We start from the raw sequence: 57,671 nt of genomic DNA, 5'->3' as shown, positions 1-57,671 counted from the left end.
ACAGGGTAATCAACATGCTAAGGGATCGGGGAAATTCAAAAATGCCATTGAATCACAAAGACACAGCAGCGCTAGATAAAATATTTTCAGGATTAGATGGTGAGTTCGTTAATCAAATAGAAACGATTAGTTCTTACTATGCTGTAGCACCCTTAGATCGTTGGGAAGAGAAAGGATGGGTGCGCGGTGGCTGCTTATCGGGTTGTAATAACTCTACCGTTTAAAGACCATTGAGGTAGAGTGTAGTTTATCGAGCTAAACTCAGCAACAGTACGCCTGCCAACTTAAAGTTCCTCGGATAAAATGTGGGAAAGAGTGCGATGCTCAGGAGCGGTTCTTAATTATTTGACTCCTCCCATGATTAACCAGGTTCTCTACGTTTGGCTACAACAGGTGCAAGGCTTGCTGGAAACCAGTCTGACATTAATCAGTGAAAACAAGGATAGTTTCATCGTCATCCTTGGCGTTGGAATTGTACCTCTAACTGTGCGTTTATTCTGGTGGATGCTCCAGCAACGTCGCCAGCGGCAAATTCTTCCTGACACTTTTCCTTTTGATGTCATAAAACCACAAAGTAAGGTATTGCCAGCTATTCTTGGTGGTGATACGAATGATCCGCTAGCTGATTACAATATCCCATATCAGGAGCGAATTTCTGGGCGTAGCATTCACGACGAATTGAAACAAAAGCTGGACGAATCGCGCTGGGTTTTGATTCTCGCACCGACAGGAATCGGTAAGACGCGGGAAGCAGCAAATTTAGCACAGAGACTGAATACTGAAGGCTGGACAATTCTTCACCTGAAGCGTGGTGAGTGGCTGGATGCACTCCCTAGATTTCCAGAGGATAAGATTGGTACGGATAAAAAATTGCTGTTTTTCATTGACGACTTAAACAGCAAAATGTACGGTGGGCGCATTGAGCAATCCCCAAAAGCTGATGAGCTATTCCAACGGTTAAATGTGCCACTACAAGAACGATTAGTTCGAGCAATCGAATTTGCCTAGCCGTTGAAAGCTTGAAACAAGCCATTAAGTTTAATCCTGAAGAGTATCGAGAGATGGCAAAAACTGATTCATCTTTTGATAATTTTCGAGGAGATAATCGGTTTCAGGCTTTGATTCAAGGTGACAAACCCGAAAAATAAATCTTCAAACAGCCTTTTAGTTAAATTTTATACAGTTTATAAAAATATTGACAAAAGACACAACGTATGGAATGCCTCTCTAGTCAGAATCCCGGAGCAGACAATCTCCGTAAAATGGCGGATGTATTTATGTAAAGCTTCTGTAATATTTGTTAATAAGCATCCCCATGCAGAAATTGATTCAGGATTAAACTATGGCAAAACAGACACAAACTCGTATATACCCCAGAGTTCCGCTAACCTCAGTTGATCGCGACGCCTTAGACAAACTCTTTCAGGGCGTACAGGTTGAGGATTTGCGTCAGCTTGAGCAAATGACATCCTACTATTCCATCACTCCGCTTGAACCCTGGGAAGAACAAGGCTGGGTGATTAATAGCTCCCTATCTATCCCCAGGAAAGCGACGGCATAGTTAACGGGTAGACTGGGTGTATATAAATTACTTCTCCTTTTGGTAGAACTGATCGACTATTTCCTTCCACCAGAGAACAACTCCACAGGATTTCTCCGATAGAGTACGGTTAGGCTCACTCGCCTCTGCTGGAAAATTGTCTAATAATAAACATAAGGGTAACCTTTAATATTGGGCTTTGATTCAATCTGAAACGTTAGAACTACTCGAATGGCAACGCCTGTGTCAACATCTGGCAACCTTCGCCGCCACCAAACTAGGCGCGATCGCGTCTCGCCATCTCCATCCTCCCGCTACTTTGGCGGAAAGTCTGCATCTATTGGCGCAGACAAAAGAAGTCTATCAACTGGAATGTCAGTTAACCCATGGCTGGACGTTTGAGGGGATTCAGGATATTGGTGATGCGCTAGAACGCGCTGAACGACAAGGGATATTATCCGGGGAAGACTTACTGGCGATCGCAACAACTTTAGCAGGTGTCCGGCGTTTACGGCGTCTCATCGACGATCAAGAGGATATCCCGGTTCTCAACCAACTCGTGGCTGATATCCGTACCTATCCCGAATTAGAACAAGAAATTCACCGTTGTATCGACGAACGCGGCGATGTCACCGATCGCGCGAGTCCGAAACTAGCAGAAATTCGACAGCACAGTAAATCCTTACGCGATCGCATCTATCAAACGCTCCAAAACATTGTACAGCGTCAAGGCGGCGCACTCCAGCAACCCTTAATCACCCAACGGGGCGATCGCTTTGTTCTCCCGGTGAAAGCCCCCCAAAAAGACTCGGTTTCGGGTATCGTTCATGACGCTTCTAGTACAGGGGCTACGCTGTACATCGAACCCCATGCGATCGTTGGATTAGGGAATCAACTCAAAACCTATAAACGCCGAGAACAAGCCGAAGCCGAAGCTGTGCGCCGGGTGTTAACCGAACAAGTCGCCGCCGTTAAGCCGGATCTAGAACAGGTATTAGCCGTCGCCACTCGGTTAGATTTAGCCACAGCCAAAGCCCGATATAGCCTCTGGTTACAGGCAAATCCGCCGCGCTTCATTGATCCGAATCAACGAGAATCGATTACCCTACGCCAACTGCGACATCCTCTGTTAGTCTGGCAACATCAGCATGAAGAAGATGCGCCAGTTGTACCGATTACTATCCAGATTCAGCCCCAAATAAAAGTCGTGGCAATTACGGGACCGAATACAGGGGGTAAAACCGTTACCTTAAAAACATTGGGGTTAGCCGCACTCATGGCAAAAGTGGGTTTATTTGTCCCCGCCAAGGAACCCGTAGAACTGCCGTGGTTTGAGCAAATTTTGGCAGATATTGGCGATGAACAGTCTTTAGAGCAGAGTTTATCTACCTTTTCCGGTCATATTCGCCGGATTAGTCGGATTTTAGACGAATTGGGAACGGGGAATGAGGGAGATGAGGGAGATGAGGGAGATGAGGGAGATGAGGGAGATAATGTAGTGGACAAAGAACAAGATTCTTTATCCTTTATTTCTCAAACTTCACATCCTACATCCGCCCTCGTCTTACTGGATGAAATTGGTGCGGGAACTGATCCAGCCGAAGGAAGTGCTTTAGCGATCGCACTCCTCAAATATCTTGCCGATCATGCCCAGCTTACCGTAGCCACGACGCACTATGGCGAACTCAAGGCGCTGAAATATCAAGATGAACGATTTGAGAACGCCTCGGTGGAGTTTGATGATGTCACCCTTTCCCCCACCTATCGCCTACTCTGGGGAATACCGGGTCGATCTAATGCGTTAACTATTGCTCAACGGTTAGGATTAAAATCAGACGTGGTATCCCTTGCTCAAACCTTAGTCGGAAGTAGTTCCGAAGAGGTAAACCAGGTGATTTCTGGACTCGAAGCCCAACGGCGGGATCAGGAAACCAAAGCCCAAGAAGCGAATCAACTCCTCCAACAAACCGAACGTTTGCATCAAGAAGTCTCCAGTAAAGCCAAACTCTTGCAGGAGAGAGAACGAGAATTGAAACTCTCTCAAGAACAGGCGGTACAAGATGCGATCGCCCAAGCCAGGGAAGAAATTGCCCAGGTAATTCGCAAATTACAGCAAGGACCCCAAATCGCTCAAAATGCTCAAAAAGCCACCAATGCGCTGAAGGAAATTGAGCAGCGTCACATCCCCAAACCCCCTGCTAAAGCCAAACCCGCCTTTCAACCCAAAGTAGGCGATCGCATCCGCATTCCTCGCCTAAATCAAACGGCGGAAGTCTTGACGCCTGCGGATGAAGATGGGGAACTCAGAGTACGCTTTGGCTTAATGAAAATGACGGTATTCCTAGCAGATATCGAATCCCTAGAGGGTGAAAAGGCGCAAATGCCTGTCAAATCAAAACCTGCATCTACTCCTGCACCCGCCGTCTCATCCCCTCCAACTCCCCCAATTCGCACCGAGAAAAATACAATTGATTTACGCGGATCGCGTGTGGCTGATGCTGAAGTCGAGTTAGAACAAGCCATTTCCCAAGCGATCGCCTCTGGGGTATTGTGGATTATTCATGGTAAGGGAACTGGAAAATTAAGGGCTGGGGTACATGAATTCTTAGAACGCCATCCCCTGGTTGATCGGTTTGAATTAGCAAAGCAAGCGGAAGGTGGATCGGGGGTAACGGTAGCTTATCTTAAATAGAATGTCACGCTTGCTCATTCCGGAAATAGAGCTTGCTGCACAACTCCGAAACCCTTAGCCATCAATGCTTTGAGCCGTATTTACAGTTGACTTACAGCGCTTTTCATGTTTATGGAATACAAAATTGTATCGGCTTGCTTTTCAGCGCAATCATCGTCTGTAGTCTACTAACTTGAAAACTGCTGTAAATGAAACTCAGTCATTTCTGATTCTCGTAAAAAGCTTGGGCTATTCTAGACTAGCTATGATAAATTACCACAAAATAATCTCCATAATCATGTCCGGAAGACTCTGAGCGATCGCTCTTTTATTCATCCCCATCGAACTCAGCTAAGATACTACGAATTTCATTAGGACTAATATCTTCTTGGTCTGATTTAGAATAAATTGTTAATAGAAGTACATTCGTCGGTGACTCAACTTGATAGATTCAGTCTATAACCTGCGCTTTTTCCTTTTTGAATGTTGCTATTTTTAATCCTTAACTTTAAGATGACATATTCTTCACTCATTCCGGGGATGCGATCGCCAATAAAGTTACCCCCTTGGAGTTGTTCAATAATTGGCTGAACATCCGAGCGTATCTGTCGATATTTTTTTGACAATTTCCGCAGATTTCGTTTGTACTCTGGTGTTAAATCGATTTTGACTAAAGGCGTTTCATTCGACATCGATTCCTTCCCACATCTCAGAAAGGGGTATGCGTTGTCCTGCTTTTGCTTCCTGTAAAGCTCTCCTGAGACTTGCTTTCACTTCTTCAAGGGGAGTATCATCGGGATCGGTTTCGACTTCTTCGGTAACATCGGGAAACAGTACAATAATTCGCACGCGACTAGGGGCAACATTTTCAATGGGATGATCGAGTGATAATTGACCTGTTTCATCCAGGGTTCCTGTTAGTTCAATGGCTTTCATTAGTTTCTCCTGAAGTTTGTCTAAATTATATCATTGCAGTTAACAAACGGCATAGTCGGTAAATTGTCGCTTGAAGGGAGATTTAAACGCCAATACGATATCCTTATGTGGCACTCCAGCCTCAACCAATTCGTTGGCAACTCCCACTTCTGTTCCATCACTCTGAATCCAAATTTTGTTATCCTTGATATCAATGTGAATTAGGCTACCATACTCTCGTCGTTGGTTGTGCCACCCCACGAGCATTAATAAGTAGTGATTACGTTCTCTATCAAGAATTAACTGTACTTCAGTTACGTCATCTTGAAGTTGGGCAAAGTGCGTCTTAAGGATTGTTTTCACCAGTTCGGGATAATTTAATCTTGCCATAAAGCAATCTCCTATTTACTAGCACCAAATATCCTTATTCCAGTTTGAGATATCTTGTAACCATGTTTCAACAAATGTAACTATATTTTCTTCTACGGTTATTGATAAATCTAGAGAAATATCAAAATTTTCTTGTACCCATTCCTGTAACCTTTCTTTTAATTTTTGCTTAACTATTGTGATTTTTTGATTTACTACTGATTCTGACATATTTAGAGATTGAGCTAGTATTTGTGTGTCACAATTATGATTGTAGTATGAGAGCAAGAATTGGGCTTCATGACTTAACTTATGAAGTAGAAAATCTTGTAAAGTTTGATATAAACAAGACTGGCAATATGATATCACCCAATCATCTATATAATTGACCAAAGTATTAACTTGATTTGTGTCTTTGTAATCTAGATTAATGTTTAAATTAGTCCTACTCCATTTGTTTAAATTAAACAATAATAATCGTTTGCATTCTTTAAGTTTAATAGAATATTCACGACGTGATAATTTAAATATAGCTGGCGTGTCAATATCATTTATTTGCAATATTTGAATAACTTTACTAAGTTGGTAAATTTTTTGCAATCCCTCTGGCATATTTCTAAAACTATGTGACATAAATAAGTTTAATTTTTGCGAAATATCCTGTTTGTTTATTCTTTCAACTTCTTCTAAACCATCATTAAAATCAATTAAAAAATCAGCAACATCAACATTATCAACAGCAACAGACATTCGTTTTTTTCTGTATTCATCTAAATTATATTTTAGAATTTCATGACGAATATTGTTATTTATCCATAGTATTAATTCCTTGTGAAGCGAAGGTTTATTTAGATTAAATTTATCAATATTTTGGATGAAGCTCAACCACGTTTGCTGTAGAGCAGACTCATACTCTAAGTGCGAAGATTTCATTAATCCTGGTAGTTTTTGAATTGTTCGGAGCAGTTGATTCATTGCTTGTCGTCGCACCAGACTTTGTGTCGGATATTTAAGCACTTCTGTAATAAGTTGACGTAGTTGTTCATCTTTATTCTGCTCGGAGACTATATCCTGAGTATTGAGACGTAAAGTAGGTAATTTTACTCCAGCAATCTGCACGTAATGTGGTTTTCGCTTTAACAAGGCAAGTTGAACCTCTACATCTTTATGATTACCGCGAACAAAAGTGCTCATCTGGCGAGAGTAAATTAATAATGGTTCAAATCCTGCCTGTAGCAACGGCTCTGCAAAAGTTTCTACCAACGAAGTAAGACGAAACACCTCTGTCATATCCTCTTGTTTCACCCTTGCGCTCAAAGCCTCTGCCAATTCACGCGCTAGTTCATTCGGCTTAGTATACGCCAACGCTGTCCATTCCTGAGCCTCAGCTAAACTCTGAGTATCCGGATCATCATCAGTCAGTCGCTGTGCTACATAATCCAGTAAAAACTCAGCCAATTCGTCTAATCTTTCTTGCCCAAACTGCTCTTTTAATTCCCTCAATAACAGATTTCGATCGCTTATATCCATTTCATACATCTCATACCCCACCTGCCGACACAGGCGCGACAGCAGCAGATGAGCTACAGCTTCCCAAGGCGCTTCCGGGACAAAGTTTGCCCAAATTTGGTAGAGCAAATCAGGGGTGAGTGAGAGGGGAAATGCGGCGTGACGCGCCAAGTTTCGATGGGCTTCGCCAAATTGCTTGGCAAACCCTTCAACCCGTTTAACTGCAACTCGCCTAGCACGGGCTTGGTTAGGATTAGATGTTACAGCAGCCATGAGTACATCCTCTCCCAAGCGATATATCTGCCTCGCAATACACCAATCGCCGCGTTCATTCCCTGACGACTCATCTCAAACATGGGTAATAAACGGGCAATTTCCCCAGCCGTGGTATTTTGCCACCATTGATTCGGCATTGGGTTGAGCCAAGCGCAATACCGTACTGACTGCTGTACCTGCTCAATCCATACTTTAGTGCTGTCAATCCGTTCTGGGTCAAAATTTCCCCGTGCGGCTCCTGCATCGCTGATAATTAGTACAACCGCCCGTTCTCCAATCTCTTCCAATACCTCAGACATCGATTGAGCATTCAACATCGCGGGATGACGATACAGGTACTGATCAGGATAGTCATGAAAATAAAATACACGGGTCTGTCTCAACCGTCCACCGCGCTGTGCTGTTTCGACTAACTGTCGTGATAGCTGGTGAAAGGGTACCATTGAGCCATCTTGGTCAATCATTAACACCAAATCCGCCCGATTTTTACGGGGAGGTATCAGCACGGGTTCGAGTAAAATACCCTCACGCCCCATTTTTGCCACCGTTGCTTCCACATCTAATTCTGTGGGGATTCCTTCCCGCACTGGGCGACGCAAATAACGCCAGGTTTGCTTCATCTGTCGGCGAGTCACCGGGAAATACTCAGTTAGTAGGCTATAGCGAGGGCGTCTCAATTCCCTATCCCGCCGACTACTCCGCACGGCTTGCACAGCTTGCACGGGTTCTGGGGTCAAATTGGGCTGTGGTTCCAATTCCGGTAAGGGTTCAGATTCGGGTATTTCAGCCGAGGATTCTTCTGACTCTGGTGATGGAGATGAGGGTTTAGGTTGATCAGAAGTATCTGGAGAATACCGCCACATTTGCTCAAATAGCCGTCGAATTAGGCGACTCTCTTCCTCAGATTTTGCCCACACCAGACAGCAAAGCTGCTCGATTTCCTGACGAGTACCTATACCAAAGCCAGATTGAAGCGATCGCAAGACTGTTAAATACTCATCCACCCCCAACGGCAAACCATGGCGCTGTCGCAGGCTGTTAAAAATATCCAGCAGTGGTAACTGATTGGGGTTCATGGTTAACGGTTCGAGTCGAACAGAACATTTATGTTATTTAGAGCCGTTGCATGCAACGTCTCTACACCAGTCGGTTTCTCCTAAGAAATATCTCTACTGCTATAACGTAGATGATCTTCCCATTTCTTCAGCAGCACTTCTGAAAACGGCAATTTACCCTCAAGCTGCTGCAACACCTGATCTTGAGGAAATTGACGCAACACGGCAAACCAATCCAGCAACTCACTGGTACTCACCTTTTTTCCTGATTTCCCTTTCTCCATTGTCTGCCGCAGTTCCCTAAAACGCTGCACTGCTCCCTCGACTAACTCCGGCGATGATTCCGGAAAGTGAGCCTTGACAATCTCGGTTAATTGTGAATTAGGAAATTCAATGTAATAAAACAGACAACGGCGCAGAAAGGCATCGGGTAAATCCTTTTCATCGTTGCTCGTCACAAATACAATCGGAGGGAAATTTGCCTTAACTTCCGTTCCCGTCTCCTCAATCGCGAATTGCTGCTCGTCAAGCTCTCGTAACAAATCGTTAGGGAAATCAATATCCGCCTTATCAATTTCATCAATCAATACCACCGTGCGCTGGGAATTAGCAAACGCCCGTCCCAGCGCTCCCATTTCAATATAATTATTTAAATCATCAACCTTCGATTGACTCTTTTCCCCCATCCGCACCAGTTGAGCATCATGTAATCGTCTTACGGCGTCGTAGGTGTAGAGTCCATCTCTTGCCCGACTGGTAGATTTAATATACCAAGGCTCATAGGGTAATCCTAATTCGTAAGCCACCGCCTGCGCCAAGCGAGTTTTACCACATCCGGGTTCACCTTTGAGTAACAGGGGGCGTTTTTCCAGAAAGATGGCAAGATTAACCGCATTAATCAGTTCGGGTGAGGGTAAATAAGGCGTGAGTCCATTCTCCTGACACTCTTGAGGTGAAATGAGTTTACCCTGATAGAATGGTTTCCCACTAGCCGCCAGTGCATCTGCTAAATTAACCATTTTGCCAATTCTCCCTCCCAATCATAGCCGCAGTGGCAACAAATTTCCTCATAGACAAATTCAGGAATCCCGTCTTCTGACTTCTCTAATAAGAGTTGAGAGGTTAACCCCGCAGGTATCTGTATATCCCTAAATCCCGTCACCATATCTAGCCAATCCTCTAAGATATCTGGCGGAAATGGACTCACGGGTGGCAAGTGCAAAGGAATCCGAGGATATTCGGGTTGCTCCCATTCCTGTGCCAATTGAATCGTTGATTGACAAATGCTGCCTCTATGATCTACCAAGAACATTAACAGATGGGTTGCCTCTGGAGTCAGACAGGACTCTGGCTCAATTCGTTTTACCAGAGGTTCCCAGAACTCTTGAAGCCACGCCACCAGGACATTGGGCAGCATATACTCCACGCTATCAAAGATAAAAATAACATCTTGAGTGGAAACGCGATCGCAAATTTGATCAATAATCTCTTTCGGTTCAGCCTCTTTTGGCAACCCAAACCAAGCCGCCACTCGTCGCCACAGGAGAGGAATCTTGTTCCCGATACCGTTATGATTCACATCAATCTTAATCGGCGATATCGTCTTCCACTGTGGCTTCAACCGGAATAATCGAGTCACTAAAAGTTGCTGTCCGCAGCAAGCCTCACCGTGAACCAAGAAAGCCGCGATTTGATGTGATGTCATGACTTCTTTCACCAACCGCACCTGCTGCTTAAAATCCATTATGAGCAGCAAATCAAACAGTAAATGAGGCGGCGTTTGAATCGGGAGAACGTTCTGTTGGGTTTGAACTTCTACAATGAGTTCATCAATGTGTAGCTGAATATCTCGACCCACATCTTGACGAATCACATTCAACAAAGCCAAAAGCGCGGGTTGACCCGGGGTAATTTCACCAAAGATCACCAGTTCCTTGATCATACCTGTAATGAAAACATCCACAGGCGTACTCCAGACAAGACGACGTAACACGGGTGCATCCATTCCCAACGCCCTCATCAAGTATCCTCGACGCTGGTTTTCATCCTCCATAAGGGGTCTAAGTAGAGGCAATAATTTTTGAATTATATCGCTACTGATTGCCATCGCCTAACAGTTTTGCCAAGATTTCAAATGCAAAAGCACTAGCGTGTTGTGCTGCTTTCTCCTGAGAGCCAGCCGCATCAGCATTGCTTTTACCATCAATGAGATCGGAGATACCACGGATAATTAATGCATTGATTTCTGGATTAGCACGAACAGCCTTGAGAAAACCATGACTTTCCATTTCCACCGCCAGCGCATCACCATAGTTTGTCCGCAGAAGCTGATACACATCAGACTTCGTTGAAGCCACCACTTTGTCCCCTGCGGCTATGGCTCCTGTGAAAGCGCGAGGTTTTGGTGTTGGAATCGATTCTCCAATCCTGTTTAACCACTCTTCTTTCCTAACTTCAGCCTTAGCTCTCTGTTCTAAACGATAACTTACGAGGCTGGTATTGGGTCTAGGTTGGAACGTTTCCTCGACAACTTTTCCGGATTCATACCCATAAACTTTTGTTGCCGCCACCACGTCACCAAGGTCAACATGTTTAATTCCACCTGCTACACCCACAAAGAGTACAACAGTCGGCTTAAAATAATCAATGGCTCGCTTCGTTTCTACAGCCGCCTCAGTATTACCTGCCCCGATTTCAACAATTCCTATTTGCCATGATTGACCATTAGATAAGAAGTTTCCTCGTTCATAGATAGTGCCTTCAGGGTGTATCTCTTCCTTGAGATTTGTCAAGTGAGCGCGAACAGCTCTATATTCAATAGGAATAGCCGTGAGGATAACAGCGCACTGCAAATTTTGAGCGTCTTGTTTTGATGATACCGATTCTTGAGCAACAGGTGTCTCAGTTAACTCCTCTCGCAGTTGTTGAAGTAGTTTATCTACTTTTGCCCGGTTGTCTACACCCATATCTTCACGAATCACTTCCAACAAGGCGCAAAGCGCTAGTTTGCCAGTGGGTATTTTTCCTAAACGAACCAGTTCCGTCACCATGTTAGTGATGAAAGAATCCACAGGTGTATTTAAAACCAGGCGATTCAACACAGGTGTATCCATGCCTAACGCCCTGATCAAATAGGCTCGACGCTCATTCTCATCCCGTAAATAGGGTCTGAGTAGAGGCAATAATTTTTCAAGGCTATCGTTACTTATTGCCATTGCCTAACTATCCTTATCGAGATTTTCTTCAGGTGTCCGCCTGAATGCTGAATAATTGCCACGCGATCGCCTCTCCGCATTTGCCTACTATTGAGAACAAGGAGACTGCCAAAGTCAGGCAAATCTTTTAGGAATACAACTATATAGTCTAATTCAGGATTCGTGTAAGATGCACCTCCGGTAACGCCTGAGCCGTCTGTATTTCGCATTCTTTACCGTTTGGGGTACACCTGCCAACGTTTCTGCAACCAAGCGTCTGCGATCGCGCATATAGGCAAAGTCGGGTAAATTCTGAACATAATCTGTAAATACACCAGCGCTCAACGCTATAATACTGAGCTGTTGGGTTTCCTTCGTCAACCCAACCTACAAATTACTGATGTAGCAGCAGGTTTAGCCGTCAATTGTGCTGTGCTTTACTGGCTAAAATTGCCAATTTAAATGCCCTGTTTATAGTTTGACCCCATTCGTAAAGACAAATTGGAACAGAAACAAAGAAAACCGATTGCTTATTCATAAAATCTTCAATGTTATCATCAGCAGATGAAATGACAATGGGGATAGTTTTAATTAAACTATTTGTACGCAAATAACTTAATAGTTTAACTCCATTTATATAGTGCCAGCCTTGTATGTAGATGATATGGACAAATCTTTTCGGGTTTATTTCTTGCTGTATTTTGTATAATAAATTACCATTGGCTAAATTTGTGTGATTGGCATCTATTACAATTAAATCAAAATCTTCAAACCCAGCAAAATATGCCAAAGCATCTTCAAATACAGCTCTCATTGCTTGATGATACTTGGGTACATCTATAACTATAATTTTCCGTTTTAATTTCTGATCATTCATAGTGGAAATTTAGCTCATGCTGAGTACATGGTTCTGCTCATCAGCATACAAACGTGCCATTGGCTAGACAACCTCATTATTGGCGCGAATCGCTGCTGCAATGTCTTCGGGATAAGCATATGCATACGCCCAAGCATTGACCAGATCAGCCGCACTGATGTGAGGATAGTCTTGTAGGAGTTGGGCTTCACTGATGCCAAGCTGTTGGGCTTCAACTAATAACCAAACGGCAATTCGGGTTCCAGCAATACAGGCTTCTCCACCACAAATACCAGGAGTTTTGCTGATTCCTTTTCCGCCTGTTCTCAGGGTTTTGGTCAGACTCTGAATGATGTCTGCTTTGTCAGCAGGGGATAGGCGAAGAAGCTGATGTTCCAGTTCCTGACGAGTCATAGAGTACAGGGATAATTGAAAATTACCTTTATTGTAGCGATCGCGCTCTGCTTCCAGTAATCCCAGCCATCACGCAACTTGGGGTAAACTTTCTAACGCCTCTGCAACTAAGCGTCTGTGATCGCGTCCGCACGGCTAGCCGTCTTGAGATTTTTTGCCTTGCTTATTAGAGTATCTTTATCAATTTAATTTACCCAAACTCATAGCCTTGATGCACCCAGTAATGCCAATCTGCGATCGCCTGTTGGGTTTGTGCATCTGCCTCTACTGCCAGGGAAAAGAGCCATTATGTTGTTTGTGGATGAGGTGGTGGATATTCTCCGTTCATAATGAGTTGCTCGCGTTCGAGGATACGTTCTGGAAGGTTAAATTGTAAAATTTTAGCGGTTACGCGCCCTTGGGCAGTTAGTGGAATGATCGTTCCTCCATCTAGCTGGAAGTGGTCTGACCATTTCTGAAGACGGGGATTAAAAAAGGGGGTTAGCTGTTGTGTCTCAGGGTCGAGTGAACCGAGGTCAGTTCCTTTGAAGCGGTTGCAGTAAGGACAAGATAAAGCTAGGTTTTCAACTTCAGTGATGCCATCATGTTTTTCGGCAATGATATGTTCCATTTCAAAGGCGAAAAGTGAAGCTGTTTGGGGAAATCGGCAATACTCGCATTGCTCTCCGGCGCGTTGAGTCACTAGCCGACGCAGAGTTGCTGATACATAACTCATGCTGCTGTTTGTAAGTGTTTGTAAGCATGAGCTTTTGCTAAACGCACCCAATGTTCTAGAAGCAAGTATCGATCAAGTTCGGCTTCTTCCGATCGCGAGAGTGTACCCGATTTATTGCGATCGAGCAGTTCGCTCATGCGGGTTTGTAAAGCAGGCGTGGGGCGGATGGCAAGGATAACTTCTGGACTGGGTTGACTAGCAAGCAGTTCGACGATCTGGAGTTCGTCTTGGTAGCAGATGGTTTCTGGGGGGATAAGTTCCTCAATTGCGCGATCAAGGGCTTCTGGGAGGCGATCGCCCAATTGTTGCAGTTTTTCACCCAGGCGATCGGGGACTTCTATGATAATTTGCATTGGCGGTAATGTATTGTTTAAGGTTGCTTTGATTGTAGCAGTAGGGGTAGGATGAGCCATCTGTGAGTGCGATCACGCTATGGGTCATCGCGTCTGCACGGCTAGCCGTCTTGAGATTTTTTGCCTTGCTTGTTGGAGTATCTTTATCAATTTAATTTACCCAAACTCATAGCCTTGATTCACCCAGTAATGCCAATCTGCGATCGCCTGTTGGGTTTCTGCATCTGCCTCTGGAGCCTCTAGCTGAATCAACGGAACCGCCAGCGTATAATCATCCCAGGCAATCTCCACAAACATTTCCTGTTCACACTCCTCCTCTGGTGCCATCCCCACCACTTCTACGGTTGCCCTGAAGGGGTGACAAGCCGTCCAAAACCTTTAAAAATCAGGTTTTGAGCGACATTAATATCTCCAAAGATGAAGTCTTATTGACATTCTTATTGACAGATGAAGACCACCGGATGAGGTATGGGATTAGCGATGCGTTGCGCGGGGGGTTTGGGGGGGCGCCCCGCCCCCCCTTGTGGGGGTGGGGGGGGTCTCCCCCCCCACAAAAAACTGCTATCTCTGACCCTATCTGTGACAAGAAGAAATGGGCTAAAAGCCGGATGGCTCAACACTTCAGCTAGCTTGTCACCCCGTAAGCAACGAAAGACCAATGACCAATGACCAATGACGAATTAGGTATTTATTCCTCTTTTAGTCTGGAAAAAGATTTGCTAATGTTATTGAGGCTGTAAAGCAGACTAATTTAACACATTTTAACAAAATCCGATGAAACATTACTGTGAAGCTTGGTTAAACGAATGGTGCTACGAGAACGGCTGGACAGACTTATATGTTGAGCGCAATAACTATTGGGCGTTCCCACCGGGCGCTGTAATTCCAGAACCACTACCGACGGACGCCTTGAAATGGATTAAAGCGGAAAAAGGCTGGAGTGGCGAAGAAAAGTGGTGGTCAATTGGGGCAATGTTGGTTACTGTTGTTGCCGCTATTTTGACCGTTTATTTCCAGTCGCCTATGCCTTTGGGTGTAGCCTTTGCCTTTGCTGCTGTAACAGTTGGGCTATTAGAAGTTGAACTTGAATAGATACCCAACCGCCAAATTCCTAAGCGGCTAAAGGGGCAACACCCATCTGGTCAATGATCTCATTGAATAGGGAAATTTGCTCATTCAGGTCTAATAACGCGATCGTTCTCAACAGGGTTGTAGCTGAGGAAGAAAGCGAAGAAGCGATTGCCACTGGACTCACTTCACCTGTGGACATCCAATCAAATAGCTGAGTCCAAAACGCCAGTTTGGTTTTCAACGTGAATAGTCCGTATTGACGACTGATGGGGCTATCTGTCTCCTGTAATAAGTCCTGCATCGCCGCTAACTGTTCAGTAGCAGGCATTTGCTTGATCCGATGCAGCAACCCTTGGGTCAAAAATAGCCGTGCCGCACCCGCAGGTGTTGGTGCTAGAGAACAACCTAGGTTTTGGTACATTCCCCAAAGCAGCCCTAACTGATCCTCAACAGACAGGCGCTGGAAGTCGTTAAACGCCTGGTTAACGGCTGGCTTGAGTTCAAGAGTTGCGGTGGGCAGTTGGTTGGTAATGAACATCATGCACGAAGTAGGGCAGCAATTAGTTAACAATTGTTCAAAGTAGTTATTCTAATTGTAATAAAACTTAAACGGCAACTCTACGTCAATTGGGATTTAAACCAGGTATTACGACTTGACAAACGTTCAGAGATAGCCGTAAAACCGCTGTAGTAGCGGCATAGAGGGCTGGAGAGAGCATTTCCCAGGTATCGATTTAAATTCCTGATTATTCCTATAGCCTAAATGTAAGACGGATGGTACTGACTTAAGCTGGTTTCGTAGTAGGCACTTTAGTGCCAGAAGCGCTAAAGCGCTGACTACAAAATCTAAAGTCAGTGCCATTCAAGTTAAGACGAATGGTACTGACTGGTATGCTGGTGGGCAGTGTCCACCCTACGGTATATCCTATCCGACTAAATCCGGGTTAACTACCCCCCTGATAACCCAGTCCGCGCAGGCGGACTTTGTTTGTGTAGCAGCGATTTCAATCGCCGTGGCAAAAGGGGATGATATGAACCTCAAATAGTCCATAACTGGTGGTTCAAACTCCTTTAAAGCCCACCTCTGTATCCGCTTCCTTATCGGAATTCCCAGGTGGCAGCGTAATCGTTTCCGCCATTTTGCGAAACACACCAATCTGATTGAGGACAATACCGCCAATAATCACCGCCCCACCGATATATTGCGCCATGGTGGGCGCTTCCCCCAGAATAAAATATGCCGCTAAAATTCCGGCAATGGGGCTAAAGGAACTGGCTAAGGAAACATCCGCTGCACCTGTTGTCTTTAATCCGCGAAACCAACAGAGTTGACCCCCGACGACAATCACCATGCCGTAAATCAACATCCATTGCCACAGAAAAGGCGAAAACACATCCATAAAATGATTGGGTTCAAACAGCATCAAGACAACCACCAAGAACACTAATGTTGCCATTGCCATACGATAGATACTGAAAATAGCCAACGGAATCTGACGTAACTTCACCTTACTAATAATCGTGGACAAGGCTAACGCCACGGCACCACCTGCGGCAAATAATTCCCCTCTGCCAATCTGGAATCTTCCCATATTCACCATATCCGTGGCGGGAGTCTGAAGTAATACAGTCAGAGAAACGCCAATGAACGAAACCACCGCACCCGCTATCACCCACTTATTTACCCGTTCTCCCAGCAATAGTATGGATAACGCCAGAATCAGGGGCGGTTCAATGCGACCAATTAGCACCACATTATTGACCATTGTCAAGTCTAGTGCCATAAATGTTAAAGCCGGAGCTAATGCCCCGGACAGTATTGCCACCCCCGTCAATCCTAGCCAATCTGTCCAGGAGAGACGTTTTATGGACTCAACATTCCACTGCTTGCCATAGATTAAGATGAGGGCGATTAAGGCACAAAGATTTCCCGCAAACAGAACATTGCAGAACGAGATGGGATTTCTGCCATCGATTAGATTTTGATCTCCCAAATTGGTTAACATCCGGATTACCGCATTGGCTGACGCGAAAATCACAATCGCAATCAACAGATAAGCGCGTCCGGGAATTCGATTGAATACATTAGCCGGGTTCGCCGTTCGTCTGGACATCAGGTGAAGGGGGACTCCTGGATTGACTCAGCCAAAACCGACATGATTTGGCATTGGCGACTATTGTATCATCCAACGTTTTCATCGTACTCTTACACTCCAGATCCCCGACTTCTTTGTCGAAATCCTGCTTACCTAAATGAATGGGATTCAGAAGTCGGGGATCTACCGGAATGTTTGGCGGACAAAATTTATGTCTAGGGACTTCGTGTAAGTATTCAACCCGACATAATATTAAGTCCTGTGCTGTATCCTGATCTCAACGCCCTAATAGCTGAACCAACGATAGAGTTTTTCGTTGGAACTCATCGCTGCATTAGCAGAACGGTTGTCTTCTGATGCCGGGGAATGTAACGTTTTTTTTCTCTGCGTTCTCAGTAGAGCAATAATAGTCTGATGAATCAGTTCTTCGACCATCATTCGCTCTTCTATGGAAGAGTAAAAGCGTCTAGGGTTTTTGGGGAGTTTTTCAGATTCGTACAGGATAGTATAAGATTGATCCGGAATTCGACTTAATACCTGGTTAACGAGCTGGTTAAATAATTCTGCCTGAGCAAATGCCTCTTGATAAGGAGTCTCTGGATAAGTTACCAAGATATCTTTGACTTCTTGAATGACAAGGAGACAGGTTAAATTGATAATTTTCTGCGACATGATGCTGATCTTCTTGTTTAGGGTAGGAATACTGTTTACTGCGCCAATCAAACAGAGAAAATTACTTGACCAAGAATCAGGCTTCAAGTTTTACTAACAATTTTTTACAATTAACTAGAGAAGAAACCGCTTCATTCACCATAATCTCTAAGTTAGATTCAGAGTCAGCTTCAAACAGAAAACGCTCACCGGAAAAAATAACCCGTTGCCAATTAGTATGGGATTGATTCACCAGCCGGATAATCTGAACCTGGCTGGTTTGATTGATATAACAGCAGAGACTTTGGTGATTGTTAGATGTACTTTGGCTGGATTTAGACACAAAAGCTGTTTGACGAGAAGTGGTTTGAGAATTCATATCTCTCTGTAAATGAAGGGTGAGTGGCTATGAGTCAAAAGAGAGGTTGCTAATCCTAGCCGGATAGGGGTTGAGCTGGGATGAATGGAGATCCCTATGCCTACATCTTGCTTGTCGGTCGGGATAATGCTGAACCTTTAACTTGACTGACATCTAGTAGCATATCAATTCCTGCTAGACTCTTACGTCTGTCTAAAGATGGGGACTTATATTAAGTTGCTTTGTTACTGTGAATACAGACGTATTTGCAGGGCAGAATCAATTAATCCTTCCCAAACACTGAATAAGACACCTGAAAATCTATCTATGGGGGAATATTTACACAGAAAAATGAGTGCTGGGAGATTTGACAGTGACTTGAAGCGGTTTATGCAGCAAGTTGAGGCATTACAAGGACGCTTAGATCAGCTTTACCACTGTGTCAATACTGCAAACGAAAAATCCCACCTACTACCCTCAGCCTTTAAAGAACTCGGTATGGCTTCAGAAGAACTGCAAGTGGCGATGGAGGAACTTCTAGCACAGGCGGAGGAATCGGCAGCGATGCGAGTAGAATTAGCAGCCGAACGCCAGCGTTATCAAAACCTACTCCAGTTCTTGCCCCATGCTTACCTAGAAACGGATACCAAAGGGAAAATTATAGACGCCAATCAAGCCGCTGCCAACCTACTGAATGTATCGCAGCAGTTTTTAGTCGGTAAACCCCTAGATATCTATTTGATTAAATCCGATCGCCGCAAGTTTCCAGCTAAACTCATCCAGATTCAGCAGCATAATATACCACAAAAATGGATCGCTCAGATTCAGCCGCGTCAACGTGAACCCTTGGAGGCGGTTTTGACGGTAAGTCCCCACTGTGATTTAGACAATCAGCCGATCCGTTTGTGCTGGATCGTACAGGATATTCGCGATCGCCAGCCAGGGCTGAGGGGAGACAATTATTGTAATAATACCAACCTTTACCATAATCACCCTCGGTATATCTATCATAAAGGCGAGACAATTTCTCTCAAACCCCATACTACTTGGATCGTCTGCCAAGGTGTGATCAAACTGAGTACAGTTAGCGAAAGTGGTGATGAAATAATCGTGGGATTACTTGGAGAATCCATGCCCTTCAGTTCTAGTATGACATCGCTACCGATGTACGAAGCCACTGTTGTCTCGGAAACAGCAGAATTAATTAGTATTTCTTGCACTGAAATTGCCGCCTCTTCTCAACTATCTCAGACGCTGTTACCTCTGCTTAATCAGCGGTTACAACAGACAGAATTTTTATTAGCCATGGCGGGCAAGCGGCAAATAACAGACCGTTTGCACTGTTTCCTAGACTGGTTAAAAGCGAAATTTGGTCAACCAACATCAGAGGGGACTCGTTTAACCATTCGCCTGACGCATCAGGATTTTGCTAACGCCTGTTGCACCACTAGAGTCACGATTACTCGACTGTTCAATCAGTTACAGCAGCAAGGGACGATTGCCTTTGACGCGCAGCGGCATTTGGTATTAAGAGATTGAGAGATTAAATTGTCCATCTAGCTGACTTAAGCCCTCAACTAAAGTTGGGGCTAAAAGCTAAAACCCGTTGAAACGGGTTCAAAGAGTTAAGCTAAAATTGTGGAAGAGATTTTACCATTGAATCGGGCGCAAGTCTTTGCGCCCCTACGGTTTCCGGGCGTAATTCTAATTCATCAAATTGGGTGTGCCACGCCACTACTTATACAATGTTTCAAGCTACTCGTCGCCGTCTGGCACTTTGGTATACAACAGTTACTGCTGTCTTATTATTACTATTTGCGACAGGGGTTTATTTGTACGTTCGCAGCACCTTAATTGAACGGGTGGACGATACCTTAAAGCATGTGGTGGAAGTTGTCGATCGCTCTCTAGTGATTCAGCCCAGTGAGGGAACGGTTACTCCTTATCAGATTAACGTAGAAGCCAGTTTTCGCGATAATACCCAAGCGGTGGAAGATGACCACATTGACTTAGAATGGTTTAGTCCCACGGGTGAGTTGCTGTGGTCAACCCTCTCAGACCCCCTGGATATTCCCCTGCATCCCCGACAAACAGCGGAAACTGTCCATCTATCCCCGGATCACCTGCTGCGTCAGTTCACCAAGCGAGTAGAACTGGGACGGTATGTTTTAGGCTATTTACGGGTGAGTCATCCCTGGTTTGAAGTCACTAAACCCATCCGCCAGTTAATCGTCGATTTAACGGTGGGAACCACGCTAATGATTCTCTCCACCGCTGCAATTGGTTGGTTACTCTCCGAACTTGCTATGAAACCCGTGCGCGACTCCTACCAACGGTTAAAACAGTTTACTGCTGATGCGTCCCACGAGTTAAGAAATCCCATCGCCACGATTCAAACTAATGTGCAAGTAGCACTAGCTGATCCCGATATGGAACCGCAATGGCAACGTCACCAACTTAAGGTAGTGGAACGATTAACTCAGCGCTTGGGACGATTGGTGAATGATTTGCTCTTTTTGGCGCGGGTTGATAGTGGTATGGTACAACCCGAATGGCAACCTGTCCCCCTAGATGCGTTGCTGATGGAAGTGATTGAAGAACAACAGTTAATTGCCGATCAAAAAGGTATTTTTCTGTCGCTGCATTTGCCAGAAATTCCGGATTTCGATTTAAAATCTAACGATACGAGTGCTGAATTATCCGTTGATTCTACCTCGGAATCAGACGCACGCGATCGCACCGTTAGTAGTAAGCGCTTTAGCGCTTCCCAGCCCCCCCTACAACCCTTAGATGACGAAGCATTTACCCTTCTCGGCGACTGGAATCAATTAGCACGTTTATTCACCAATCTTGTCAGTAATGCGGTGCAATATACTCCCCCGAAAACAGAGAACGATGAAGAAGGGTGGGTGCAGGTGAAACTCGAATTGGTCAAGCATCCTAGTAAAGGTGGACGACAAGGTTCCTCCTGGATTCAAGTTCAAGTCCGCGACAATGGTATTGGGATTCCCGAAACCGCATTACCGCTGATATTTGATCGCTTCTATCGCATCGATCCCGCTAGAACCAAGGATGCGGCGGCGGGTACGGGATTAGGGTTAGCGATCGCTAAAGCGATTGTAGACAATCATCATGGTCAGATTCAGATTAACAGTACACTGAATCAAGGGACTACAGTCACTGTTACTTTACCCTTCAATGACCAATAATCAAAGCCAATTCCCCACTAAGACAAAAGGTGCCCAATAATAAGGATTTCGATACCGAGGCTTTTGTAGAAGTGCTAACTGAGTTCGATGCAGCGCCTCTGCTTTATTGGCGGGATTGTTGGTTAATTCCTGATAAAATAAACTCATAAATTCTGCCGTTGCCGCATCATCCACACGCCATAGGGTGGCTAGGGTACTGCGGGCACCCGCTCGCACCGCCACACCAGCTAAACCCAAAGCCGCTCGCTTGTCCCCCTGTGCGGTTTCGCAAGCGCTGAGAACCAACAACTCAATCGCCTGATTCCGACTTGAGTGAGCAGATTGGAGGAGGTTATCGAACTGTTTGACCTGAATTGGTTCATCCCAAGCCAATACAAATGTTTCTTCTGCCGTGGAACTAAACTGACCGTGGGTAGCGATGTGAACAATCGGGAAATAGGATGACTCAATTTTTTGGCGCAAGGCTTCCTTGGTAAAGGCTTGATCCAGTAGCACGACGCTGGGTAACTCCTGCTGAATTTGAACAACTTCTTGGGCGACGTTGGGGAGAGGACTAAAACCGTGGCGGGCTTTGGTGATACCAGCAGTCAGTAAGGTTAAGGCTTGCTGTGACAGGGGTTTGGGTTCTAATAGTTGTAAACTGGGTGTCAGGGCAATGTTGTAGGTTTCGACCAGATATTGATTCCCATCATAGAGGACTGCCATGGGAATATTGCGTAAACTGCCATCAAGGACAAAGACTAAGGTTTTAACCCCACTGGTGGTTAACTGAGTCTCAATGGGTCGAATCAGCCAGTCGTAGACTTGTTGAGATAAACGCAAACGCTCTTTGTCAGACAAGACTGGGCTGAAGTGTTGACGCAACTGATCTAAAGTAGTTTCTACCTCCTCTTGGGAAAGCTGAGTGTCGTAGTAGCTTAGGGGTTGTTCTGGTAGAGAAACAATGACGGCTAAATGGTTGGGTAATATAATCGGATAAATAACCGCAGCAGTGGGATCGATTTGATCAATCAGTTGGGGTTGGGGATTTAAACAGGCTTCTCGGAAGAAATTTTCCAGTTCGATTAATTTTAAGGATTCAATCACCTGACGGGCTTGAACCAAATTTTGCTGACTCGGTTTTTGCTGACCTGCGGGTAAGAGAAGATTGACAAGTTGCCGATAGACGGGTTCTACTGTCTCTGTGAACGCAAATTGCACCTCTGGACTAATAGAAACTAAGTCTTGGCGTAACCCTTGTAGAATATTAACCGCTTCAGTATAAGCCGCGATCGCACCTTGAGTATCCCCTTGGGCATTGAGCAGACGACCCAATTGCCAGGAAAAGCGGTAGGCAATATCGGGTGCTTTAATGGCTTGAGCAAGGCGTAGGGCTTGTTCGGTGAGCGTTTGAGCATGACGCCATTGCTGGGTTTGCTCGTATAATCTGCCTAGATTTCCCAAGGCGTAGGCTGTAGCGGGTTGGTCTGCTAAACGTTGAGCCTGTTGCAGGGCGTTGGCGAGTAGGCGTCCTGAATTGGTGTAAAGTTCCCAAGCATGGGGACGGTTTTGTGATAAGGTAATCAGATTCTTGACCAAATCAATCTGGGCATAGACTGTACCGCGACTCTCTGGCAAGTTGTCCAATTGGGACTGAATTTGAGCCACCAGTCCTGCGGCGGGTTGCCACTGCTGTTGTTGAATCTGTAGACTTAATTGGTTGAGTTGAGCTTGAACTTGGATCAGGGGTGACGGTGCGATCGCGGCTGCCTGTTGATAGAATTCTATAGCAGCGGCTTCATCTTTCCTCGCTCTGGCGGTATTACCTAAGTCCAATAATGTGGCACTCATTTCCTGGGTAGATTCTAGGTTTTGAGCCACTTGTAAACTCTGCTGCAAGACGGTTTGAGATTGCTCTAAGTTGCCAACCAGAAGAAAAGCGCTCCCTAGACTTCTCAAGCCAGCCGCTTTAATTGGGGAGTCAGGCTGGTTTTCTAGGCTTTGATGCACCTGGGTTAAAGTGTTCACCGCCCGACGGTAAAGTCCTAAGCGTTTTTGAGCTTGAGCTTGATTAATTTGGCTACGCAGGATTCCGGCTTGATCATTTGCCTGCTGATAAATCTCACTCGCCTGTTGCCAGGTCGCCAGAGCTTGCTCTGTTTGACCCAGGGTAAACTGTAACTGAGCTTGGGTGTTTAGGGCTTGGGCGAAAACACGAGTTTGCGCCATTTTATCACCCATTCCTTGTCCGTTGGTCAACAGTTCCAGACTTTTGGCGATCGCACTTTTTGCCTGACTCCATTGTCCCAGATGTTGATATGCCAGGGAGAGATTACTCAGTACCATTGCCTGATTGAGTTGATCTCCCTCGGTTGCTAAAGACGCAGCCACTTGTTCCCAGATTTGAGCGGCTTGGGCAAACTGACCCGCTTCATAGTGATTTCGACCTTGTTGAGTTTGCTGGGATAAAAAGGCAGAGGTTCCAGGACAGAGGCTAGAAGGTAAGGAGCAACCTGGCAAGGTAGAGGACTCTGATACAACCTGTGCTGGTTGGGCTGGGATATTGAGCAAACAAACCGTCAAAAGTGAACAGGTGAAAAGAAGCACCTTCCATAACCAATGAGCAGAGTTACTTATTGCCTTATTTCGGGAAAATGCCGACTGTTTTCGCGCCATATTCTTGCTTCCAATTCCCAATTACTGTAAATAACGGTTTCCCATTCTTGTAGTGCGAGCATCTTGCTCGCTACTACAGGGGTTAAGATTTAAATGCCGAACACCCAGTTTAAATGCAGATATCACCGTACCTGGCAAGTCACTGCCGGATGCCAGGAATCATCAGGAGTGACATTCCCGGCTTGGGCAGTAAGAATAATCTGACCATCAGGCATTTTAATCCATCCTTGGGCTTCTACTATGGGTGCTGGAGACGAAGGCGTCGAATTGGGAAAAATCCCTCCACTAGTATCATTTCTCCTCGTTGGCATTAGCTCAGTTCCTAAATCTTCAAGCACCACTTCACTCGGAATTATGTCACCTGGAGAGGGGGGTAAACCTCCGCGCCCGGTAACAATAAACTCACCCAAGTTTCCCCCTTGACCTGCGCCACAACCTTGAGCGACTAAATTACTCACATCCAGAACATCCTCTGACAACGTAACCAGTTCTTTACTCGGGTCAACATCTGGCGTGTTAATCACCACCACACCATCTTCACCAAACTCAGAGCTGACCGTGATACAACTTTCTGGGGTATTCTGAAGGCAAAACTCAATTCCCACAATTCCTTGGGCTGTAATTTGCACATTCCCTCCCCTGCCCTCGAAGGCGTTGGCAATGATATCGCTATTTTCAAACGCCACTAGGAATGTCGTATCCATGTCTATATTTCCACCATTGCCCGTCCCCCCCGCTTCTGCAGAAATCAGACTGTTGCGGCGCATGAGTAGTAAGTTCTGTAACTCTAGTTTGATATTTCCCCCTTCACCGGATGCCGTTTCAGCAGTCAGGGTTCCTTGGTTATCCAGAAAGATAGAACCGGCTTTTACCTCCAGGTTTCCAGCATTACCAGTCCCCTGATTACTCACCGCCACCCTGGCGTCATCCTCAACCCGCAACTGTTCGGTGTTTACAGTTACCGTCCCAGAATCATTAAACCCGTCAGTGGCGTCAGCCAGTAAGCCACTACTACCACCAATCGCCCCCTCCGGACCTGTACCCCTGACGTCCACAGACTCAACCGCGTTCACCAGCAAATTCCCGCCTTCTCCAGTATTGCCGAACGTTGAAGCAGCTATCTGTCCCCCATCCTGGACAATCAATTGCCTGGTATTAACCGTTAAGTCTCCAGCATTGCCTACAGTTAATCCTGTTTCAATCAAAGGGAAATCATCAGCTGTACTAAACAAACCGCTGGGAAATAGATCAGGTGATACTCCGGTTACTTCGACAGAATCAGCAGCATTCACCGTCAAATTTCCCCCATTACCCACCCCAAAAGTGCTAGCCGAGATTTGTCCCCCATCTTGAACAGTTAACCGCCCCGTGTTCACCTCTAAGTCTCCAGCATTGCCTGTACCTGTTGCCTCTACGACAGTAAACAAACCACTGGGAAATAGAACAATTGGTGATACTCCGCTTACTTCTATAAAATCAGCAGCATTCACCGTCAAATTTCCCCCATCACCCGCCCCACCCGTACCCGCGAAAATTTGTGCCCCATCTTGAACAATTAACTTTCTGGTATTTACCTCTAAGTTTCCAGCATTTCCTGTTGCTTCGGGTTGGGTCGCCGTAAACAAACCACTGGAAAGCAAATCAGAAGCCGAAACACCAATAAGTTCCACCGACTCAGTAGCATTCACTGTTAAATTTCCCCCTACACCCTCACCAAAAGTTGCCGCCGATACCTGGGCTCCCTCTCGGACAATTAGGCGTCTTGTGTTAATCATCAAGTCTCCAGCAGCTCCAGTCCTTTCAGTATCAGTTAATATGCCTGTAAATAGCTGAAAGTCATTGGAATCAACACCAATAAGTTCCACCGAATCAGCCGCATTCACCGTTAAATTTCCGCCTTGACCTGCACCAAACGTTGCCGCCGATATCCTGGCTTCACCTTGAACCGTTAACTCTCCTGTCGTAATGCTTAAGTTACCACCCGTTCCCGCACCTCTGGTCTCTGCAAACAAACCCTGAGTAAACATTCCCCCAGCATCATCATTACCCACGATTTTTACCGCATCCGTGGCATTCACCGTTAAATTTCCCCCTGGTTGTGAACCCAAGGTCGTAGACTCCACCCGTGCATCTTGAAGCGTAATTTGTTTACCTGTAAGCTGGATATCACCGCCCCCTATACCACTGGTATTGATAACAGCGTCATCGGTAAGAGATATATCAGCTCGTGCCATGGCATCTGGAACAGTGAACTGAATTTGGTTATTGGCAAATGTTATTTCCACAGTACCTGCACCCCTCACAGCACCTAACTCAATCCGACCCCTTGCGGCGGTCAGATTTCCTCCAACTACGGCGATATCACCACCGACTAATGCCAAGCTGCGACCTGAAGATATCTCTAGAGTTGACCCTTGGACTTGAATTCCTGCTGCTGTGGAACCATATTGCAAACCAATGGGCACACTCAGGGTGAGCAGGGGTGGGGAAGCAGTTGTGGCGGTAAATTCTGTCCCATCGGCAAATCTCATCCCATTAGCGGTACTAGCAATAAAAGAGCCGCCTATATTTAACTGAGCATTGGCACCAAAAATAATCCCACTCGGATTAAGTAAAAACAGGTTGGCTGTACCATTGGTACGAATTAATCCATCGATATTTGAGAGTGACCCGCCTGTGACTCGACCAATAATGTTCTCAACCTCTAAGGCATTGTCGAAGAATGCTGAACCACCAGTGGGTACTGAAAATTGGCTAAAACTGTGAAACAGGTTGGTGTCAACGGGGGTTCCATTTAAGATGGTGTAATTAAGACCATCTGGAGATGTGACAGCAGTTGATAGAGTTGTATCCCCAGCGATTTGCGCCCCAACTGGGCTGATGTTTACTAAATAGCAGCAGACTAGTCCAACTGCATTTTGCCAAAAACCATAATATCGTTTCATGGGTCTGTAAAAATTAGACTTTTTCGGACATTGACTTCCACTCAAACCCAAGATTTTAATGAGTATATGTACTTAAATTGCCACCGTCTAAAACATCAAACAACCGATGCATCAACGCAGCAACGCTTCTGGATTGGGTCGGTTTACACAATTATTACAAGAAGCTGTGCTTACTTACAAGAACTTACCAAAATTAATATAATTTGCTTATTGAATTAATTGCAATTTTCAGTTATTCTTGTACATGAACTGGCATTTAGAAAGGAAGAACCAATGAACCCCCAAGAAGTAGACTGGAACAACGAAACAGACTTAATCAAAGAATTGTCGGTAATCAAAGAATTGTCGGATGAGGAAGCAGGCGCTTGTGTTGGTGGCTTATATCTAGATGTGGAGTTGGTAGATCAGGTTGTTAACTCTGTGGCACCAACGACGGCTAAAGCAGAAGTTGGTGAAATAGAAACTGGATATGACTCCAACGACTCATTCCGAGTGCGTCATAAATCAAGGAGCGATCGCAACCAAAAAGCAAACTTCGCTAAAGCAGATGTGCAGGAGATTCTAGGGAAAGTGGCAGCACTGCCGATTACAACCTGGAACTATAAAAATGAGAATGCCAACATCCGCCATATTGGACCGATGGCACAGGACTTTGCCACTGCTTTTAATGTGGGAGAAGATAATCGCTTCATCAATACTGTGGATGCTAATGGAGTCGCCTTAGCTGCTATCCAAGCACTTTCCCAAAAACTTCAACAAAAAGATGCTGAAATTAGAACCATGAGTACCCAACTCGACGCCTTGAGGCAAGAGATGCTAGAAATTAAACAACAAACCTTGAGTGCCACACCTGTTACACCATTAAACTGTAATTAGTTGTTATTGGTCATTGGTCATTGGTCAAGGTTTGAGGACTATTCACAAAACTGGCTCCGGAGCGTGCTGGCACCAATCAGGGTGCATTTTTCATCTTGACAACTATTGTCTGCAAGCCGAAAAAATAATGCTGCACAAGCCAAAATTCAAGGAGCATTTCCATGTGGAAATTGCGCCACCTAAGCATCTGTTCCTGCTGAGTGAAAACAAACATTTTACGTTGAGCGGACGCCTTTATGTGCTACTGGCACCTCTTCTTAATGGTAATCATCCTATCGAGTCAATCATTGAGCAACTCAAAGGACAAGCCTCGGCAACTGAAATTACCTACGCCCTAACCCTTTTAGAGAACAAAGGCTATATTACCGAAGCCGACGACACCTTACCCCCTGAAGCAGCAGCATTTTGGCATTTAATCAACACAGATACCCAAGTCGCTGTACGCCGATTGCAAAACACTCAGGTTACCGTTACCGCCTTGGGTAATGTCCCCACTGAACCCTTAATCTGGTCACTCAAATCCCTGAATATCCAGGTTGGGGACAAAGGAGATTTGTCAATCGTTCTCACAGATGATTATCTGCAAATTGGGTTAGATTCGTTTAATCAAAACGCCCTACAAACGCAAAAACCTTGGTTATTAATCAAACCCGTAGGCGCTAGCCTTTGGATTGGTCCAATTTTTCATCCCGGCAAAACAGGGTGTTGGCAATGTCTGGCACAGCGTCTTAGAATTAACCGGGAACTCGAGTCATTCCTGCAAGACAAGAAAGGAATTACCACACCATTTCCCATTTCCCGTTCTATCCTCCCCTCTACCTTGCAGACAGGGTTGAATATTGCCGCCACAGAAATCGCCAAATGGATAACCGGGAACAACCGCCAACTTTTAAGCAAAATCATCACCTTCGACTTGGTAAATTTAAACCTGCAACATCATGCCTTCGTGCAACGCCCCCAATGTCCTAGTTGTGGTGAACCCAAACTGATCACCCAGCAACAACTGCAACCCCTAGTCCTCACCAGCCAAAAGAAACAATTCACCGTCGATGGCGGACATCGGACTTGTTCCCCTGAGCAAACATTAAAACGATACGAACATAACATTAGTCCCATTACTGGGGTAATTAAACGGCTATTTAATCCACTTCCGGGTGAAAATGGCTTGATTCACCTTTATCTAGCCGAACACGGCTGGCCCAGAGAAGACGGCGACTGGCAAGATTGGCGTCAGGTGGTACGCCGTAACAGTATCGGAAAAGGGAAAACCAACCTGCAAGCCAAAGCCAGTTGCTTAGGAGAAGCCATTGAACGGTATTCTGGCACCTACAGTGGGGATGAAATGCGAGTCAGGGGAACCTATTTCCAAATGAGAGAGTCCACCATCCATCCCTCTGCTTATCTCCATTACAGTCAACTCCAATACAGCATCCGACAGGAGTGGAACCCACAGCACCAACTAATTCAATGGATTCCCGAACCTTTCGATGAAACCCGTGAAATCGACTGGACTCCGGTTTGGTCTTTGACTCATCAGAGATTCAAATATCTACCCACCGCTTACTGTTACTTTAGTTATCCTCTCCCCGACAATTATTGTTTTTGCTGGTCCGATACCAACGGCAATGCTTCTGGCAATACCCTAGAAGAAGCCATTCTCCAGGGATTCATGGAACTCGTAGAGCGTGATGCGGTGGCGTTGTGGTGGTACAATCGCCTCTCAAGACCTGGGGTACAGCTAGAGAGTTTTGACCAACCCTATTTGCCACAGTTGCAAGCCTATTACCACAAGTTACACCGGGATTTCTGGGTATTGGACATTACCAGTGACCTAGGTATTCCCACCTTTGCCGCCATTTCTAGGCGTACCAATCAACAACCAGAAGACATCCGCTTCGGTTTTGGCTGCCATTTTGACGTCAAAATTGCCCTCCTCCGGGCGGTAACAGAAATGAACCAGATGGTGTTTCTGGCAAGCGCCCCTAATCGGGAGGGCAAAGCGACGTTTTCTCGGCCAGATATGCAAACGTGGTGTGAAACCGCAACCTTAGAGAACCAGCCTTACCTAGTACCAGACGCCAATGTTACACCCAAAGTGTATCGCGATTACACTCAGCACTGGAGCGATGACTGTCTTGAGGATGTAAAACGCTGTGTAGACCTTGTTGCCAAACAGGGTTTAGAAACCCTGGTTCTCAACCAAACCCGTCCCGATATAGGCATGAGTGTGGTTAAAGTCATCGTTCCCGGTTTGCGTCACTTTTGGGCACAGTTTGCGCCCGGAAGACTTTATGATGTTCCTGTCAAGTTGGGATGGTTAAAAGCCCCCCTAACCGAGGAACAGCTTAATCCTATCCCCATGTTTGTTTAACCTGTCTTTAGTGCAGCGGACATGGAAATACTTGATCATACCTAATGCCTAATGGAAACAATACCTAAGATCCTAAGTAGCTTGTCAACTCTTGATAACTTTTAAATCTTCTGGGGTATTACAGTTAAATAAAATCTGGCGATCGCGAACTGGAAGTTCCTGGACAGGATGCTGTGCCAGCCATTTTTGAAAGGATCGCCCTCCCTGATTAATATAATCGATTAATTGGGGTAAGCATTGGCGTCGGTAAAAACCACACAGGGGTTCCCATCCTTTGGGACTTCGGGGGAGTACAGCCATTACCTCTTTGGGAGTATTTGTCAACTGACTCCCCCAATTTTGCAAAACCTCACCTTGAAGTTGGGGTAAGTCACAGGCAAGTAAAAGCACCCAATCCCGTTTCACTTGAGTTAATCCTTGGGCAAAAGCGACCAAAGGACCGTGAGATTGAGCCTCTCCCAAAAGGAGCATTTCTTGGATGAGATGGCAATGTTTCGGTAGAATTTCTCGATATCGTTCGGGCCAAGGCGTGACTACAAAAACTTCACGAGTACATTTAAGGGCAATGGTACAAACCTGTCTCAGTAACGGCATACCTTGAATAGGAATCAAGGCTTTGTCCTGACCCATGCGAGAACTTTGTCCGCCCGCTAAAACCATCGCCGAGAAAGACAGATGGGAATCCGTCAGCACAGCAGACAGTTCATCAGCTAAATGCAGCCGTCCTCGCCGTACCGCCCGCAGTAGGCGATCGATAACGCATTTCTCGTCTGTACTGAGATCTTCGCCTAAAATTGCTGCCATCAGTCCATAGCGGTCAGCTTTCGTCATGTAACCAGAACTGGTGGCTTGGGCAAAGAGTTCCGAGAGAGCGCCCGGGAGAAGAATAGGAGATTGCATAGACAGCTACCGCATAACATCACTCAAGTCAAGTTATGTTAATTTTCCTCAAATTTTACAAACAGAAAGTGATAACCCTCCGACGGCTTAGTGATACCGATCACTTTTAGGGGAAGATGGGGGAGCAATGTAGAGACGTGCCATGGCACGTCTGGGAGCTGGGGAAGCAGAGGGAGCGGGGGAAGCGGGGGAAGTAGAGGAAGCTGGGGGAGATGGGGGAGATGAGGAAGTTAACTCAAAACTCTACCTTACCTGTTCCCTGTTCCCTGTTCCCTGTTCCCTGACAAATGACCAATGACAAATGACCAATGACAAATGACCAATGACGAATGACAAATGACTTATTCGTCAATTTGCCATAGATCCCGACTCAATGGTTCATCGAGAATTTTCTTCGGACGCAACACCAGAATTAGCTGTCCCAGTAACGGTATATCCGGCTGTTCCGAAAACCACTGGATCGCTAACGTCCCCGATTGATCAACCATATAATAATTATCAGCATCCCACTTTGGTGTTTTGCGCTCAATAATTAGCAACACGGCTTCTGAATTTTGATTCTCTTGCTTAGGAAGCTGAGTGATATTACCCAAAATTGCCACAGGCTCTTGTGCCTTGGCGACGATTTGCCAACCGGGGATGGCGACAATCTGTTGCTGATGGGCAGAATCCACAATCTGAAACGCCCCCTTTGTCTTCACCGCCCCGACTTGCTGGAACTCGGCGGTGGTTACTGGAAATTGACCCACCACTGGGATCAGTCGCGGTAATTGTTCACTCGCTTCCACGCGATAGAGAGGCAAACGGGGTGCCCGACGGCGGTTCCCTCCAAAAGGTTCTGTGAGTAACTGCTCAATTTCTTCTCGCGACGATTGGCTATGAGCAAACATTAACCCTCGTGCGACTAAGCGCGATCGCTCTTGTAAATTCTGCTGTTGTTGGGCAAGTTTCCAGTATTGGTAAGCTACGGCATCACCTGGGTGATCCGAAAATCCTTCCGGTAGGCTACGGCGACGCGACAACTCTTTCATCGCTTTTGCCACCTCACGGGCACCATCTGCATCCAGATTTCTGGCAACAATAAACTCAGCGGCGGCGGCTCGTTCCGGTTGGGTGAGAATCCGCAACTCATAGAGGATATCACTCCCCGTCCGATCAAAGCGCGATCGCACCGCCTCTGATACTCCCGCTTTAACTAACGTTTCATAGACCTGAGATGCTACAATGACTTGATTCTGTTGAATTGGCTCAAACCCTGTTTGTTCAAAAACGGCTTGGGAACTATAGCCAGCACTTTGGAGTTGTTGACAGGCTTGTCCCCACTCCACCCAGTTACTTTCTTTGCGCCTGAGCAACTGAATTAGTGCATCAGCATCTACTGTCTCTGAGTTAGCTTGAAGATTATGGTGAGGATTTCCAGATGATATTTCAGTCATAATGGGAAGAAAAGCTTGCCGTATTTTTTTGAGTTATCAGATGTCTCAAATTTCTCGTGATTAAATAGTAATTGATTTAAGCAAAAGCTCGCTAGGGTTAGATAAAAAGCTTAAGGTTAAGACAGTTGACATCTATTGGGCAACAGGAAAGACCAGAATAGCCTTCCCCTTGTGGCTCGCCGGTTCAAACTGACTCGCTGGGAGTTTGTTGTAGTGTTATGGACAAGGTGAACCCTAATTTTGATAATATCACTCGTCAGTTCATGAGTTTGGAGCGATCGCAAAAACCGAAAATGCTTGTGGTAGATGATGAACCCGATAACTTGGATCTCCTCTACCGCACCTTCCGGCGTCACTTTAACGTATTCAGGGCTGAAAGTGGCGCTCAAGCCCTCTCTGTTCTTGCTAATGAGGGAGAAGTCGCCGTAATTATTTCTGATCAGCGGATGCCAGAAATGAAGGGAACGGAGTTTTTGAGCAAAACTGTCCCCCAGTTTCCGGATACCATGCGGATTATCTTAACCGGGTTTACGGATGTGGAAGACTTAGTAGAAGCCATTAATGCCGGACAAGTCTATCGCTACATAACCAAGCCCTGGGACCCGAATGAACTCAAAACCGTTGTAGAACGGGCAGTTCAAACCTACGAACTCCTGAAGCAACGCACCGAGGAATTGCAGCGAGCCCATGCTCAAATGGCACTCATGGAAACCCTGGTGCAAGTGGCGCAAGATTCAGACAGCCTAGAAACTAGCTTGCCTAAAATTGCCCAAGTATTTAGCGACAGCTTTGGCACAGATACCTGTATCCTGCAACTCGTAGAAGAGGATCATTTGATAGATGTAAAAGGTACACACAGCCAAGATGAATCCCTTGTCAACCCCCTAGAATCCGATCCCCTCTTGCCAGAGGCGATCGCTAATCGCCAATTACAAGTTTGGATTAATGCCCCGGGTGCAACTCCCAAAGAAGCCACAGAGTATTACCAGAAAATTGGCATTAAAGCCCACCTGCTGATTCCAATTGTCCACCGCAGCGAACTCCTCGCTCTACTCTCCCTCCAATGGCAACAACAGGCGCGTAAACTGAGTGAAGATGAGCTAAAACTGATTCACCTATCCGCCCAGCAGGTTGGTTTAGCGATCGCAACCAGTCGTTGAGTGTTAAATCTGTAGGGGCGGGTTTAGGGATTTCTGTGAGTGTTAAATCTGTAGGGGCGGGTTTAGGGATTTCTGTGGCGCGGTTGATGATAAAGTTTATTCAAAACCCGCCCTCATCTCCCCCAGCTTCCCCCATTCCCTATTCCCGAACCAATGACAAATGACAAATGACCATTCCCCATCAGAAATCCGCCATTTATTCGATCGCATCGCCCCAGTTTACGACCAACTCAACCAGTGGTTAAGTTTAGGTCAACACCGGATCTGGAAAAAGATGGCGGTGAAGTGGTGCGATCTAGAGCCAGGTGAGGTTGGTTTAGATGTATGCTGTGGGAGTGGTGATTTAGCCGAACTGCTAGCACGAGAAGTGGGCGCAACGGGTCAGGTGTATGGGGTTGATTTTTCGCCTCGGCTACTCGCGATCGCGAAAGCCAGGGCAACTTATCATTATCCCCCCTTAACCCTTCACTGGATTGAAGCCGATGCTCTCGATTTACCCTTCCAGGATAATTTTTTCCACGGTGCCACCATGGGGTATGGTTTGCGGAATGTTACCGATATTCCCGGTTGTTTGCGAGAACTGTACCGAGTCCTCAAACCGGGAGCAAAGGCGGCTATCCTAGACTTTCATCGTCCTCAACACCCAGCCCTACGTCAGTTTCAGCAATGGTATCTCGACACAATTGTCGTACCCCGTGCCAAATCCTTGGGCTTAGAACAAGAATATGCCTACATCACTCCCAGCTTAGAGCGATTCCCCAACGGAAAACAGCAGGTTGAACTTGCCCACCATGCGGGATTTAGCCAAGCCACTCACTATCCCATCGCTGGGGGAATGATGGGCGTTTTGGTCATCAGGAAACCATAGCATCTTGATGGGATGGGTAAACAACTTGAGGAATTGGCAGGGTGTGGGGTGTCGGGTGTGGGGGTGTCGTTTAGCTTTTTTACCCGCCCCTTGAACCGTAGAGCCTAAAATGGGGATCAGGGATTGGAGATGATAAAACGCCAAAGTCAACCCTTTCCACCAATCCTTGCTTGTCCATTCTGTATTACGCCGATTGCTGTTTTGAATTTATCGAACCTGTGGCTGCTATTTTTGCCTCCAATCGCGGGGGGAATTATTGGCTATTTCACTAATGATTTAGCCATTAAAATGCTATTCCGTCCCTACCGCCCCATCTACATTGGCAAGCGGCGGTTACCGTTTACACCCGGTTTGATTCCCGATAATCAGGAACGCTTAGCCAAACGGGTATCCGATACCATCATGGGTTCTTTGTTAACCCCGTCGGAGATGCAACGACTAGCACGGCGTCTACTGCATCGGGAACGGGTGCGTGGGGCAATTCTGTGGATGCTCAATCTGGCGTTGGAACAAGTCCAGTTGGATAAGGAACAGAAAACAGCTAAGATTCTTGCGGCTATCCTCCACGACTTATTAGGCGAATCATTGCCCCGTTTACTCAAAGTTTTAGCCCGTCGCGAGAATTTTTTAGAAGCCCAGCTTAACCAAATTTTCGACCAGATTTTGCTGGAGTTTCAACTGAATGATCAACAAGCGCAACAGCTTTCCCAGTGGATTTTGCAAGTGGCATTACCGCCTGATGTGCTGCGTCAAGGGATTATTGATTTTTTAACCGATCGCAATATCCAAATCATTGATGAAGGGTTTCGCGAGAAGACAAGCGGCACCTATTGGATTGTTGCCAATTTATTTGGACTACGCAATACTCTTACCCGTTTGCGAACTTATTGCTTAGATGAGAAAGAGGAAACTAATGCGCGTCTAAAAGAATTACTGACCGCTTTGGGTGCCCGTGAGCGGCTACAGATATGGCTGCAAACTCTATCCCTACAAAATTTGCCTGTGTCTACGGTGCGACAGTTACGCAAAACCATGCGGGATGCAGTACGTACTTATATCCGAGAGCAGGGCGGTGAATTTTTGCAGGGTTTCAGTCAATCCATTGATTGGGAAAAGGTCGCGGTATTAATCTTAAACCGATTGCGAGAGTCGGCGATTATGACTAGCTCAATGGAATTAATTAGTCAAGAACTAGCATTAATTTTGGAGCGTTATCTGGAAGAAGATTTAGAAAAATTGGTGACGCAGGTTATTCCCATTTTATCCATTGATCAGCTCATTGTAGAACGGGTCAGAGGCACATCACCAGAATCCTTAGAAGTTGCCGTTAAAGTGATTGTCAAAAATGAATTGCAAGCGATTGTTAATTTAGGCGGGATTTTGGGTGTAGTGATCGGTTTATTTCAGACTGGGTTAATCCTATTTCGGGGATTTTGAGTTGGGGAAAGCGGGAAGTAGAGATATCGGGGCGGGTTTTACCGCTAAGTCCGATAACTTGACGAAACCTGCCCTTCTAGGGGAATAGTGGTGAGGTAAATCTTAACTCCCTGCAAGTAGTATGGCAACAAGTCGGTCTCTTAATACGGTTAGGTCTGCGATCGCGGTAAGTGCTTTAATCTTATTGATATGTAGCAGCTTACGACACGCCCTATTTCAATCCACTGCTTTTGATTTGGGCTATTTTGACCAAGCGACTTACCTGATTAGCCAGGGACAAACCCCGATTGTTTCCTTCTGGGGTTATCATTTTATGGGCGGTCATGCGGATTGGATTCTCTATGGACTCGCTTTACTGTACAAAATCCATCCCGATGTCCATTGGCTGTTTGCGGTGCAAGCCATTGCTTTAGCTGTCGGTGCTTTACCCACCTTTTATCTCGCCTGTCAAGCGGGGTTAAAGGAGTCCCAAGCAACAGCAATGGCAATTGTCTATCTGCTGTATCCATTAGTTTTTAATCTCAATCTATTTGATTTCCATGCCGAAGTTATCGCTTTACCCGCTTTTTTAGGCGCAGTTTTGGCGGCGCGGCTGAATCGTAAGATTTGGTTTTGTGGGGCAATTGTTTTGATTTTGGCGTGTCGGGATGCTTTATCTCTGACGGTAGCCGCCATGGGGTTTTGGTTGTTAGTTTTTGAGAAAAAGCGGTGGTGTGGTGGGATTGCTTTAGCGGCAGGAATTGCCTGGTTTTTAATTGCCACTCAAGTGATTATTCCCTCCTTTAGACCCAATGGTGTTGAAGCAGTCGGGCGCTATGCTTTCTTAGGAGACTCGGTTCTAGAAATCGCAAAAAATCTGCTTCTTAAACCGGGGTTAGTATTGGGAAGAATTTTTACCTTGCCTAACCTAGAATATTTGGCTTTGCTGTTCTCACCTCTGATTTGGGGACTTTCACCCCAGCATCTAATTCCTTTAGTTGGTGCAGTTCCTACTTTGATAATAAACTTAATCACTGACTACCAACCCCAAAAAGATTTAATTCATCAGTACTCTTTACCAGCACTGCCTTTTCTCTTATTAGCCGTCATTTCTACATTAGCCGCCGGAAAGGGATGGTTACGCCACCCGCGAAGCATGATTATCTGGTCATTGGTTGCATTTTTAGCGTTAGCCAAATTTGGTTATTTTTGGTCGAGATATTTGGAATCCATCGATACTTGGCAAGCGACAAGGGAAGCCATTGCTCAAATTCAAACTAAAGGTTCTGTTTTAGTTCCTGCCCAAGTTGCTCCCCACTTAACCCACCGCCCTGTGGTTAAGTTGGTAACAGTCGGTGCGGAAACAACTGAGTTAAGGGAATTTGATTATGTACTATTGAATCGGCGTCATCCGGGTTGGGGAAGTAGTCCAGAGGTGGTTAATCAATTGTTAGAACGGTTACAAAATACACCTAAGTTTCAATTAAGTTATCAGCAGGATGAAGTTTATTTGTTCACCCAGAAAGGAATTAGCTACTCTGGAAATGAATCGATTTTGGGCAACAGTCCTAAGGTTAATCGTCACCAAAGTTGGATGGTAAATTAAGCCAAAATTCTACATCAGACAGAGACCAAGGTGACGGGGGACTGTTACTATAATCGATAAAATAGTCATATCCTAACTGTTCGTAGAGTTCATTAATCAACGTTTGTATATCAACCACGGGTTCACTGTCCTCAGGGCGTAAAGGAAGTGAGAAAGGGGGAATGCGATCGCGGAGATTGAACGGGTATAAATCTGCCCAAGGACGAGTATTGGCGCGGCTGATTAAAATACAATAATGGCTGTGAATGCTATCGTTTTCTAGAGGTAAAGCTTGCCCTTGTCGCAATAAGTCAATTTCGACTAGATGCGTTAGACTTTCAAGCACCCGTTGCCGTTTGGCTATGTATTTTTGGCGACCGTCTCCGACTTTGTTAGCGGGAGATAGCACTTCAATTGCCGTGACAACCTCTTTTGTGGCGGCATCTTTCACTTGAATATAAGATTGCCGTACTTCTTGGCGGAGGGGAACAGCCACCTGAATCGGTTGAACAGTGGATTGCGATCGCGTGGTAATTGTCGAGATGGGTGATGTCTGGGTGCGGCGCTGCTGCACGGTAAGATCAGGTCTACCAATGGCGATCGCACTCGATCCAGCAATTTTATACACCCACTTGTCTGTGACTACCCGATATTTGGGCAATAGCTTGGGAATCAGTGTTCTCGCTAATGCCGCAATCAATTGGTTGTGAAAATCTGACCAATAGTCGGCTTGTTCGAGGTAGGGGTTCATCCCCGGAAATGGATTTGGCATTGGTCATTGGTCATTGGTCATTGGTCATTGGTCATTGGTCATTGGTCATTGGTCATTGGTCATTGGTCATTGGTCATTGGTCATTCGTCTTATGTAGAATACTTCTTTAATTTAAACCCTTACAAAGGACAAAGGACGAAGGACAAAGGACAACCCACTTATGAACGTTTGCGAAATTCAATCACAGTATCTTTGATGGTGATGTCATAGCCGTCAAAAAAGTCATGTCCCAACAGTCCAACAGGCATAGCTGGCGGTGCGATCGCGACTTCAAGATCTCGTTTCAGACGACCATCAACTTCTATGGACTCCAGAATCGCCACTGGCATTTGTACAACCGCGCCATCGGCTACACTCATTTGGCTGAACCCAACCGGTTTTAAATTCAACGACGACGCGATCGTCTGGGTGATTAGCGTATTCGTCGCCCCGGTATCAAACAGCATTTCAAATTCCCGTTGACCATTAAAGGTGACTTCGATAATGGGAATACCCCGAACTTTTCCTTTAATCGGTATTGAGAAAAACTGGGGACTACTATCTCCTTGTTTCGGTTTCGGTGGTGGCGGTGTGGATCGCTGTTTGGCATCCGCCAGCAGGTTTTGGTATTGAGATAGCTTTTGTTGGGCGGTTGAGTGGTGCTGACTGGAAGCGGGTACAGCTTTTAGTAACTCAATGGCTTCTTGCCAACGATTCGCCACTAATTTCCAATCCTCTCGACTCACCGCTGATTGACTAATCGTAACTGCACTTGTCGCCACATCAATGGCGTCTTCGTAGGTATCTGATTGAGGGGGTGACGGCGGCTGGGGTTTTGAGGCTTGCGGTTTGGGCGAGGGAGAAGCGGAAGGGGTGGAAACCGGACTGGCGGCTTGCGTCGGAGTCGGACTTGAAACCGTATCCGCCTCACCATTACTACATGCACTGTTGAGTAGGGTTAATGTGCTGAATAAAGCGATCCAGACACGACGACTCCAGAAAGATTGCCACATCATTGGTAATTTGTCCTTTGTCATTAATCATTGGGTATTGGTTATTGGTCATTGGTCATTTAATAAATAATTATCGCACTTGATGGGGGTAGGTTTTGAATCAACGTTACCATCAACAGCTAAACCCAATTCCCTCGCATCCGCCCCTACTTGCCTCAACATTCCTCCCTACCGATATCTAAGTTCGATCACATTTTCCTTAATCGTCACATCATAGACACCAAAAAATCCTTGTCCTAATAGTCCGATATCGAGGTATTGATTAATCGTCACCTCCGGATTCGTGACTTCAATACCGCCGACGGCGACAGAATTAACGCGACCTCGCGGAACTTCGACTTTGCCACCCGCCGTGGAGGTGATAACGATGCCTTCTGGCGCAACGTTTAAGACTTGTGCCATTTGGGGGGTAATGGCAATCCCAGACGCTCCTGTATCGAAGAGCATTTCAAAACGGCTGTTGCCATTAAATTGGACATCAACGACCGGAATTCCTGAAACTCGGCGTTTGATCGGAACTCGAATCACCGAGGGTGTACTGCTACCACTACCACAAAGGTGACCCAGATCAATGACATTGCCGTTGCTGTCTTCTAGGTAGCAGGGCAGATCACTCTGGGAATGGGAGATACTGGTAGATGAGATAATTCCTGCGATCGCGAGGAATACAGGTAAGACTTGGCGGGATAAATTGCGTTTCATGGTAATACTGCGCCCAGTTCGGCAGCAATCGTTGTCAGTCGTCCAATTTTCTATTTCTTAATTTAACCCACAACAGGGGGGCGCGTCCTCTGTGCAGCGCATCTTAGGGGTTGTCAGGGAACAGAGAATAGGGAACAGGGAACGGGCAATACGTAATTGATTCGTCTTAGCTGACCCATATTTTAGCGATGATGAGAGTGAAATAAATTGAACAGGTTACTCATCCGGATATCTGATCAAGATGATGTAGATATTAATAAAATTTCATCAGCCTTCGTGGTTACAAAATTGTTGTTAAAGAAACATCATAATCTTATTCAGTCGATTAAAAAATTGGGTGGTCGTGCAAAATCCAAAAGACAATTTATCTAAATCAATGTAAATAATTAGGTTAAATCTCCCCTGCGCCCCTCCACCCCTGCTCCTTTGCTTCCCGCACCCCCTCTCATCAACGTTAGAACTGTCTGTCTTAAACCTTCACCCACTCTAAAATGGCTTTTCCTATTTTTTCCGGGCAACAATCTATCACACGGCGAACGCTGGTTAATGTAGCCTTAAGGATTGCTGGAGTTATTGTTGTATTAACGACGTGGAGTTATTTTCACACCTTGTCGTTTTTTGAAGCTGAGGCATTAGAACGGGTCAAAAAGTATGTGTACGAACGGGGTGAACGGGAACGTATTCTCTTCTCTATCGCTGTAGATAATCATACGCTTCTCAAACAAGAATTACTCAAGCAGCTAAAAGACCCTGATTATAATTCCTACACTAAGTTCAATCAACTCTTTGTCGAGTGGTCTGATGGTGTAATTCGCAATCGACCAAAAGATCAGCCTCCGGAAAAGTTCGACACCCTTGAGCAAGCGGGGGTTTATATCGATGAAAACTTAGTCATTGATGCAGAGGTTCGACAGCGAGTTCTTACCTTTTACAACCTAACCACAACCTATGGCTCAATTTGGCATCATCGTTTTATCAATACCTACATTACTAGCCCCGACAATATTATCGCTATCTATTGGCCCAGAACGCCCTGGGTGCAACGAGCTTCGACTGAACTTAATCTACAAAACGAGAAAAAAGCCTATGGTGCCAAAACCCAAACCAATCCAGAGTCAAAGACGGTATGGACAGGACTTTACTACGATCCGCAGGCTCAAGATTGGATTGTCTCTGTGAAAACACCTGTTAATTTAGATGGGGAACATATTGCCACAATTGGACATGATTTGACTCTGAATCAACTAATGAATCGTCTGATTCAGGATCAGACTGAGGGCGGTTATAATATTCTTTTTAGCGGGGATGGTCATCTCATTGTTCATCCTGATAAAATCGAGGAAATCAAACAAAAAAAAGGGAAATTCAATATTCTTGAATCCGATGATCCCCACCTTCAGCGTATCTTTCAATTGGTCAAAGACATAACCCCCAATCAAGTCATCATTGAAAATACTAAAGATAATGAATACTTAGCGGTCGCCAGAATTGATGAACCGGATTGGTATTTAGTTACCGTTTTTCCCCAGTCAATTTTAGCCAAACCCGCCCGGGACACAGCCGGATTTATTCTGGGGTTAGGGATTGTCGCACTTGTGCTTGAACTGTTAGTCCTCTATTTTGTCCTGCGTCGCCAAGTTACGAATCCCTTAATTGAGTTGATGGGAGCAACGGAACGAATTGCGGCTGGAGATTTGAATATTCAACTGGATGATACTCGCAAAGATGAGTTAGGACGTTTGGCAAATCTGTTCAATTCAATGGCGGTTAAAGTCTATGTCCGTGAACAATTCTTAAAACAAGCTGAATCAGAAGCCAAGCGCTTACAGAAAACTGAAGCAGATACTCGTCAGCATGTTGAAAGTATTAATCAAATTCTCGAAGGTCGCGTTGAAGAAAGAACCGCTCATTTAACAGCTATTATTAATAATTTAGTCGATGGCTTACTGGTTACCGACACTCAAGGAAAAATATCTCAGTTCAATCCCGCTTTCCTCAGGATGTTAGGGTTAGGAGAACTGGATATTACGGATAAAAAAGGTCAAGATATATTAAGCAGCGAGTTAGTGGAATTAGTCGCCCAAACCCAAAACCATCACCGGGAAGTCTTTACCGCAGAAATTGATCTAGCGGGGGGACGGATTGGGAAAGCTGTAGCTACCGCCATTGATAAAGTGGCTTTGGCTGATGGTGCAGTCGAGGAGTTTCTTGGTTCAGTTATCCTGATTCGAGATATTACTGTTGAAAAAGAAGTGGATCAGATGAAAACGGATTTTATCTCTACCGTTTCCCACGAATTAAGAACCCCGCTGACTTCTGTCTTGGGATTTACCAAGATTATCAAGAAAAAACTCGAAGATGTTATTTTTCCCCAAATCCAAACCGACAACAAGAAAATTAATCGAACTGTTCGCCAAGTTCAAGATAATGTCACTATTATTGTCTCGGAAGGAGAACGGTTAACGGCTTTAATTAATGATGTTCTCGATATTGCCAAAATGGAAGCCGGAAAAGTTGACTGGAATATGCAACCGTTGTTGGTTCACGAGATTATTGAACGGGCAATTGCTGCGACATCCTCGTTATTTGAGACTAAACACATTCAATTTATTAAAAAAGTGGAAACTGAGCTTCCAGAAATCTCTGGAGATAAAGATAGACTGATTCAAGTTCTGATTAATTTAATTTCTAATGCTGTTAAGTTTACTCAAAAAGGATCAATAACCTGCCGAGCAAGGCAAAGGCATAGTGAAATCATTATTAGTGTTATTGATACAGGTATGGGTATTGCTCCTGCTGATCAGCCTCAAGTCTTTGAAAAATTTAAGCAAGTCGGGGATACGTTAACCGATAAACCGAAAGGGACGGGTCTAGGATTACCGATATGTAAGCAAATTGTTGAACATCATGGTGGCAGAATTTGGGTCGAAAGTGAGTTGAAAAAAGGAAGCACATTTTCGTTTACTCTTCCCATTGATACTAATCTACCTGTCCAAGTGAATATGATGGATATGGACACATTGGTTAAGCAGCTTCAAGTAACGGTCACTCCTGACAACTCATCTACGAATAAGACTCCCAATAAAACAGTACTGGTTGTCGATAATGAAGCCTTAATTCGTCAACTGTTGCGACAAGAACTTGAGTCACGGGGATATAAAGTCCGGGAAGCCAAAGATGGTCTAGAAGCGATCGCACTCGTTAAGCAAGAACGACCCGATCTAATTACTCTGGATGTGATGATGCCGGAAATGAATGGCTTTGATGTTGCTGCTGTATTAAAAAATGACCCATCAACCATGGACATTCCAATTATTATTTTGTCCATTATTGAAGACCACGAACGAGGATATCGATTAGGAATTGACAAGTATATCACTAAACCTTTTGAATCGGAACAATTGCTCCAGGAAATTGATTCCTTAATTGCTCAAGGAAGTTCTAAAAAGAAAATATTAGTCGTTGATGAAAATATATCCACCGTTAAAACCCTGGCTGATGTCCTAACCACCAGAGGATATAATGTAATTGAGGTCTTTGATGGGGAGGATTTTAAAGAAAAAGCTATTTCCGTTAAGCCGGATATGATTATCGTCAATTCTGAGTTGTCGGAACGATATAATATTGTCAAAACCCTACGCTTTGAAAAGGGACTGGAAAATGTATTTTTTCTCTTATTAGCGAATGAAAAAGCAGATGGTAACCATCAGTCTAAAGAAGTTGCTGAATAAAAAGGATGTTTTATCTCTGATCAAGGAAATGAGTGCGGTCATGGAGACACCGATCCTGATTCAGGATACCCAGGGTCGTCTCCTTTTTGGTGAAGAAAGTCAAAAGGAACTGGGGAATTATCCGGTAAAGCTGGCTGATGATATTATTGGTTGGATCACAGGGGGTGAAAAAGCCGCATCGTTAGCGTCCCTCCTGAGTTATATTGCCAATAAAGAAATTCAGGAAAAAATGTTGGCGCGGGAAACCTTGGATAAATATAAAGAGATTAACATGCTTTATAATATATCAGGACGGTTAACCGCTTGCCTTGATCTTAAACAAGTCGCCAACTTAATCATTGATGAAGCCACCCGCTTAATTAAAGCCACCAGTGGTTCACTCATGTTATTAAATCCCAACACGAGTGAGTTTGAATTAGTCGCTGCTATTGGTCAAGAATATGACCCAAAAGCGCCCTTGGCATTGGGGAAAGGAATCGCTGGTAATTTAATTTTGACGGGGAAAGCCGAAATTATTAATAATGTGCAGGCAGATATTCGATTTGTCGAAGGTCGGAATCAAATTTATTCTCTGATTTGCGCTCCTCTGCAAACCAAAGATGGTATTATTGGGGTGATTAATATTAGTCATCAAGAGCCAATTAATTATACGGCGGCTGATTTAAAGTTATTGACGGCTTTAGCCTCGCAAGCAGCATCTGCCATTGAAAATGCGATGTTGCATGAACAAAAACTAAAAGAAGAGCGGATTAAAAGTAATCTCGAACGTTATGTCTCGGCTAAAGTCGTTGAAGCCATCCTTGAAGAAAAAGATGATTTTTCCTTCGAGCCAGCTAAACGGGATATTGCCATTTTATTTTCAGATATTAGAAATTTTACGACGAAATGTGAGGAATTACCTCCGGAACTAATCGTCGAATACTTGAATGAATATTTTACCCACATGGTTGATGTAATTTTCAGCTATGGCGGAACGGTCAATAAGTTTGTGGGTGATATGATTGTGGCAATGTTTGGCGCTCCCTCTCGCTTAGTTTACAGTGAGAAAGGTGCGATTAAAACAGCAATTGAAATGCAAAAGCGGATCAAAGCCATTCCGGTTCCTTGGATTCGTCAAAATTTTATTACCGGAATTGGTATCAGTTCAGGGGAAGTGATTGTGGGAAATGTTGGCTCTCCTCAGCACATGGATTATACTGCTATTGGGGATAAGGTCAATATTGCCTCTCGTCTACAATCCATTGCCAAAGGGGAACAAATTTTGGTGTGTCGCAGTGTCTATGATGTCACCTATAATCTGTTTGATTTTAAAGAAGTTGGCACTGTGCAAGTTAAGGGGAAGAAAAAGCCTGTCGATGTATTTGAAGTGATCTATTAAGATGGACAAGAAAATCTTGATTGTTGATGATGAACCGCATATTCGCCTGTTAATGGCACAAACTTTAGAGGAACTGGAAGACGAAGGCGTAGAAGTCCTGATTGCGGAAAATGGGGAAGAGGCAATTGAAACCATTAAACTGGAAAAACCGGATTTAGTGTTTCTGGATGTGATGATGCCGAAAATGAATGGTTTTGATGTCTGTTATGCGGTTAAAAATAATCTGGATATTAAAGATGTCTACATTATTATGTTAACGGCAAAGGGGCAAGAGTTTGATAAGGAAAAAGGACAACAAGTCGGGGCGGATTTGTATATGACTAAGCCGTTTGATCCCGATGAAGTTGTCGAAAAATCCTATGAAATTCTGGGATTGGAGTATTAACCTGTAGTCCCCCATCCTAATTGGCGATATAAGCATCAACCCTTAATACATAAGGGTTTTCGCCAATTAGCCCTCTGAATTCGCCCCCATGTATTTTAAGATATTGTTAAGATTCTTGGCAAGAAATCTGTGAGACAATAGGGTTTGACTAAGGCGTGCCTTTCCATGCTCATCTCTATCTAAATCTAAAGATGACGTGACCTCCAACAAAAAACGCTTGCGCCTTAATTAATCCGGCTCAATCCCAAAAAGTTTATGCTACGGTTGAAGAGAAGTACTGAGGAATGAGGAATGCATTATGTCTAGCTTCCAACCAGTCAGATTGTCCCTTGCGATCGCTACAGCGTTACTGTCTCTGAGCCTTGATAGTAAACCGATTCAAGCTCAATCCATAACACCTGCTGAGGGGACAAATACCATCGTTACTCCTAATGGTGAAAGTCTTGATATTAGCGGCGGTATGTTGTCCGGAGATGGCAGCAATCTCTTCCACCACTTTGAGCAATTTGGCTTGAATCAAGGAGAAATCGCCAACTTCCTCTCCAACCCAGAAATTCGCAACATTTTGGCAGGAGTTGTCGGTGGGGAAGCATCCCTGATTAATGGGCTGATTCAGGTGACAGGGGGAAATTCTAACCTGTTTTTAATGAATCCGGCTGGAATTGTTTTTGGCACTCAGGCGAGTTTAAATGTTCCGGCGGCTTTTACGGCGACGACAGCCAGCAGTATTGGGTTTGACGGGGGTCAGTTTAATGCCGTGGGTGACAACAATTATCAAGCACTCATGGGTGATCCCACTAATTTTTCCTTTGCCATGGAACAGCCAGGAAGCATTATTAATGCAGGTGATTTGGCTGTGGGTGAAGGGCAAGGTTTGACGGTTGTTGCGGGACAAGTCATTAACACGGGGACATTCTCTGCACCAGGGGGAACAATTAGCGTTGCTTCTGTACCCGGAACCAGTCAAGTGGTGATTAACCAAGAAAATATGGCGCTGGGTTTAAAGCTGGATGTAGCCGATTTAGACGATAACGGAGTTGGCAACATTTCACCAGCAAGTCTAGGACAATTGGTAACAGGTGGGGATATAGTTCCAGCAACCGAAATTCAAGTTGATGAGCAGGGTCAAGTTTGGTTAGCGGCTTCAAATCAGCCCATTCCGACAGAAACGGGAACGACGATTGTTTCTGGAAGTATTGATACGGCTAGCAGTGAAACCGGGGGAACGGTTCACATTTTAGGGCAGCGTGTGGGTTTGGTTGATGCAGAAATTGATGCTTCGGGTAGTAATGGTGGGGGTACGGTTTTAGTCGGTGGTGACTATCAGGGTCAAGGTGAGGTTTTCAACGCCGAACGAACTTTTGTTAATCAGAATTCCACGATTCAAGCGGATGCTTTGACCAACGGCTATGGCGGAACTGTCGTGCTTTGGGCAGATGATACGACTCAGTTTTTTGGTGATATCAGCAGCCGTGGTGGTGCAGTAGCTGGAGATGGGGGTTTTGTTGAGGTATCGGGGAAGGAGAATTTGCAGTTTGCTGGGACGGTTGATACCAGTGCGATTAATGGAGACGGTGGAACGTTACTGCTTGACCCCACGGATATCACGATTACGGCTGGGGGGACTCCTGGTGGGTTTAGCGGTCAGGTGATGTTTGCTGATGCAGAACCGACGACAATTAGCGAGAATCAGTTAGAAAGTCTGTCAGGTAATACTAATGTCCTGTTGCAGGCGGATAATACGATTACCATTGAGCCGATGCAGGACGGGATGCTAAGGTTTCAGCGAGGTAGTGGGTCAATTACCTTTGAGGCAGGTGGCGCTTTTACAATGGCTGAGAGTGATACCCTCGACGCTCGTGCCAGAGACTTGACAATTGCTGCTGCTAGCATCACGGCTGGCGTTATTAATCCTTTTCATTCTTTTCCACTTGGTGATTATGATAGCGGTTCAGTTAGTGTAACCGCCACTAATGGGGGAATCTCGGCGAGAAGGGTGTATGCGATTACGCTGTTGAAGGGGGAAAGCCGTGAAATTAACCTCAGTGCTACCAATGGTGACATTACTATTGCCTCTAATGTTATGTCATCGTCGTTTAATGCTTACGATCCGACAGGAGGCGATATTACCATTAATGTGACTGGCGGCAGCTTCAGTGCCAGCGGAATCAGAACTAACAAGCTTTCAGGAAGGGCAGGTGATATTACTGTCAATGCTACTAACGGTATTACAGTCACAGACGAAATAACTGCTAAGAGCCCTGAAAGAGCAACTATTACGCTGAATGGTGTTGTCCTCACCGGAGGTCCCGAAACTCACTTTGGTACAAATTTCGAGCGTGACCAACTTGGCACTCCCCCAGGTGTTCCAGTAATCAGCGTAACGGGAACTTCTAATTCTGGTGGCTCTTTGGTTTCTATAGGAACGGTAGGTACTAGTTCCTCTGGTGACTTTACCGAAAATATTACTGCCCTTACCACGCTAATCAATGGTGGTAATCTCAACATCAATAATATAGGTGATTTAGGTATCAGAATATCTGAGCTTGGTCAACAATTGCTCAATGAGTTAGTTCCTGAAGCGACAGATTTTAATGATGCACTACAAATAACTTTAGGGAACAGGGTTGATCAGATACTTAACTCCCCACTTACCTCACCAGGTCCCCTTGGCGGAAAATTGGTAGGTGTATCGCCAGAACTTCAGCAAAGACCAGGTGAGACAACGCTTGAGTGGGCAGTGAGAATTACACAGGATGTACCGAGAGTTACGAATTCCAATATGGCAGTACTAGAGGCGCTAAGGGACGCTAAACGCGGCTGGGATAATGTCGTGGAAGATGGAAAAGTTCGGGAGGCTAAGTACAGAGCACTCGAACAACAATTGAATGCAGACACGCTTCGCTCGGACACCGACTATCTGTTAAATCAGTAACTTTAGCTGTAACAAGAAGCGACTCCAATAGTTCAATGTCCAAACCAGCAATTAGAGATTAAGGTTAAATCCCAAAATCTTTAATTGCTCTAAGGAGGAAATAGTTCTTATGGAAATTTGAACGGCAAACTATCATCAACATCTGAACAAGCATTTTTTTAGGTCAGAAATAATTATGCTGTTACGTCGCATTTCTGCAATCACAATCTTAGCTTTTTTCTTAAGTAGTGCTAACGCTTTGGCAGAATCGAACTCTATCCCGCCTCAGTTACAAGCCCAAACGATAGAACAGTACACTCCGCCAGACCCCTCACCACTCATTGAAGAGATAGGATTAACAGAAGAACAAATTACTCAACTTAATCAAATCAGCCGCAAGTTTAGTCCTTTACTGGACTCCCTCTATGAAAAATGGGACGAAGCGCAACAAGAACTGGAAACATTAATCGTCAGCGCCGATGCCTCAGAAAGTCAGGTACGACAAAAATATAGTGACGTTGAAGCCTTACGAACAGAAATCTCTCAGTTGCAATTTGAGCGGAGAATGGCAATACGAGATGTCTTAAGACCCGATCAGCGTCTTCCTTTTGAACAATATATGCAAAGCTTGGTTGATAATTCGTAAAAGAAAAGCAAAAAAGACTTTTACGGTCAAGTTTGACTGGAATTAGCATAAGCTGTCATGCATTTAAATTGGGTATTAGCAGCGAGCAAGATGCAAAGCCTGCGGCATGGCTTCGCTTAACGCACTACAAGACTTTCGCCGTTATTGATATTAAGGTTTAAATGCCGAACAGCTTAACTCAAGACAGGGTGTAAGAGGAGTGAAATGATACAAACTAAATTATTACTCATCGGGGGGATTACCCTGATTGCAACACTTGAACAGGGTTACGCTTTGGCTAATCCTCCCCTAACTTTATCTGAACCTACCGAACATTTTCCTGCCTTTGACTTCGCCCAACAACCCAACCCCAACGAAGACCGATTTCTCCAACCAACTCCCGAACCCATCCCTTCTGAACCAACAGAAACCGAACCCGTTTTACCAACGCCGGAAGAACCTGTTCAACCGCCCCCAACTGAATCAACGGAAACCACAATTGATGTTAACCGTATCGAAGTTGTGGGGAGTAGCTTTTTTGGTGCAGAGGAGTTAAATCCTATTATTCAACCCTTGGAAGGACGCACTGTTACTATAAACGAACTTCAGAATGCCACGGATGCGATCGCGCAACTGTATCGTGATGCTGGATACTTTACCTCGACGGCGATTTTACCGCAACAGAATGTAACCGATGGTGTTGTTACCATTCAGGTGATTGAAGGGCGTTTAACAGACATTCAGATAGAAGGAACCGAACGACTGAAGCCCAGTTACATTCGTAAACGGATTCAATCAGCCACCAGTCCCCCCCTGCGTGTTGATACACTAGAAGAGCAATTGCGACTGCTGAGAACTAATCCCCTCTTTGACACCCTAAACGCCACCTTAGAAGCGGGTGATGAAGTCGGTGAAAGTATTCTGGTTGTACAAGTTGAAGAGACAAATCCCTTCTTTGGAAATGTCAGTGTAGATAACTATTCTCCCCCTAGTGTTGGTTCAGAACGCTTAGGGGTTCAACTCGGTTATCGGAATCTTATTGGAATTGGCGATACGCTTTCCGGTTCCTATTATCGTTCCACAACAGGCGGTTCTAATTTATTTAATTTCAGCTATCGGGTTCCCTTGAATGCAAAAGACGGAACGCTACAACTGCGTACTGTTATTGACCGCAATGAAATTACCGAAGAACCCTTTGATGCACTGAATATCGAAGGGGAAACAGAACTCTATGAAGTCAGCTTTCGTCAACCCTTAATTCGTACCCTGCGCCAAGAATTTGCCCTGTCTTTAGGGTTTAGTTACCGAGATGGTCAAACCTTTATTTTTGACCGCCTACCCACTCCCTTTGGGATTGGACCCGATGAAGATGGCGTGAGTCGCACCAGTGTGTTCCGCTTTGGACAAGACTACGTGAAACGGGACATCCAGGGCGCATGGAGTCTGCGATCGCAGTTTAACATTGGTACCGATTTCTTTGACGCCACGACCAATGATGCACCGATTCCAGATAGTCGCTTTTTTAGCTGGTTGGGTCAAGTGCAACGCACACAAATATTGGGCGAGAATCATCTATTAATTATTGCGGCTAACTTACAACTCACCCCCGATTCTCTCTTGGCTTCTGAACAATTTGTAATCGGTGGCGGACAAACCCTGCGCGGGTACAGGCAAAATGTACGTTCTGGTGACAATGGGTTTCGTGTTTCGATTGAAGATCGGATTACACTGGAGAGAAATGAAACTGGATTACCCACCTTTCAACTCGCACCCTTTGTTGATTTAGGGGCGGTGTGGAATCATCCTGATAATCCCAATGATCAACCCGATCAGACATTTTTAGCGAGTTTAGGATTAGGTTTACTTTGGGAACCTATCCCTAACTTAAATATCCGCCTTGACTATGGGATTCCTTTTGTGGATTTGGATGATCGGAGAGAAAACGCTCAAGATGAGGGATTTCATTTTAGTGTAGGCTATCAGTTCTAACCGATAAGCGGTATCAAATCCTGTTGATTGTACACCAATGCGATCAAGTCAGCATTAGGGTTTCAGCCATTTAATACAGCAGTTTGCTCTGCTATGCGGTACATTGTCGATCCCCCTAAATCCCATAAGCAAAAAAAGCGAAGCATCCGCTGGCTTCCCCCTTTTTAAGGGGGACGGGAGGGGGATCTAAAAGGGGGACTTTGATCTCTTTGATCTCTTTGATCTACTGTACTTTATTACAGCGCAAAGCGCTGTAATGCTCCCCCCATTCCCTATTCCCCATTCCCTATTCCCTTTTGTGGATTATGGGAAAAAAGAGTCAGAATCAGTGTAATCGCTGGGAGTATAGTACAAGCGTAGAGACCCGGTTGATAAGAACCCAATTGATCCTTAAATACAGCTAAGAATGAAGGTCCTATCGCACTCGCGCACACCATACTCATCATCTGAACGCCAGCAATCGCCCCTAAATGCATTCGACCAAAGAATCTGGGTAAAGCCACAGTCGATAAGGTGCTAAAACAGCCGCCACTTGCGCCTAATCCCACGATGGTTAGTCCCCGCAACCAGCCTATACCCAGATTGGCGGCACAGATAAAGCCAATAGCTTGAAACACAATCATAAATATAAATAGATATTTCAGCGAAACTCGGTCAGCGCTGACTCCCATCAAATACCCAACAATCGTGGAGAGAATTGCCATCGGTAAGAACAGAGACACCGCTTGGATTTGCGATAATCCGGCTTCTGCGCCAATATCAACGATGTGAAAGGTAATCCCGGTAACGACTAAAGCGTGAGAGGATAAGGTTAAGGTTGCTGCCCAAAAAATTCGGGTACGCAGCGCTTGGGAACGAGTAAAATCTTGTATCTTGTTCTCAGCAAAAGTTTCTCCGGTGGTGACTGGAGTTGTGGCGTCTCCGTCCATAATCAGACCACATTCTTCTGGATTATCTCGGTAGAACATCCAGCCAATAAATCCCATGCCAATCCCCACAATAGCTGCCATTGTTACCCAGGTATATCGCCAACCGAAGCCGTTAATCCAGGTACTCAGAATTAATGGTGCAATGGAAAAGCCAAAGGAGATAAATACACCAGTTGTACCGGAGACAAACCCCCGACGACGGTCAAACCATTTGCCTAAGGTGGTACGGCTGGTCATTGTCAACATTCCTTGACCGGAAAAGCGCAGGCTGGTAAAGCCTAGTCCTAGGATGATCAGGGCTATGGCTGAATGATCAAGGGGTAGTATAGTCTTGAGAGAGATAGCGATGCGATCGCACAAACTCAAATAACAGAGTGTTCCCCCTAGCCACAGGGACGAACCCACCACAATAACTCGTGCGCCAAAGCGGTCAAGCAACACTCCCCCCATGGGTAATAGGAAACCACTGGTTAAGGTTCCCACCAGGTAAGCATTACTCAATTCCAAACGTGATACACCCGTCGCCTGTAGCAAATGATCCGTGAAAACGCTCACTCCTACAGTTTGACCCGGAATACTCATAATGATCCCAATCGTGCAAACCACCGCAATAATCCAGCCATAAAAAAACGGGAAACGGGTGGTAGAGAAGGGATAGTTAGGATGTAGTAACCTTCTGGTAATTGTTTTATCTGTTGCAGAAATTGAGCCTTTTTCAGCAACTTTGGATCGAAATTTCATTAAAATGCACCACGTCTTGAGCTTTGCTGTCTACTTTGCCATACTTATTGTGAGTTGGCATCCTTCTCTTGTTTCAGACTGACAGCTTAGATTTTATCGCAGCGCTGTACACTTGATTTCCACGATGAGTCCAGGGTCAGACAAGGCGGTGACACCTACTTTTGTCCAAGTTGGATATTTCTCAATAAAGTACCGATCTTTTATTTCCATAAACAGCGACAAATGCGGAATCATTAGTGGTCTTGAAGCTGGAATAGACGCTGGACTTGTGACATGATAGGTTACAAGTTCGACAACATTGTCAAAGGTTACGCCTGCGGTTAAAAGAACTTTTTTGACATTTTCAAACGCCTGGATAAACTGTTCTTCTATTCCCTCAACCACTTGTAACTTTTCGTCGCGACCCACTTGACCGGAGACATACACTGTATTTCCGATTCTAATACCTGGACAATAGTGATACTTTTCATATAGGATTTCCATCCCTGTGGGAATAATCACTTCGCGAGTCGCGACCATAACTAATCTCCTTGCGTAGACAATCATGTCAATACTTTACCTCTAAACCTGGGGCTAATCAGGGTAGCTTGATGATTTTGGAGTCAGCCCTCAACTCAAGTTGGGGCTAAAAGCTTAAACCCGTTAAAACGGGTTCAATGATTTACTTATACGGAAAGGGGGTGAGGGTGTGAGGTGATACAAAGTCAGCCCTCAACTCAAGTTGGGGCTAAAAGCTTAAACCCGTTAAAACGGGTTCAATGATTTACTTATACAGAAGGGAGCGAGGGTGTGAGGATGATATAAAGCCCTCAACTCAAGTTGGGGCTAAAAGCTTAAACCCATTAAAACGGGTTCAACTATTTACTTATACGGAAAGGGGCGAGGGTGTGAGTGAGTGATACAAAGTCAGCCCTCAACTCAAGTTGGGGCTAAAAGCTTAAACCCGTTAAAACGGGTTCGATGATTTACTTATTCCGACTACTTAGAAGTTTATTTTTCCCCCAACTTCCCCATCTTTTTAAGTTGACATGCATGGGAGAGGTCTTTTTCCTAGTGAATTAACCAATCGGATCATTTTCTGGTATCTAAGTTAGCCAGATTCGGTTTCAAGAACGTGCCATTCGGGTTAGGTTATTATTAATTTATATCAGAGTTAAAAGTATGATACTGGGAGTCACTGAACTGGGGGGTCAGACCCCTCGCTAACTCTCCCTGGCAGGGGATGATTTGGTAGCTTGTGCTACAATTACTGGGGAATTATCCCATCAATTTCAATGATTGAATGGGTATGCTAGCATCGGGACATTCACTTGTATAGCGGCTTGGAGTTGCTCCGTAATAGTACGGTGTGAAAAACTGGGTCAGATTCTGTAAACTGAAGTTATCAGCTATCAAGTGATACTGAGCATCTTAACTCAATTGTGAGTTAGGTATATTGTGAAGATGATAACCAACAGCGATCTGGCTATTGCGATCGCGTACTCTCTAGGCAAAACTCCCACGTTAGCGGGAGATGCGGGGAAAGTACGGAATATCTAGGGTTTCTAGTCACATTTCCTCGCCCAGTCATGTCCTAGACGTAAATCGCACTATGCGATTCGTCTGAGGCGTGTCATGATTAAAGGGACAACTTCACACACTGACTCTTAGGAGTAGAGTGTGGGCTTCTAGAAATAGTAAGCCGATTAAACTAACTATCAAGTTTTGATTTTTAGGGGTGCATCAATTGATTCATAAATCTTTGTCAGGCGTAAATCTTGCTCCAAATGTTGTTACGGTATCACTGCGATCGCCATCCCATAGTGTACCGATTCAACAATGGCATTTTACTGATCAACCGATTATTAAAATAGGGCGCTGTGCGGATAACCATATTGTGCTGCGAAGTTCGGTTGTGTCGCGTTACCATCTGGAATTGCGGCGTATGGGGAACCGATGGAAATTGATTAACTTTGGTAACAATGGGACGTATAAGGATGGTCAACCGATTACGGAACTGGAGATTCAAAACGAAACGATTATTCGACTTGCCCTTTCGGGTCCCCAGTTGCAAATTAATCTAAGCGCCACTGTACCAGAACCTTTGTTAAAGTTACTGCGCCATCACGATTCGGGTAATCATCCTCTTCCAGGACGATTACGCACCATGTTGAGCGGAAGTTAAATATCTGTAGGGGTAGGGAGCTGGGGAAGCTAAGGGAGTTGGGAGAAAGGGCAATGCTACTCAAAGGGGTAGCTAAGGGCTGAAGGGGTGATATCATGTTCGGTCAAACACCTCTAATAAAAACGCCTGAAACCCCTGTTATTACAGCATTGCAATTATGGGCAATCGTTAGGACATGATATGTCAACCAGGGGCGATGACTTCGCGACGGGTACGGCTTTTGTCCACCATACACCAACCCGCCGCACGGCGGGCGGGGTCAATCAGTTTGGCTCTGGTTTCGGCTTCATTCATTGGGGGTTGTCCTCCGCAGATGTTGGGTGAGCCGCAGCAAATCGCTTGCGAGCATCGGTAATGGCTTGTTGCAGTTTGGTTTGTAGCACGGCTTTCGGCGGTAGGACGGTGAGATATTCCGCGACATGAATCCCGCTTTTGTCAACTTCCAGGAGTTCGATTTGTTCCTGCTTTTTGCCAGCACAGAGAATAATACCGAGGGGTGGGTTTTCATCCGGTTCTTGTTCGTATTTGGCAAGCCAGCGTAGGTACAGTTCCATTTGTCCTTTGTATTCGGCTTTGAAGCTACCCAGTTTCAAATCAATGGCGATGAGGCGTTTGAGTTTGCGGTTATAAAAAAGCAGATCAAGATAGAACTCGTCATCATCAATCTGTAGCTTTTTCTGACGGGCGACAAAGGTAAATCCCGCCCCCAGTTCCAGGAGAAATTGCTCGATATCGCGGAGGATGGCATCTTCGAGGTCTTTTTCTAAGTAACGGTCGTTGAGTTGGAGGAAGTCGAGGATATAGGGGTCTTTCAGCAATAAATCGGGAGAAATTTGCCGGGTTTTCCGCAGTTGGTCGAGGTCGTGGCGGATGGTGTCTTCTGGTTTGCGGGAAAGGGCGGTGCGTTCGTAAAGCATGGAGTCAATGCGTTCTTGCAGTTGGCGGACGCTCCAGCCTTTACCGTAGGTTTGAGTAAGTTGTTGGGCGAGGGTGCTGATGATTTGTTTGCCGTAGGTAGCGCGATCGCATTTGAGAATCTGCGTATAGATGCGGTGTCCGATATGCCAGTAGAGGAGGGTAAGTTCGGCATTAACCGTGCCAGCGACGCGCTGTTTTGCTGCATCGATTAAGGCTTTGACCTCGGCGAACAGTTCCTCGGTTGTGACTGGCTCAATCTCGCTCACGCAGCAGCCTCCTTTATGATGGGGTTTACCCCCGTCAGTGCCACATCATAGTCAATAGTCAATCTCACCCAATATACTCCTAAAAATTTAGCATATCTTCATTAAGTAGGTGGGGACAATTAAAGTTAATCGTGGAGATATACTTTGGTCATCCGATGCTGACATTTAGGACAGGAATAATCCGTGAGTTTTCTTCTCGGACGACGTTTTGATTCACCCTTCGGGGTAGACTGAGTTTGACTCGCTATCTCTGGGACTTGGGAAAATGCCGAGTTGAGCGCTGGAGTGCTGCCAATATCAATGGAGAGCCAGTCAAACGCCACGGCTGGATGATGGGTACACTGGACTTGGTTGTGCTGTTTTAGGTCGGCAGCGCTTAAAATCTTGAGATTGATTTATCGGGGCATGGCTTAAATTGGGCTGAAATTATATCTCATTGTTCAGACGATCCATCTAGTTTTCCCATCCAATTAGTTGAGGTTTTTACCTCATTTACTCCATAAAAAATGCTGGATACACAAAAGCAAATGCTGTCGAACTGGGAATAGGCGTTCCATCTAGTTCTTCAACCCTAACGGTTTCCAGTTCATTGTCCCAACGGGCGCGAATTTGCCGACCCTTGAAATCTACAACCTGTGTACCCACTTGCTTGAGTTCTTGGTGAGGAAACTGATGGCTGATACCAGAAAAGCGATTGTTTGGGGTTTGATTATCTGGTTCCCACACATAGCTAATAATGGCTTTCGGATGAAGCGTCAGCTCATCCTGATTGCGAACCGGAAACACAAGCTCGTTGTTGGTGTAGTACTCTCCATAGGGATAATTCATGTAGTCGCGGCTGTGACCAGTTTGAGTTGAGAGAATTTTACTGTCTGGATGCTTTGCCAGCCAGTCCCCAAGGGTGGTTTTCACCGCCGGAAGCCGTTCGAGGGAGCGGTTGACATTTAGCCCGACTACGCCAATCGTCCAGGGTTGGGAATAGAGGGTATCATCGGCACGATCGTACATCACTAAACAACTTTGATACAACTTACCGGATACACCGTAGGTGGTGTTCCCCCGCTCGAAGGCAACAATGGTGTCGCACAGCGGACAATAGGAAACTGTGAGATTAGTACCGCCGACTGTATCGTTGACAATTTCGTGCCAGTTCATAATCCCAAAGGGATAGGCTTTTGCTTCTCCATTGACGACGACACCAATGACTAATTCATCCTGGGAAAATGGTGTCGTTTCGGCAGTATCGAAGCGCGGATTGTCGATACTGGGAATGCCATCTTTGGGAGGTCCCCCATCGAGAAGTTGAGTTAAGTCAATGCGCGTATTTTTTTCTGGGTCAACGTTTTGCTTGCGGAGGTCGTCAAGTTCTTGGGTTTGGTCGTGAAAATGTTTGGTGAGGAAGAAGTAGCGCAGTTTAAAATCTTCTAATCCACCAGCTTCTAGAACCAATGTTCCTAAAAGTAAGGCAACCAGGGAGATACTACTGAGGGCTATTTTTATGGCTCTGTTCATGAAATGCTTCTCAACTCGTTGTTAAGTCTTGTCTTGGATAGAAACTAATAAGCTGTTATGCATTTAAACTGTGATAAGAGCATTACCCTTATTTTTCAGTTTCCGCCCCCAATTAATAACTAGCTTGTCTTCATTTAAAAGTTGATGCAACAAAGATTCTAACTCTTCAATGGATTCAAAAAGCCGATT

The 57,671-nt window shown here is 45.2% G+C and carries 53 protein-coding genes and 3 pseudogenes; 23 read left to right on the top strand and 33 right to left on the bottom strand.

Going from position 1 to position 57,671, the window contains the following annotated elements; genetic code table 11:
* Positions 1-41: 41 nt before the first annotated feature.
* The 5 genes from RID53_RS20160 (at position 42) to RID53_RS20140 (ending at position 4,232) form a co-directional block, all read left to right on the top strand.
* A complete protein-coding gene (locus RID53_RS20160) occupies positions 42-224 on the top strand; it encodes a hypothetical protein (RefSeq protein WP_446389786.1) in 183 nt (60 codons plus the stop codon).
* Between the two features lie 133 nt (positions 225-357).
* Positions 358-1,008, top strand: coding sequence for an nSTAND3 domain-containing NTPase (locus tag RID53_RS20155; protein WP_446389785.1), 651 nt, complete (start codon positions 358-360; stop codon positions 1,006-1,008).
* A gap of 11 nt (positions 1,009-1,019) precedes the next feature.
* Positions 1,020-1,148, top strand: coding sequence for a TPR end-of-group domain-containing protein (locus tag RID53_RS20150; protein ID WP_446389784.1), 129 nt, complete (start codon positions 1,020-1,022; stop codon positions 1,146-1,148).
* A gap of 194 nt (positions 1,149-1,342) precedes the next feature.
* Positions 1,343-1,561 carry a hypothetical protein gene (locus tag RID53_RS20145; RefSeq protein WP_446389783.1) on the top strand — a complete coding sequence of 73 codons (219 nt, stop codon included), beginning with the start codon at positions 1,343-1,345 and terminating at the stop codon, positions 1,559-1,561.
* A 178-nt stretch (positions 1,562-1,739) separates the two neighbouring features.
* The gene (locus tag RID53_RS20140) at positions 1,740-4,232 is read left to right on the top strand and encodes an endonuclease MutS2 (protein WP_446389782.1); all 2,493 of its coding nucleotides are present in this window, start codon (positions 1,740-1,742) and stop codon (positions 4,230-4,232) included.
* Positions 4,233-4,539: 307 nt separating this feature from the next.
* Here the strand turns inward: RID53_RS20140 and RID53_RS20135 are convergent.
* The 15 genes and pseudogenes from RID53_RS20135 to RID53_RS20065 all read right to left on the bottom strand — a co-directional run bounded on the left by RID53_RS20135 (position 4,540) and on the right by RID53_RS20065 (position 14,203).
* Positions 4,540-4,903, bottom strand: a pseudogene (locus RID53_RS20135) (type II toxin-antitoxin system RelE family toxin).
* On the bottom strand, positions 4,893-5,147 hold the full coding sequence (locus RID53_RS20130; protein ID WP_446356396.1) for a type II toxin-antitoxin system RelN family antitoxin: 255 nt from the start codon (positions 5,145-5,147) through the stop codon (positions 4,893-4,895). Before RID53_RS20130 ends, RID53_RS20135 begins: the two are co-directional and overlap by 11 nt.
* A gap of 39 nt (positions 5,148-5,186) precedes the next feature.
* Positions 5,187-5,516 carry an element excision factor XisI family protein gene (locus tag RID53_RS20125; protein ID WP_446389781.1) on the bottom strand — a complete coding sequence of 110 codons (330 nt, stop codon included), beginning with the start codon at positions 5,514-5,516 and terminating at the stop codon, positions 5,187-5,189.
* An 18-nt stretch (positions 5,517-5,534) separates the two neighbouring features.
* Positions 5,535-7,277, bottom strand: coding sequence for a hypothetical protein (locus RID53_RS20120; protein ID WP_446389780.1), 1,743 nt, complete (start codon positions 7,275-7,277; stop codon positions 5,535-5,537).
* Entirely contained in the window at positions 7,265-8,356 is a 1,092-nt protein-coding gene (locus RID53_RS20115) for a VWA domain-containing protein (protein WP_446389779.1), read from the bottom strand. Before RID53_RS20115 ends, RID53_RS20120 begins: the two co-directional genes overlap by 13 nt.
* An 80-nt stretch (positions 8,357-8,436) precedes the next feature.
* On the bottom strand, positions 8,437-9,354 hold the full coding sequence (locus tag RID53_RS20110) for an AAA family ATPase (protein WP_446389778.1): 918 nt from the start codon (positions 9,352-9,354) through the stop codon (positions 8,437-8,439).
* Positions 9,342-10,442 (bottom strand): XRE family transcriptional regulator, encoded by a 1,101-nt coding sequence (locus RID53_RS20105; RefSeq protein WP_446389777.1) that lies wholly within the window; start codon positions 10,440-10,442, stop codon positions 9,342-9,344. Before RID53_RS20105 ends, RID53_RS20110 begins: the two co-directional genes overlap by 13 nt.
* Positions 10,429-11,550, bottom strand: coding sequence for a phosphorylase family protein (locus tag RID53_RS20100; RefSeq protein ID WP_446389776.1), 1,122 nt, complete (start codon positions 11,548-11,550; stop codon positions 10,429-10,431). Before RID53_RS20100 ends, RID53_RS20105 begins: the two co-directional genes overlap by 14 nt.
* Positions 11,541-11,759: a hypothetical protein gene (locus tag RID53_RS20095; protein ID WP_446389775.1), complete on the bottom strand. Its 219-nt coding sequence runs from the start codon at positions 11,757-11,759 to the stop codon at positions 11,541-11,543. The genes RID53_RS20100 and RID53_RS20095 overlap by 10 nt, the downstream gene beginning before the upstream one ends.
* Positions 11,760-11,950: 191 nt before the next feature.
* Positions 11,951-12,406 (bottom strand): hypothetical protein, encoded by a 456-nt coding sequence (locus RID53_RS20090; RefSeq protein WP_446389774.1) that lies wholly within the window; start codon positions 12,404-12,406, stop codon positions 11,951-11,953.
* Between the two features lie 63 nt (positions 12,407-12,469).
* The gene (locus RID53_RS20085; RefSeq protein WP_446389773.1) at positions 12,470-12,799 is read right to left on the bottom strand and encodes a DUF433 domain-containing protein; all 330 of its coding nucleotides are present in this window, start codon (positions 12,797-12,799) and stop codon (positions 12,470-12,472) included.
* Positions 12,800-12,989: 190 nt separating this feature from the next.
* Complete coding sequence (locus RID53_RS20080; protein ID WP_446389845.1) at positions 12,990-13,073, bottom strand: calcium-binding protein; 84 nt, start codon at positions 13,071-13,073, stop codon at positions 12,990-12,992.
* A 12-nt stretch (positions 13,074-13,085) separates the two neighbouring features.
* Entirely contained in the window at positions 13,086-13,514 is a 429-nt protein-coding gene (locus tag RID53_RS20075; protein WP_446389772.1) for an HNH endonuclease, read from the bottom strand.
* Entirely contained in the window at positions 13,511-13,927 is a 417-nt protein-coding gene (locus RID53_RS20070) for a hypothetical protein (RefSeq protein WP_446389771.1), read from the bottom strand. The genes RID53_RS20075 and RID53_RS20070 overlap by 4 nt, the downstream gene beginning before the upstream one ends.
* Before the next feature lie 96 nt (positions 13,928-14,023).
* Entirely contained in the window at positions 14,024-14,203 is a 180-nt protein-coding gene (locus RID53_RS20065; RefSeq protein ID WP_446389770.1) for a calcium-binding protein, read from the bottom strand.
* Positions 14,204-14,641: 438 nt separating this feature from the next.
* On the opposite strand from RID53_RS20065, the gene RID53_RS20060 reads away from it, so the two are divergent.
* A complete protein-coding gene (locus RID53_RS20060; RefSeq protein WP_446389769.1) occupies positions 14,642-14,959 on the top strand; it encodes a slr1957 family protein in 318 nt (105 codons plus the stop codon).
* Positions 14,960-14,978: 19 nt separating this feature from the next.
* Here the strand turns inward: RID53_RS20060 and RID53_RS20055 are convergent, their stop codons facing one another.
* The 4 genes from RID53_RS20055 to RID53_RS20040 form a co-directional block, all read right to left on the bottom strand.
* Positions 14,979-15,476 carry an orange carotenoid protein N-terminal domain-containing protein gene (locus RID53_RS20055; protein WP_446389768.1) on the bottom strand — a complete coding sequence of 166 codons (498 nt, stop codon included), beginning with the start codon at positions 15,474-15,476 and terminating at the stop codon, positions 14,979-14,981.
* A 523-nt stretch (positions 15,477-15,999) separates the two neighbouring features.
* On the bottom strand, positions 16,000-17,052 hold the full coding sequence (locus tag RID53_RS20050) for a DMT family transporter (RefSeq protein ID WP_446389767.1): 1,053 nt from the start codon (positions 17,050-17,052) through the stop codon (positions 16,000-16,002).
* Positions 17,053-17,319: 267 nt separating this feature from the next.
* On the bottom strand, positions 17,320-17,706 hold the full coding sequence (locus RID53_RS20045) for a hypothetical protein (RefSeq protein ID WP_446389766.1): 387 nt from the start codon (positions 17,704-17,706) through the stop codon (positions 17,320-17,322).
* A 76-nt stretch (positions 17,707-17,782) separates the two neighbouring features.
* A complete protein-coding gene (locus tag RID53_RS20040) occupies positions 17,783-18,064 on the bottom strand; it encodes a DUF1830 domain-containing protein (RefSeq protein ID WP_446389765.1) in 282 nt (93 codons plus the stop codon).
* A 306-nt stretch (positions 18,065-18,370) separates the two neighbouring features.
* Between RID53_RS20040 and RID53_RS20035 the strand changes: the two genes are divergently transcribed.
* Entirely contained in the window at positions 18,371-19,582 is a 1,212-nt protein-coding gene (locus RID53_RS20035; protein ID WP_446389764.1) for a PAS domain-containing protein, read from the top strand.
* Between the two features lie 206 nt (positions 19,583-19,788).
* Complete coding sequence (locus tag RID53_RS20030; RefSeq protein WP_446389763.1) at positions 19,789-21,252, top strand: sensor histidine kinase; 1,464 nt, start codon at positions 19,789-19,791, stop codon at positions 21,250-21,252.
* Here RID53_RS20030 and RID53_RS20025 read toward each other — a convergent pair whose 3' ends face one another.
* Positions 21,253-23,907: a CHAT domain-containing protein gene (locus RID53_RS20025; RefSeq protein ID WP_446389762.1), complete on the bottom strand. Its 2,655-nt coding sequence runs from the start codon at positions 23,905-23,907 to the stop codon at positions 21,253-21,255.
* 122 nt (positions 23,908-24,029) lie between these two features.
* Complete coding sequence (locus RID53_RS20020; protein ID WP_446389761.1) at positions 24,030-26,852, bottom strand: two-partner secretion domain-containing protein; 2,823 nt, start codon at positions 26,850-26,852, stop codon at positions 24,030-24,032.
* Between the two features lie 273 nt (positions 26,853-27,125).
* On the opposite strand from RID53_RS20020, the gene RID53_RS20015 reads away from it, so the two are divergent.
* Entirely contained in the window at positions 27,126-27,728 is a 603-nt protein-coding gene (locus RID53_RS20015; RefSeq protein ID WP_446389760.1) for a tail fiber domain-containing protein, read from the top strand.
* 127 nt (positions 27,729-27,855) lie between these two features.
* Complete coding sequence (locus tag RID53_RS20010; RefSeq protein ID WP_446389759.1) at positions 27,856-30,099, top strand: TOMM precursor leader peptide-binding protein; 2,244 nt, start codon at positions 27,856-27,858, stop codon at positions 30,097-30,099.
* 84 nt (positions 30,100-30,183) lie between these two features.
* On the opposite strand, the gene RID53_RS20005 is transcribed toward RID53_RS20010, so the two are convergent.
* The gene (locus RID53_RS20005) at positions 30,184-30,774 is read right to left on the bottom strand and encodes a molybdenum cofactor guanylyltransferase (RefSeq protein ID WP_446389844.1); all 591 of its coding nucleotides are present in this window, start codon (positions 30,772-30,774) and stop codon (positions 30,184-30,186) included.
* 367 nt (positions 30,775-31,141) lie between these two features.
* On the opposite strand from RID53_RS20005, the gene RID53_RS20000 reads away from it, so the two are divergent.
* Positions 31,142-31,297: a hypothetical protein gene (locus RID53_RS20000; RefSeq protein WP_446389758.1), complete on the top strand. Its 156-nt coding sequence runs from the start codon at positions 31,142-31,144 to the stop codon at positions 31,295-31,297.
* Positions 31,298-31,340: 43 nt separating this feature from the next.
* Here RID53_RS20000 and RID53_RS19995 read toward each other — a convergent pair whose 3' ends face one another.
* A complete protein-coding gene (locus RID53_RS19995; RefSeq protein WP_446389757.1) occupies positions 31,341-32,435 on the bottom strand; it encodes a RuBisCO accumulation factor 1 in 1,095 nt (364 codons plus the stop codon).
* Between the two features lie 218 nt (positions 32,436-32,653).
* Between RID53_RS19995 and RID53_RS19990 the strand changes: the two genes are divergently transcribed.
* The 5 genes from RID53_RS19990 (at position 32,654) to RID53_RS19970 (ending at position 37,485) form a co-directional block, all read left to right on the top strand.
* On the top strand, positions 32,654-33,595 hold the full coding sequence (locus tag RID53_RS19990) for a response regulator (protein ID WP_446389756.1): 942 nt from the start codon (positions 32,654-32,656) through the stop codon (positions 33,593-33,595).
* Complete coding sequence (locus RID53_RS19985) at positions 33,592-33,759, top strand: hypothetical protein (protein WP_446389755.1); 168 nt, start codon at positions 33,592-33,594, stop codon at positions 33,757-33,759. Before RID53_RS19990 ends, RID53_RS19985 begins: the two co-directional genes overlap by 4 nt.
* Positions 33,756-34,463 (top strand): bifunctional demethylmenaquinone methyltransferase/2-methoxy-6-polyprenyl-1,4-benzoquinol methylase UbiE, encoded by a 708-nt coding sequence (ubiE, locus tag RID53_RS19980; RefSeq protein WP_446389754.1) that lies wholly within the window; start codon positions 33,756-33,758, stop codon positions 34,461-34,463. Before RID53_RS19985 ends, ubiE begins: the two co-directional genes overlap by 4 nt.
* Before the next feature lie 201 nt (positions 34,464-34,664).
* Positions 34,665-35,900, top strand: coding sequence for a DUF445 domain-containing protein (locus tag RID53_RS19975; RefSeq protein WP_446389843.1), 1,236 nt, complete (start codon positions 34,665-34,667; stop codon positions 35,898-35,900).
* Positions 35,901-36,021: 121 nt separating this feature from the next.
* Entirely contained in the window at positions 36,022-37,485 is a 1,464-nt protein-coding gene (locus tag RID53_RS19970; RefSeq protein WP_446389753.1) for a DUF2079 domain-containing protein, read from the top strand.
* Here RID53_RS19970 and RID53_RS19965 read toward each other — a convergent pair.
* The 3 genes from RID53_RS19965 to RID53_RS19955 all read right to left on the bottom strand — a co-directional run bounded on the left by RID53_RS19965 (position 37,454) and on the right by RID53_RS19955 (position 39,930).
* On the bottom strand, positions 37,454-38,236 hold the full coding sequence (locus tag RID53_RS19965; RefSeq protein ID WP_446389752.1) for a DUF4058 family protein: 783 nt from the start codon (positions 38,234-38,236) through the stop codon (positions 37,454-37,456). The genes RID53_RS19970 and RID53_RS19965 overlap by 32 nt on opposite strands.
* 158 nt (positions 38,237-38,394) lie before the next feature.
* Positions 38,395-39,231, bottom strand: coding sequence for a retropepsin-like aspartic protease family protein (locus tag RID53_RS19960; protein WP_446389751.1), 837 nt, complete (start codon positions 39,229-39,231; stop codon positions 38,395-38,397).
* Between the two features lie 165 nt (positions 39,232-39,396).
* Positions 39,397-39,930, bottom strand: a complete 534-nt coding sequence (locus RID53_RS19955; protein WP_446389750.1) for a retropepsin-like aspartic protease family protein — start codon at positions 39,928-39,930, stop codon at positions 39,397-39,399.
* A 491-nt stretch (positions 39,931-40,421) separates the two neighbouring features.
* Between RID53_RS19955 and RID53_RS19950 the strand changes: the two genes are divergently transcribed.
* The 6 genes from RID53_RS19950 to RID53_RS19925 all read left to right on the top strand — a co-directional run bounded on the left by RID53_RS19950 (position 40,422) and on the right by RID53_RS19925 (position 50,952).
* On the top strand, positions 40,422-43,661 hold the full coding sequence (locus RID53_RS19950) for a response regulator (protein ID WP_446389749.1): 3,240 nt from the start codon (positions 40,422-40,424) through the stop codon (positions 43,659-43,661).
* On the top strand, positions 43,627-45,039 hold the full coding sequence (locus RID53_RS19945; RefSeq protein WP_446389748.1) for an adenylate/guanylate cyclase domain-containing protein: 1,413 nt from the start codon (positions 43,627-43,629) through the stop codon (positions 45,037-45,039). The genes RID53_RS19950 and RID53_RS19945 overlap by 35 nt, the downstream gene beginning before the upstream one ends.
* Position 45,040: 1 nt before the next feature.
* Positions 45,041-45,424: a response regulator transcription factor gene (locus tag RID53_RS19940; protein WP_446389747.1), complete on the top strand. Its 384-nt coding sequence runs from the start codon at positions 45,041-45,043 to the stop codon at positions 45,422-45,424.
* Positions 45,425-45,722: 298 nt separating this feature from the next.
* The gene (locus tag RID53_RS19935) at positions 45,723-48,359 is read left to right on the top strand and encodes a two-partner secretion domain-containing protein (RefSeq protein WP_446389746.1); all 2,637 of its coding nucleotides are present in this window, start codon (positions 45,723-45,725) and stop codon (positions 48,357-48,359) included.
* A 175-nt stretch (positions 48,360-48,534) separates the two neighbouring features.
* Complete coding sequence (locus tag RID53_RS19930) at positions 48,535-48,984, top strand: Spy/CpxP family protein refolding chaperone (protein WP_446389745.1); 450 nt, start codon at positions 48,535-48,537, stop codon at positions 48,982-48,984.
* Between the two features lie 204 nt (positions 48,985-49,188).
* Positions 49,189-50,952: a ShlB/FhaC/HecB family hemolysin secretion/activation protein gene (locus RID53_RS19925; protein ID WP_446389744.1), complete on the top strand. Its 1,764-nt coding sequence runs from the start codon at positions 49,189-49,191 to the stop codon at positions 50,950-50,952.
* A 272-nt stretch (positions 50,953-51,224) separates the two neighbouring features.
* Here the strand turns inward: RID53_RS19925 and RID53_RS19920 are convergent, their stop codons facing one another.
* A complete protein-coding gene (locus RID53_RS19920) occupies positions 51,225-52,622 on the bottom strand; it encodes an MFS transporter (RefSeq protein ID WP_446389743.1) in 1,398 nt (465 codons plus the stop codon).
* Between the two features lie 93 nt (positions 52,623-52,715).
* A complete protein-coding gene (locus tag RID53_RS19915) occupies positions 52,716-53,141 on the bottom strand; it encodes a RidA family protein (RefSeq protein ID WP_446371684.1) in 426 nt (141 codons plus the stop codon).
* Between the two features lie 1,207 nt (positions 53,142-54,348).
* Here RID53_RS19915 and RID53_RS19910 point away from each other — a divergent pair.
* Entirely contained in the window at positions 54,349-54,786 is a 438-nt protein-coding gene (locus tag RID53_RS19910; RefSeq protein WP_446389742.1) for an FHA domain-containing protein, read from the top strand.
* A 186-nt stretch (positions 54,787-54,972) separates the two neighbouring features.
* On the opposite strand, the pseudogene RID53_RS19905 reads toward RID53_RS19910, so the two are convergent.
* The 5 genes and pseudogenes from RID53_RS19905 to RID53_RS19885 form a co-directional block, all read right to left on the bottom strand.
* Positions 54,973-55,080, bottom strand: a pseudogene (locus RID53_RS19905) (type I restriction endonuclease subunit R); the annotation flags it as partial.
* Positions 55,077-55,970, bottom strand: a complete 894-nt coding sequence (locus tag RID53_RS19900; protein WP_446389741.1) for a PDDEXK nuclease domain-containing protein — start codon at positions 55,968-55,970, stop codon at positions 55,077-55,079. The gene RID53_RS19900 and the pseudogene RID53_RS19905, both read right to left, overlap by 4 nt.
* A 125-nt stretch (positions 55,971-56,095) precedes the next feature.
* Positions 56,096-56,293, bottom strand: a complete 198-nt coding sequence (locus RID53_RS19895; protein WP_446389740.1) for a hypothetical protein — start codon at positions 56,291-56,293, stop codon at positions 56,096-56,098.
* A gap of 169 nt (positions 56,294-56,462) precedes the next feature.
* On the bottom strand, positions 56,463-57,482 hold the full coding sequence (locus RID53_RS19890) for a DUF3179 domain-containing protein (protein ID WP_446389739.1): 1,020 nt from the start codon (positions 57,480-57,482) through the stop codon (positions 56,463-56,465).
* A 63-nt stretch (positions 57,483-57,545) separates the two neighbouring features.
* Positions 57,546-57,671 (bottom strand): annotated as a pseudogene (locus tag RID53_RS19885) (IS630 family transposase); the annotation flags it as partial.

The organism is Coleofasciculus sp. B1-GNL1-01 (assembly GCF_040220235.1).
GTDB lineage: Bacteria > Cyanobacteriota > Cyanobacteriia > Cyanobacteriales > Coleofasciculaceae > Coleofasciculus.
This window is presented reverse-complemented; position numbering and strand designations above follow the sequence as displayed.

Coding starts and splice junctions, on each gene's coding strand:
- RID53_RS20160 (WP_446389786.1), top strand. CDS start 42: ATGCCATTGAATCACAAAGACACAGCAGCGCTAGATAAAATATTTTCA.
- RID53_RS20155 (WP_446389785.1), top strand. CDS start 358: ATGATTAACCAGGTTCTCTACGTTTGGCTACAACAGGTGCAAGGCTTG.
- RID53_RS20145 (WP_446389783.1), top strand. CDS start 1,343: ATGGCAAAACAGACACAAACTCGTATATACCCCAGAGTTCCGCTAACC.
- RID53_RS20130 (WP_446356396.1), bottom strand. CDS start 5,147: ATGAAAGCCATTGAACTAACAGGAACCCTGGATGAAACAGGTCAATTA.
- RID53_RS20125 (WP_446389781.1), bottom strand. CDS start 5,516: ATGGCAAGATTAAATTATCCCGAACTGGTGAAAACAATCCTTAAGACG.
- RID53_RS20120 (WP_446389780.1), bottom strand. CDS start 7,277: ATGGCTGCTGTAACATCTAATCCTAACCAAGCCCGTGCTAGGCGAGTT.
- RID53_RS20115 (WP_446389779.1), bottom strand. CDS start 8,356: ATGAACCCCAATCAGTTACCACTGCTGGATATTTTTAACAGCCTGCGA.
- RID53_RS20110 (WP_446389778.1), bottom strand. CDS start 9,354: ATGGTTAATTTAGCAGATGCACTGGCGGCTAGTGGGAAACCATTCTAT.
- RID53_RS20105 (WP_446389777.1), bottom strand. CDS start 10,442: ATGGCAATCAGTAGCGATATAATTCAAAAATTATTGCCTCTACTTAGA.
- RID53_RS20100 (WP_446389776.1), bottom strand. CDS start 11,550: ATGGCAATAAGTAACGATAGCCTTGAAAAATTATTGCCTCTACTCAGA.
- RID53_RS20095 (WP_446389775.1), bottom strand. CDS start 11,759: ATGCGAAATACAGACGGCTCAGGCGTTACCGGAGGTGCATCTTACACG.
- RID53_RS20090 (WP_446389774.1), bottom strand. CDS start 12,406: ATGAATGATCAGAAATTAAAACGGAAAATTATAGTTATAGATGTACCC.
- RID53_RS20085 (WP_446389773.1), bottom strand. CDS start 12,799: ATGACTCGTCAGGAACTGGAACATCAGCTTCTTCGCCTATCCCCTGCT.
- RID53_RS20075 (WP_446389772.1), bottom strand. CDS start 13,514: ATGAGTTATGTATCAGCAACTCTGCGTCGGCTAGTGACTCAACGCGCC.
- RID53_RS20070 (WP_446389771.1), bottom strand. CDS start 13,927: ATGGCTCATCCTACCCCTACTGCTACAATCAAAGCAACCTTAAACAAT.
- RID53_RS20060 (WP_446389769.1), top strand. CDS start 14,642: ATGAAACATTACTGTGAAGCTTGGTTAAACGAATGGTGCTACGAGAAC.
- RID53_RS20055 (WP_446389768.1), bottom strand. CDS start 15,476: ATGTTCATTACCAACCAACTGCCCACCGCAACTCTTGAACTCAAGCCA.
- RID53_RS20050 (WP_446389767.1), bottom strand. CDS start 17,052: ATGTCCAGACGAACGGCGAACCCGGCTAATGTATTCAATCGAATTCCC.
- RID53_RS20045 (WP_446389766.1), bottom strand. CDS start 17,706: ATGTCGCAGAAAATTATCAATTTAACCTGTCTCCTTGTCATTCAAGAA.
- RID53_RS20040 (WP_446389765.1), bottom strand. CDS start 18,064: ATGAATTCTCAAACCACTTCTCGTCAAACAGCTTTTGTGTCTAAATCC.
- RID53_RS20035 (WP_446389764.1), top strand. CDS start 18,371: ATGGGGGAATATTTACACAGAAAAATGAGTGCTGGGAGATTTGACAGT.
- RID53_RS20030 (WP_446389763.1), top strand. CDS start 19,789: ATGTTTCAAGCTACTCGTCGCCGTCTGGCACTTTGGTATACAACAGTT.
- RID53_RS20025 (WP_446389762.1), bottom strand. CDS start 23,907: ATGGCGCGAAAACAGTCGGCATTTTCCCGAAATAAGGCAATAAGTAAC.
- RID53_RS20020 (WP_446389761.1), bottom strand. CDS start 26,852: ATGAAACGATATTATGGTTTTTGGCAAAATGCAGTTGGACTAGTCTGC.
- RID53_RS20015 (WP_446389760.1), top strand. CDS start 27,126: ATGAACCCCCAAGAAGTAGACTGGAACAACGAAACAGACTTAATCAAA.
- RID53_RS20010 (WP_446389759.1), top strand. CDS start 27,856: ATGCTGCACAAGCCAAAATTCAAGGAGCATTTCCATGTGGAAATTGCG.
- RID53_RS20000 (WP_446389758.1), top strand. CDS start 31,142: ATGGCACGTCTGGGAGCTGGGGAAGCAGAGGGAGCGGGGGAAGCGGGG.
- RID53_RS19995 (WP_446389757.1), bottom strand. CDS start 32,435: ATGACTGAAATATCATCTGGAAATCCTCACCATAATCTTCAAGCTAAC.
- RID53_RS19990 (WP_446389756.1), top strand. CDS start 32,654: ATGGACAAGGTGAACCCTAATTTTGATAATATCACTCGTCAGTTCATG.
- ubiE (WP_446389754.1), top strand. CDS start 33,756: ATGACAAATGACCATTCCCCATCAGAAATCCGCCATTTATTCGATCGC.
- RID53_RS19970 (WP_446389753.1), top strand. CDS start 36,022: ATGGCAACAAGTCGGTCTCTTAATACGGTTAGGTCTGCGATCGCGGTA.
- RID53_RS19965 (WP_446389752.1), bottom strand. CDS start 38,236: ATGCCAAATCCATTTCCGGGGATGAACCCCTACCTCGAACAAGCCGAC.
- RID53_RS19960 (WP_446389751.1), bottom strand. CDS start 39,231: ATGATGTGGCAATCTTTCTGGAGTCGTCGTGTCTGGATCGCTTTATTC.
- RID53_RS19955 (WP_446389750.1), bottom strand. CDS start 39,930: ATGAAACGCAATTTATCCCGCCAAGTCTTACCTGTATTCCTCGCGATC.
- RID53_RS19950 (WP_446389749.1), top strand. CDS start 40,422: ATGGCTTTTCCTATTTTTTCCGGGCAACAATCTATCACACGGCGAACG.
- RID53_RS19945 (WP_446389748.1), top strand. CDS start 43,627: ATGGTAACCATCAGTCTAAAGAAGTTGCTGAATAAAAAGGATGTTTTA.
- RID53_RS19940 (WP_446389747.1), top strand. CDS start 45,041: ATGGACAAGAAAATCTTGATTGTTGATGATGAACCGCATATTCGCCTG.
- RID53_RS19935 (WP_446389746.1), top strand. CDS start 45,723: ATGTCTAGCTTCCAACCAGTCAGATTGTCCCTTGCGATCGCTACAGCG.
- RID53_RS19930 (WP_446389745.1), top strand. CDS start 48,535: ATGCTGTTACGTCGCATTTCTGCAATCACAATCTTAGCTTTTTTCTTA.
- RID53_RS19925 (WP_446389744.1), top strand. CDS start 49,189: ATGATACAAACTAAATTATTACTCATCGGGGGGATTACCCTGATTGCA.
- RID53_RS19920 (WP_446389743.1), bottom strand. CDS start 52,622: ATGAAATTTCGATCCAAAGTTGCTGAAAAAGGCTCAATTTCTGCAACA.
- RID53_RS19915 (WP_446371684.1), bottom strand. CDS start 53,141: ATGGTCGCGACTCGCGAAGTGATTATTCCCACAGGGATGGAAATCCTA.
- RID53_RS19890 (WP_446389739.1), bottom strand. CDS start 57,482: ATGAACAGAGCCATAAAAATAGCCCTCAGTAGTATCTCCCTGGTTGCC.